Consider the following 50004-nt stretch of genomic DNA (forward strand, 5'->3'; position numbering starts at 1 on the left):
CGCGGCGTCCAGCGCTCTGGGCGTGAGCGTCATCGCGCACTGCAGCGCGCAGTACGGGCAATGCGTGTGCGTGTCGACGTTCATGCCGGTGCGGCCTGTGCGGATGACGCGTACCGTTCGATGAGCTCGGCGAGACGCGGCTTGCATCCGCCGCAACCGGTGCCTGCTCTGGTGTCCCGCCCCAGGCAGGCGACCGTGTCATTGCCCCTGACCACCGAATCCGCGATCGCCTGCACATCCACGCCGTTGCACACGCACACGGTGGTGCCCGGGGCGAAAGCGTCCGAACGCGCCAGCTCGCTGTCGTCCGCGCCGTCCATGCGCAGCAGCAGTGAACGATCTGCCGGCAGTTCGCCTCGTCGGTCGTACAGGAGCGTCAGCTCGGCCGCCGTGCGCGGCATCCCGACGCTGGCGAACGCCTCGAGAACGCCGCCCCTGCTGACCAGTTTGAGGTAGCGGCCGTGCTGAGGATCGGCCCACTGGGCGACGTGACGCAGCGGCGCGGAGTCGTCCGTCGGCGATGCATCCCAGATGTCGACGTCGACGTCACCCGCCGCCGCGACATCGACCCCGTCCGCCTTCAGCATGACGACGGAGCCCCTCTCCGCCGGTGGTGGGTCAGGAAGGGCGGCGCCGGCGGCTTCCGCCGTGAGCCGGCGGGCGAGCCAGGCCGCCTGTCTCCATCCAGGACCGATCAGTCCTGCGGGCGCCCCCGGCAGGCGCGTCAGCGCCTCCGTCTCGACCGTGCGCTCCACGATGTGCGCGCAGTCGCCGATCGCGAAGACATCGTCATCGCTCCAGGAACGCAGCCGTTCGTCGACCACGATCCCGGCCGCCGTGCGCATGCCCGACGTGGTCGCGAGCTCAGCTCGCGCGCCGACTCCGCACGAGAGCACCAACAGGTCGCCGCGAACGTAGTTGCCGTCTGCAGTGATCAGCGCGTCGAACGCCGGCGCACCGTCGGCGCCTGTGCGGAAGCCGACGGATTCGGCGCGGCTGTGCGCGTATACCTCGACGCCGCCCGCCCGCAGCGCGCGGGAGAGCACGATGCCCGCGCCCCGGTCAAGGCTGCGGGGCATGGGCGTCGCTCCGTGGTGCACCACAGCGACCTCGGCGCCGGCGCCGGCTGCCAGCAGAGCGAACTCCAGACCGAGCACGCCGGCACCCAGCACGACCACTCTCGCGCGTTCACTCATCACCGCGCGAATGCGCTCGGCGTCGACGAGGTCGCGCAGCACCGTCACCCCGTTCGGCAGCTCAGGGTCCGCGCCGATGACGGCGGCGCCCGATCTGGCCAGCGACGCCATGTCGAAGGCGGGTCGGTCGATACCGGTCAGCGTGGGTACGTTGGCGCGTGCGCCGGTCGCGAGCACCAAGCGGTCGTAGGCCAGTTGCTCACCTGTCGCGAGCTCTACCCGCTTGGTCGCCCTGTCGACGCTGACGACCCTGGTCCCGAGACGCACATCCACTCCCGCTCGCACGCTCTCCTGCGGATCGTGCAGGGTGATGCCGGCGGCATCCGCTCTGCCGACCGCCATTTCGGCCACGAGAACACGGTTGTACGGCGCATCCGGCTCGGCGCCGATGACAGTGAGGGCGATCGAGCCCGCCTTGACCACCGGCAGCAGCTCCTCGCACAGCCGCGCACCGACCGGGCCGAATCCGACGACCACCACCCGAAGCGGTGCGCCGTGCGGCACCTCAGATCCGCCGTCCGTCGAGTGCGGCACGGGGCACGGCGTAGACGACGACCGTGATGACGAGGAGCACGAGGTACACGACACCGAATCCGACGAAGGCGGCGTCGTAGCCGCCCGATGCGAGCTGCGATGCGTTCAGCACCTGCGGCACGAGGAATCCGCCGTACGCTCCGAGCCCGGAGATGAGGCCGAGTGCCGCCGCAGCCCGACGCGCCACCATCGCGCCGTCGCCGTCCCGTCGCGCGACCGCCCTGGCGGAGAAGACGATCGGGATCATCCGGTACGTCGAGCCGTTGCCGACTCCGGTGGCGGCGAAGAGAACCAGGAAGCACACGAGGAACAGCCAGAACTCCCCGAGCGCGAGCACGCCGAGAATCCCGAACGCGCCGAGAGCCATGACCGCGAAAGCCACGATCGTCACGCGTGCGCCGCCGAAACGGTCTGCCAGTCGGCCTCCCAGCGGCCGGAACAACGATCCCACCAGAGCGCCGAGGAACGCGAGGGAGACCACTGCGGTGCCGATGTTCAGTCCGGCGAACTCGGGGAACACGTCCACGATGAGTTTCGGGAACACGCTGGAGAACCCGATGAACGAGCCGAAGGTGCCGACGTACAGCAGCGCGAGCAGCCACAGGTGCGGCTCTCGAAGCGCGGAGGCCGAGCCTGCGAGGTCGGCCCTCGCCGACGAGAGATTGTCCATGTACCGCCACGCGCCCCATGCCGCGATGAGGATGAATGGCACCCACATCCAGCCGGCCACCGGTAAGCCGAAGCCGACGACGGCGGTGACCGACACCACGATCGGCACGAAGAACTGCGCCACCGACGTGCCGAGGTTGCCTCCGGCGGCGTTGAGGCCGAGCGCCCAGCCCTTCTCACGCTGGGGGAAGAAGTAGGTGATGTTCGCCATGGAGCTGGCGAAGTTCCCGCCACCGAACCCCGCGAGACCGGCGATCACCAGCATGAGCCAGAACGGCGTGTCAGGATCGCCGACGGCGACAGCGAGCAGGGAGGCGGGGATCAGCAGCAGCAGCGCCGAGACGATGGTCCAGTTGCGACCGCCGAAGCGGGGCACCATGAACGTGTACGGGAACCGCAGGGTCGCACCGACCAGGCTCGGCACGGACAGCAGCCAGAAGGTCTCCGCGCTCGAGAACGTGAAGCCGGCGGCCGGCAGCAGCACGACCACGACGCTCCACAGTTGCCAGACGATGAAGCCGAGGAATTCCGCATAGATCGACCAGCCGAGATTGCGCCGAGCGATCGTACGGCCGGTGGTGCGCCAGAACTCCGCGTTCTCGGGATCGAACCCATCCACCCATCGACCGGGTCGGCGTGTGAGCGCGACGGGGCGGGTGTGCTGTTCCTGTGATGCGGCGACCGGCGAGATGACCATGGCTGACTCCCTGAGACACGCGGGTCCGAGACTTCCGGACGGTACGTCGTCGACGATAGGAGCGCGCTGTTTCGGACGTTCGTTGGATACGTTTCCGTCGAGTCACTTCTGCGTCACCGGCGTGATCGGGCAGGGTGAGGGGCGCGTCACACGGCCGTAACACCTGACCCCGTGACACCTGCGCTGTGATGCGGGCCCTGCGTACGCTCAGCTCTCGAAAAGTCCGCGGATGTCGTCGGCGGTGAGCGACTGGGCGAACATCTCCTCATCGTCCATGACCGCCGTGAACAGGCGCGCCTTGCGCTCCTGAAGGGCGAGCACCTTCTCCTCGATGGTGCCGGAGGAGATCATCCGGTACACCATCACCGGATTCTGCTGTCCGATGCGGTGCGTGCGATCGACGGCCTGCGCCTCCGCGGCCGGATTCCACCACGGATCCAGCAGGAACACGTAGTCCGCTTCCGTGAGCGTGAGGCCGAATCCGCCGGCTTTGAGACTGATCAGGAAGACCGGCTGCTCGCCGGCGCGGAAGCCGTCGATGACCTGAGAGCGCTTCGTCGTGGACCCGTCCAGATATGCGTAGGCGATCCCGGCCTGGTCGAGCCGCGCTGCCGCCTCCTGCAGGTAGGAGGTGAACTGACTGAAGACGAGAGCGCGGTGCCCCTCGGCCTGCAGCTCCTGCACGTGCTCGAGCAGCGCATCAAGTTTGCGCGATCCGATCTTCGCGTCGGCGGGATCGACGAGACCCGGCGACAGGCTCAGCAGGCGCAGCATCGTGAGGGAGCGGAACACGATGAAGCGGTTGCGGTCGAGGTCCTGCAGCAGCCCGAGCACCTTCTGCCGCTCGCGCTGGAGCACCGTGTCGTACAGCACTCGGTGCGCGGGGCTGAGCTCGACGTGCAGATGCTGCTCCTGCTTCTCCGGCAGATCGGCGGCGACCAGCTGCTTGGTGCGGCGGAGCATGAGCGGACGGATGCGCCGGCGCAGCCGCTCGAGACGTCTCTGACGGTATGCGCCGCCCTCCTCGTTCTCGGGGACCTTGCCCTTCTCGATCGGCTGCACGTACTCCTCGCCGAACTTCCTCGCGGACGGGAACAGCCCCGGGGCCGCGAGCTTCAGCAGCGCCCAGAGGTCTGTGAGGCTGTTCTCCATCGGCGTGCCGCTGACGGCGTAGACGACGTCGGCGTTCAGCGCCGCGACCGCTCTGTGCTGCTTCGTCCGGGGATTCTTGACGAACTGCGCCTCATCGAGGATGACACCGGCCCACGCCGCCTCGGCGAACTCCTTCTCATCGAGACGCACCAGCGTGTACGAGGTGATGACGAGGTCGGCGTCGCTGGCGGCATCCGCCATCGCGTCCCGCTTGACGCTGCTGCTGTCCACCACTCGCACGCGCAGGCCGGGGGCGAAGCGCTCCGCCTCGCTGCGCCACGACCCGAGCACGGAGGTCGGCGCGACGACCAGGAACGGGCGCTCCTCCCCCGCCTGCTTGGCGTGCAGGACGAGCGAGAGCAGCTGGATCGTCTTGCCGAGGCCCATGTCATCGGCGAGGATGCCGCCCAGCCGATGCGCCCACAGGAACGCCAGCCAGTCGAACCCGGCCTTCTGGTACGGCCGCAGTTCGGCACGGAGCCCCTCCGGCACCGGAGTCTGCGGCACCTCGGTCGCCTGCCGAAGCCCCTCGGCCGTCGCGCGCCAGCTCACCGCGGGAACCGCCTCATCGGCGAGGTCTTCGAACTCCTCCCACAGATCCGTCTGGTAACGACTGATGCGCGGTGCGGTCTCCCATTCCTGCAACTCGGACGCCTCGTCGATGAGCTCGCGCAGCCGGTCGAGCGCCGGATGGTTCAGAGACAGATAGCTTCCGTCGACCAAAAGCAGCTTGCGTCGTCCTTTCGTCATCGCGGTGAACAGCGGCGTGAACGGGATCGTCCTCCCGTCGATCTTCACGAGGACGCCGAGATCGAACCAGTCCGCGTCCGCGCTCTCGACCGTCGTCACCGTGATCTCCGGGATGCCGGTGAGCTCGTGATACTGCTTGCGCGTGCCCCGCTCCACGACGCTGACGCCGTGCTCCTGGAACACGGGCATGACGTGCGCGACGAACTCCGCGGCGTCGACGTCGTGCAGGGTGCCGGTGGCCGCGAACACCGCGTCGGAGAGCATTCCCCATAGCTGCTCCAACTCCCGCTGACGCTCCTGCTCCGCATCGTCGTCGCGTACGGCATCTGCGGTCGAGGAGAAAGGGAAGCGCCCGAACCCCTTGTAGGTCCATTCGAACGCGTAATCGACCGTGTCCGACGGGCGGAATGCGACAACGAGGGTCGGCTGCGGCAGCGGAACGGTCGGCAGTTTCACGGTGCCGACGGTGCGGATAGGTGCGCGACGCGCCAGCGCCGGATACGCCTCACGGAGGAACGCCGCTTCGTCGGCCTGCGAGACGGTGATCTCCCCCGGCGTCTTCAGCAGCGCGTGCACAGGCTCGCCGAGTTCGACCTCGGCCAGTGTGAGGGCGATGCGACTGCCGATGGATTCTGCCGTGTACACACCGGAGTGCCCGATCGTGCGAACGGATGCCGTCGGGACGTGCCGGTCGTCGACGATGACCTCGGCGCCGATGCGCAGCGAACCGTCATCCGCTCTGCGGAGCTGCGCCGACACCACGGCCGATTCTCCGAGAGCGACCGTGGTGCTCTTCTGGGTCGGGATCAGCGCGATGCCGAGATCGCGCCCCTGACGGAGATGGCCCCACAGCAGTGACGACTCGATCAGATCCATGGCGAGCCAGTCACCCGCCGTGCCCGAGAGCAGCGAGTCGCGCGAGAGGCTGAGCAGGTCGGCGAACCACCGCACGCGCTCACGTCCGAACACGCCGGCCGACCGGCGCACGGAGTCCCACGACACGTCGCCCTGGATCCACGCACCGGTCGCAGCGCTGCGCATGAGCGGACGGATGCCGAGCAGCAGTTCGCCCGTTGCCTTGGCCAGATCGCGCGGGGTCACGGCGCGCACCGGGCGCGGTGCCCAGTGCCGCCCGTCGCTGTGCGCGCGCTGACGCAGTTCGACACCGAGCGCTATCGGGGTGACGGCATCGGCCGCCGCAGAGGGGACCAGCGTCCGCCACGCCGCCGGCGCGTGTCGCTCAGGCGTGTCCGATTCCGACAGCACGGCATCGTCGTTGCTGACCAGGAGCGTGGCGATGACGTGCTTGCACGCCTGCGGTACAGGACAGCTGCACGACGTGGACGCGACGTCGGCGGAGATACCTGTCGTGGCGAACCGTATGGCGCAGCGATAACTGTGCTCGCCGGAGCCGCTGACGACCGACGTCAGCACTCGTTCCGCGTCGTCCCAGGACGTCCGGCTGACCATGCCGGAGCGCTGGTACGACACGCCCCGCTGATAGCCGCCCTCGTCGGTCAGCCGACGGATGACAGCGGGATCGAGGTACGGCGCTGGCATATCGGTATCCTCTCAGCGAGCACCGACATGGCCGATGTGGCGCACGCCCCGTGCGCCCATCGGCTGTTCAGCTGGCGCGCGCCACCCTGGCGAGCACGCCGTGGACGAACGCGCCGGAGTCGTCCGTCGAGAACTCCTTGGCCAGTTCGACGGCCTCGTCGATCGCGACAGCGGTCGGGACCTCGTCGTTGTGCAGGATCTCCCACACGCCGATGCGCAGCAGCGCACGATCGACGGCGGGCATCCGCTCGATCTTCCAATCGCGACTGTGCGTCACGATGTGCTCGTCGATCTCGTCGCGGTGATCGACGATGCCGTCGACGATCTCGCGTGCGTAGAGCCAGGACGCCTCGCGAGCGGGCTCGCTCGCGGCTCGCGTGGCCTCTGCGGCGAGAGCGACCGGGAGGTCGTCACCGCGGACGTCGGCGGAGAAGAGGATGTCGAGTGCGCGCTTGCGCGCCTTCGTACGAGCGCCCACGCCTTACTTCTCGCGACCGAGGTAGTCACCCGTGCGGGTGTCGACCTTGATCTTCGTTCCGGCCTCGATGAACAGCGGCACCTGCATCTCGTAACCGGTCTCGACCGTCGCGGGCTTGGTTCCTGCCGAGGAGCGATCCCCCTGCAGACCCGGTTCGGTGTAGGTCACCTCGAGGGTGACGGACGCGGGGAGATCGATGTAGAGCGGGTTGCCGTTGTTGAGGGCGATCGTGACCTGCTGGTTCTCCAGGAGGAAGTTCTTCGCGTCGCCGACCGTCGCGGCTCCGACGGTGATCTGGTCGTAGTCGGTCGTGTCCATGAACACGAATCCGTCGCCGTCTGCGTACAGGTAGGTGAAGTCACGGCGATCGACGTTCTCGATCTCGATCTTGGCGCCGGCGTTGTACGTGCGGTCCACGGTCTTGCCCGAGACGACGTTCTTCAGCTTGGTGCGCACGAACGCGCCGCCCTTGCCGGGCTTGACGTGCTGGAACTCGATGACGTTCCAGAGCTGTCCGTCGATGCTGAGGACGACGCCGTTCTTGATGTCTGCGGTGGATGCCATGCGCTGAAAGTTCCGTTTCCGTTGATGAATGACCGATCACTGAGCGTGTCGAAGTGTCGGCCGACAGTCGATTCTACGGGATGAGCGCCGTGAGCTGACGAACGGCGTTCGCGTAGCCGTCCACGCCCTCACCGATGACCCGCACCGCAGCCACGTCCTCGAGGTAGGAGAAGTGGCGGAACTGCTCTCTGGCGTGCACGTCGGAGACATGCACTTCGGCGAACGGCAGTGACACACCGGTGAGGGCGTCTCTCAGCGCGATGGACGTGTGCGTGAGCCCGCCCGGGTTGATCACGATGCCAGCGCAGTCCTCACGGGCGGCATGGATCGCGTCGATGAGCACGCCCTCGTGGTTGCTCTGGAGGCTGCGCACCTCGAAGCCTGCCGCTGTCGCGGCGTCCTCGGTGATCCGCACGGCATCCGCCAGCGTGGCAGTGCCGTAGACGCTGGGTTCCCGGGTGCCGAGCAGATTGAGGTTCGGCCCGTTGACGAGCAGGATGCGGCGCTTCTCGGTCACGACTGCACCCTATCGCCGTCGGTGATCTCACGCGCCATCTCGATCTCATCGCCGATGGATGCGGTGAACTGCACGCCCGTGTCGGCGAATCCGGCGCGACGATACGCAGCCTGGGCGCGTGCGTTGTCGACGTGGACGTCGAGGGTCAGCGCGGAGTCGCCCAAAGAGGCAGCCCACCTCGCTGCGGCGTCGAAGAGCGCCTCGACGATCCTGCGGCCGCGGTGCTCCTGCCGGATGAAGACGCCCACGACATCTCCGCGTGCGGCCGTGACGGGCCGGCCGTGGTGGTCGACCGATCCGGCAGGACGCCGCAGCACAGTGGCGGTGCCGACCCACTCTCCGTCCGACTCGGCCACGAACTGCGCGACCGCCTCGCCCGACGCCGCGCCCGTCGTTCGTTCCTGCCAGAAGGCGTCATCGTGCGCCGATTCCTCCTCGAAGGAGTGCAGGAAGGCGATCGCCGCTGCGGGGTCGCGCACGGCGTCGAGTCGCAGATCCCGCACGCGTTCCCATTCGTCCGCCCGCACGCGGCGGACGTCGACGCTCATGCGCCCACCTCCTGGTACGCGGCGAACAGGAGGGACTCGTCCGGTGCCTGCAGCACGGTGGGCTTGGCGATGTCGTCGAGCACGATGAAGCGCAGCATCCCGCCGCGGCTCTTCTTGTCGCGCTGCATCGTCGCCAGCAACGTGTTCCAGGCACCGGCCCGGTAGCTGGTGGGCAGACCGAGCGATTCGAGGATCGTGCGGTGCCGGTCGGCGGCGTCATCGGAGAGGCGTCCTGCGAGCCGGGAGATCTCCGCGGCGAACAGCATGCCGACCGAGATCGCGGCGCCGTGACGCCAGCGGTAGCGCTCGGCATGCTCGATCGCGTGGCCGAGGGTGTGACCGTAGTTGAGGATCTCGCGCTGACCGGCCTCGCGGAAATCGTCCGACACGATGCGCGCCTTCATGTCGATCGAGAGTTCGATGGCGCGCCGGAACTCCTCGGTCGTCGCATCGACGGCACGGGCGGGGTCCGCCTCGATGATGTCGAGGATCTCCGGTGACCAGATGAATCCGGCCTTTACGACCTCCGCGAACCCGGCCGTGGCCTCATGCGCGGTGAGGCTGCTCAGTTCGTCGAGGTCGCCGATCACGGCGCGCGGCGCCCAGAACGCACCGACGAGGTTCTTGCCCTCCGCAGTGTTGACGCCGGTCTTGCCTCCGACCGAGGCATCGACGAGTCCGAGCACGGTGGTCGGTACCTGCACGACCTGCACGCCGCGCAGCCAGGTGGCGGCGACGAAGCCGGCGAGATCGGTGACCGACCCGCCGCCGTAGCCGATGACGGCATCGGTGCGGGTGAAGTCCGCCTGTCCCATGATCTGCCAGCAGAACGCGGCGACCTCGATGCGCTTGCTCTGCTCGGCGTCCGGCACCTCGGCCAGCAGCACTTCGCGCTGGCCCTCGGAAGTGTCGGCGAGGAGACGGTCGCGCAGCTCCGCTGCCCGCGCGGCGAGAGTGGGCGGATGCACCACCAGGACCTTCCGCACAGCGGGATCGAGGGCCGCAGAGACTCGATCGAGGATCCCCCTGCCCACCGTGATGTCGTAGGACGCCTGTCCTGTCACGCTGATCGTGGTGGTGCTCATGCCTGTTCTCTCCTCCATGCTGCGATCTCGTCCGCGATGCGATGCATCGGCCGCCGCGACGTGTCGAACGTCACGTCGGCGATCTCCTCGTACCAGCCTCGACGCTGCGCGTATATCTGATTCCAACGTTCCAGCGGGTCGTCGTCGCCTGCAAGGAGTGGGCGCCCGCCGCTGCGGATGCGCTCGGCCACCGCATCCGACGACACCGCGAGGAAGACGACGCGATGACGCCGCAGAAGCTCACGGGTCGCCGCGGAGGTCACGGCACCCCCGCCCACGGAGATCACGCCCCCGTCGCCGAGCGCCTTCGCCACGGCCTCCTTCTCGAGTTCGCGGAAGTGCGCTTCCCCTCGGGATTCGAAGAGTTCGGGGATCGGGCCGTGCTCGGCGGCGATCTGCTTGTCGGTGTCGATGAATCCGACACCCAGTCGCTTGGCGACCTGCCGGCCGACGCTGGTCTTACCCGCGCCCATCGGACCGACGAGCACGAGTGTCAGCGGCTCAGGCGCGCTCATCGTTGGCGATCAGCGCCGCCTCCGAGGCGGGCGCGGTGCGCAGCTCGGCCGGGATCGCGTCGAGGTAGCTCGCGAGATTGCGCGCCGTCTCGCGGATGCTGTCCCCGCCGAACTTCTCGAGCACGGCGTTCGCGAGCTCGACGGCGACCATCGCCTCGGCGACCACACCCGCCGCCGGGACGGCGCACACATCGGAGCGCTGGTGGTGGGCGGTGGCCGTGTCGCCCGTGGCGACGTCGATCGTGCGCAGCGAGTGCGGAACGGTCGCGATCGGCTTCATGCCGGCGCGCACGCGCAGCACCGTGCCGGTGGACATCCCGCCCTCCGTGCCGCCTGCGCGGTCGGATCCGCGGGTGATCCCGGCCTCGGCGGCGAAGAGCTCGTCGTGCGCGGCGGAACCGCGACGACGCGTCGTCTCGAATCCGTCGCCCACCTCCACGCCCTTGATGGCTTGGATGCTCATGAGCGCCTGAGCGAGTCGCGCATCGAGACGGCGATCCCAGTGCACGTGCGAGCCGAGTCCTGGCGGGAGGCCGTACGCGAGCACCTCGACGATGCCGCCGAGAGTGTCGCCGTCCTTGCGCGCGTCGTCGACCTCCGCGACCATCGCGGCGGAGGTGGCGGCGTCGAAGCACCGCAGCGGGTCGGCGTCGAGCGCCTCGACGTCGTCGGGTGCGGGCAGCGGACTGCCGTCCGGCACGCGCACCGGGCCGATCGAGAGCGTGTGGCTGACGAGACGGATGCCGAGCTCGCCGAGGAAGGATCGGGCGACGGCGCCGAGCGCCACACGCGCCGCCGTCTCACGCGCGCTCGCCCGTTCGAGGATCGGACGCGCCTCGTCGAAGTCGTACTTCTGCATGCCGACGAGGTCGGCGTGCCCCGGCCTGGGGCGGGTCAGCGGCGCGGAACGGCCGCGCGACTTGTCGGTGATCTCGACGGGCTCGGGGTTCATGACCTCGATCCACTTGGGCCATTCGGTGTTGCCGATGCGGAGTGCGACCGGACTGCCGAGGGACTTGCCGTGGCGGACCCCGCCCGAGATGGTGAGTTCGTCCTGCTCGAACTTCATGCGGGACCCGCGTCCATAGCCGAGCTTGCGGCGGGCGAGATCCTGCTGGATCGCCTCGGACGAGATCGGGACGCCGGACGGCAGCCCTTCCATGACGGCAATGAGTTCGGGGCCGTGCGATTCGCCGGCCGTGAGCACGCGGAGCATTGCTCCAGTCTCCCATGAGCGAGGACCCTGTTCTCCCCGCATGTCACGGAGGTCGGGTCAGGAGGGCGTCGGATCCGTCAGAGCCGTGCGCATCGCGGCCAGAACGGCCGCCTCATCGTCGAGAGTGTCGACCGGATGACCGTGGACGAACACTCGCACCTGTCGCAGCGCCTGGTGCAGCAGCATCGAGACTCCGGAGATGACCTGCTCACCGGGCCATGCGCCGGCCAGGGCCGATGGCCACGGGGAATATGCGACATCGAGCAGTGTGCCTCCGTCTGCGGCGAACGCGGACGCGTCCACGAGCACCGCGCCACCGGGAAGCGTGGCGACCGTGACGTCCACCGCGGCGACCTGATCGTCGAATGCGTTCACCTCGACCTCCACGCCGAGCCTCTCCCCCATCGCGCGCAACATCGCCGCCCGCTCGGGGCGGCGCGCGCGGATGTCGACGCGTTGCGCCCCCATCTCCGCGACCGCGACCAGGGCGGACGCCGCCGTCGCCCCTGCACCGAGTATGCGCGCACGCGCCACGTCACTGACCTGATGCTCGGCGAACGCGTCGATGATGCCGCCGACGTCCGTGTTGAATCCCGCAGGCGCGGCGCCGAGCAGGAGCGTGTTCACCGCCCCTGTGAGCTCGGCGTGACGGTCGTGCGTCTCGGCCGCGCGGAATGCCTGCTCCTTGAGCGGCATCGTCAGGGAGAGCCCGCGCCACGAATCATCCAGTCCGCGAAGCGCAGCGGAGAAGCCATCGGCGTCGACCTGCCTGCGGCCGTACTCCCAGTCCAGACCGAGAACGCCGATCGCGGCGCCGTGCAGCGCAGGCGACTTGCTGTGAGAGATCGGATCGCCCCACACCGCCAGGCGACGGGTGGTCACGGTGTCAGCATCCCTGGTCGGGGTTCGCGCGGCACCATTCCTGCCACGTCTCGATCGCGGCCTGATGCTCTTCGTACGTCGTCGAGAACACGGTCTCACCCGTCTGCAGGTTGATCGTCACGAAGTAGAACCACGGCCCGTCAGCCGGATGCATGGCCGCCTCGATCGCCGCATCGTTCGGGTTCGCGATCGGACCGACGGGCAGCCCGGTGTGAACATAGGTGTTCCACGGGTTGTCGTCGTTCTGCGCTTCTGTCGACGTGCTCACCACGCCCGCGTGGAGCTCGCCGTAGCCGTACTGCGCCGTGGAATCCATCTGCAGCATCATGCCGTCGTCGAGACGGTTCTGGATGACGCGGGAGACCTTGGCGAAATCGTCGGTGCGGCCCTCGCGCTGGATGATCGACGCGGTCGTGAGGATTCGCTGCTCGTCGCCGGCCGGCACGCCGGCTGCCGCGAGGGATTCACGGGTGCGATCGACCATGCGCTGGATGATCTGAGTGGCTGTCGCCTCGGGATCGAACGTGTACACCGCGGGGAACAGCCATCCCTCGAGGCTCTGAGCTGCGACGCCGTAGGCAGCGGGATCGGCGACGGCCGCCTGAAGATCCTCCAGCGGAATGCCGAGGCTCTCCGTGATGAGCGGCAAGGACGATTCGAGGGTGCCCCCCTCGGGGATGCCGACGGAGTTCTCCATCTTGTTCGCATCATCCTGCAGAGCAGCGAGGGCGTCAGCTGCGGTCATCTTCTGCTGCAGCTTGTAGACACCCGGATAGAAGGTCACGGCGATGTTCTCATCGACCAGGTAGTTGTAGAAGACGTCTTCCGTCTTCGTGACGCCCGCCTCGTACAGCGCCGTGGAGACCGGGGAACCCGTGTCCCCCTCGCGGATGGTGACGAGCGCCTCGCCGGAGGCGATACCGGGCTCGTAGTCGTCGGGTTCTCCCCAGCCCATGACCTCGTTGATCTTGTCGCCATAGGTGTTCATGACCCAGAAGCCGCCGGCGACGATGCCGCCGATCAGTGCGAGGACGATGATGAGCGCGACGAGACAGCCCGTGCGGCGCTTCTTCCTGCGCGGGGCGTGGCCGTCGGAGTCGTCGTGCTCGGTCGCGAAGAGGTCGTCGAGCGACGCGGGCGACGACGTGGGCACAGGGCGTGTCGCGGAGTCCGGGACCTCCCCAGGAGTCGAGGCTCCATCAGCAGGCGACTGCTCTGACTCTGGCCGAGCGGCATCCTCCTTCTCCACGCCTTCCGGCCGGGCTGCCGCGGGCGGAGCATTCTCGGGCGGCGTCGTCTCGGAGCGTGCGGCTTCGCGCAGGGCACGGCGTGAACCCGGTGCCGGCGGCGTCGAATCGACCGTCGGAACCTGGTGCTCGGGAGCAGGCAGCTTCGAGAACAGGTCGTCGGAGAGCGAGTTCGAGCCGCGCTCGGGACTCTCGCGTTCGGGCATGCTCAAGTGGGCTCCTCGTCGGTCGGCACCACGGAACCGGCCGGGTTGCCGGTGCTCTTCTCCGTGTCGATCGCGTGCTGCAGCAGCACCACAGCCGCGACCTGATCGACAATGCTACGAGAGTTTCGCTGAGTTCTGCCAGATGAGCGCAGCGCGGCATGCGCCGTGACGGTGCTGAGCCGCTCGTCCATCAGGCGCACGGGTACGGCCGTGAGCCGCTGCAGAGCGGCCGCGAACTCACGCGCATCCGCGGTGGACGGCGTGTCGGCCCCCTGCATGTTCACCGGCAGACCGACGATGAACTCCATCGGCTCGTACTCCGCGGCGATCTCGGCGATGCGCGCAAGAGAGTGCTCCGAGCGCGGCACGGTCTCGACGGGAACGGCGAGCATGCCGTCAGGGTCGCAGCGGGATACGCCCACACGCGCCTTGCCGACATCGATGCCGAGCCGCACTCCGCGGCGGAATCCGCTCACGCGCCGCGCAGCTCCTGCGTCACGGCCTCGAGAGCCGCATCCAACGCCGAGGCGTCAGTGCCGCCGCCCTGTGCGACGTCATCACGTCCTCCGCCGCCACCGCCGAGCACGCCGGCGGCCCGCTTCGCGAGCGCACCGGCCTTGGCGCCTGCCGAGCGTGCGGCATCGTTGGTGGCCACGACGACGATCGGACGACCGGCGGCGATGCCGCCGAGTGCCACGACCGCGGCATCCGAGCCGAGCCGCTCACGCACGCTCAGTGCCAGAGTCCGGATGTCATCCGCCGAGGCGACATCTCCGAGAGAGACCGACGCGACACGGTATGCGCCGACACGTGCGGCCGCCTCTGCGATTGCGGGCACCTGCCCCTCGCGCTGCTTGGCCTCGAACTGCGCGATGCGCTTCTCGGCGGTCTTGAGGTTCGCGGCGATCTCGGCGATCCGCTCCGGAAGCTGCTCGCGCGGTGTCTTGAGCGCGCTCGTGAGCTGCGACACGATCGCGCGCTCCGCGGCGAGCTCACGGAAGGCATCCTGGCCGACCAGCGCCTCGATACGGCGGTTGGAGGCGCCGACGGACGACTCGCCCACGACGCTGACGAGACCGATCTCGGCACTGGTGCCGACGTGCGTGCCCGCGCACAGCTCACGCGACCACGGGCCGCCGATGTCGACCATCCGCACGACATCGCCGTACTTCTCACCGAACAGCGCCATGGCGCCGGCTTCCTTCGCCTCGTCGAGCGACACGATGCGCGTCGTCACCTCGAGCGCGTCCTGCACGGCGCGGTTCGTGATCTCCTCGATCTCGGTACGCGCATCGGCGGACAGCGCCTGCGACCACGAGAAGTCGAAACGCATGTAGCCCGCGCGGTTGAGCGATCCCGCCTGGGTGGCGGTCGGGCCGAGCGTGTCGCGCAATGCCGCATGCACCAGGTGCGTGGCGGAGTGCGCCTGACGCGCCGCGCGACGGTTGGCCGCGTCGACGACCGTCGTCGCGCGATCGTCGAGCGCGACGCTGCCGCTGACGACCTGCACGGTGTGGCTGATGAGGCCGGCGACCGGCTTCTGCACGTCGAGCACGTCCAGCTCGAACCCGGCGCCCACGATCGTGCCCTTGTCGGCGACCTGTCCGCCGGATTCGGCGTACAGGGTCGTCTCGGCGAGGATGACCTCGGCGACCTGACCCTCCCCGGCGGATGTGACCGGCTGGCCGTCGACGAGGATGCCGAGAACACGGGACTCGATGTCGAGTTCGGTGTATCCGGCGAACCCGGTCTCACCGAGGGCTCGGAAGTCGCGGTACACCGAGACGTCGGCGAGCTGTCGTTTGCGACTCTTCGCATCGGCCTTCGCGCGTGCGCGCTGCTCCTGCATCAGGGTGTCGAACGCGCTGCGATCGACGTCGAGTCCGGCTTCCTCGGCGATCTCCAAGGTGAGGTCGATCGGGAACCCGTAGGTGTCGTGCAGCAGGAACGCCTCAGGACCCGCGAGGGTCTGCTTGCCGGACTTCTTGGTGTCGGCGAGTGCGAGGTCGAGGATCGTCGAGCCCTGCGCGAGCGTGCGCAGGAACGTCTCCTCCTCGGCGACGGCCAGACCGGAAAGACGGGTCCACTCGGTCTCGAGCACCGGGTACGCCGTCTTCATGGCGTCACGGGAGGCGGCGAACAGATCGGGGAACACCGGCGCGTCCACGCCCAGCAGTCGCATCGCGCGCACGGTGCGGCGCATGAGCCGACGAAGCACGTACCCGCGTCCCTCGTTCGACGGCTTCACGCCGTCCGAGAGCAGCATCAGCGAGGAGCGCACGTGATCCGCGATGACGCGGAAGCGGACGTCGTCCTCGTGGACGGCTCCATAGCGCTTGCCTGACAGTTCGACAGCGCGGTCGAGAACCGGACGGACCTGATCGGTCTCGTACATGTTCGCCACGCCCTGCTTGAGGAAGGCCACCCGCTCCAGGCCCATGCCCGTGTCGATGTTCTTCTTGGGCAGCGGCCCAGCGATGTCGAAGTCCTCCTGCGACCGCACGTCGCTGAGCAGCTCCTGCATGAAGACGAGGTTCCACAGCTCCATGTAGCGGTTGTCATCCGCCGCAGGGCCGCCATCGCGGCCGAACTGCGGACCACGGTCGAAGAAGATCTCCGAGTCGGGGCCGCCGGGGCCCGGCTGGCCGGTGTGCCAGTAGTTGTCGGCACGGCCCAGCCGCTGGATCCGCTCTTCCGGAAGCCCGATCACACGCCGCCAGATGTCTGCGGCCTCGTCGTCGGTCTCGTAGACCGTGACCCAGAAGTCCTTCTCCGCGAAGCCGAGTCCGCCGTCCGCCTCGCTGGTGGTCAGGAGCTCCCACGCGTAGGTGATCGCCCCCTCCTTGAAGTAGTCGCCGAACGACCAGTTGCCGAGCATCTGGAAGAACGTTCCGTGGCGGACCGTCTTGCCGACCTCTTCGATGTCGTTGGTGCGGATGCACTTCTGCACATCGGCCGCACGGGAGTACGGCGCGGGAACCACCCCGGTGAGATACGGGATGAACGGCACCATTCCGGCGATCGTGAACATCACGGTCGGATCGTCGCTCACGAGCGACGCCGACGGCACGATCGTGTGGTCGTTCTTCTCGAAGTAGCTGAGGTAGCGCTGCGCGATGTCCGCAGTTTTCATAGGGGTACGGCTGTCCTTGAGTGAGGAGGAGGAGCATCGCGACGACCGCGACGCAGAACGCGGGTGATCAGCGGTCAGTGGTCATCCGGAGACGGCTCGACGAGGCGAGCCTCCTGCGCCCGGTAGGCGTCGCTGAGAACGGTGGTGAACCCGTTGATGCGGGCGTCCACCTCGGCGAGGATGTCGTGACCGCGAGGATCCTTGTTCATGAAGTGGGCGGCGACGAATCCACCGATCACACCGATCAGGAACCACAGGAACGTCTTCATGTCGTCATCCTTGCCTTGGGCCGCGAGGCGCGGTCTCTCCATCGTATGCGGAAACGACAGAAGGCGTCGGGATGAACCCGACGCCTTCTGCAGAAATGGTTCGCTGGATCAGCGAGCCGCGTAGTACTCGACGACGAGCTGCACTTCACAGGTCACGGGGACCTCGGCGCGCTTCGGACGACGAAGCAGACGCGCGTGGAGCTTGTCGAGCTCGACCTCGAGGTAGCCGGGAACGGGGGGAAGCACCTCGGCGTGACCGCCGGCTGCTGCCACCTGGAAGGGCTCGGTGCCCTCGCTCTTGGCCTTGACGTGGATGAGCTGACCCGGCTTCACGCGGAACGACGGGCGGTCGACGAGCTGGCCGTCGACGAGGATGTGACGGTGCACGACGAGCTGACGAGCCTGCGCGGTGGTGCGGGCGAAGCCGGCACGCAGCACGAGGGCGTCGAGGCGCATCTCGAGCAGCTCGACCAGGTTCTCACCGGTCAGGCCGTCGTGACGACGTGCCTCGTTGAACGTGTTGCGCATCTGCTTCTCGCGGATGCCGTACTGCTCGCGCAGACGCTGCTTCTCACGCAGACGGACGGCGTAGTCGCTGTCGGTCTTGCGCTTGGTGCGGCCGTGCTCGCCCGGAGCGTAGGGACGCTTCTCGAGGTAGCGGGCGGCCTTCGGGGTGAGTGCCACGCCGAGGGCGCGGGACAGACGGACCTTGCGGCGGTCCTGGGACTTCGTGACCACGAAGTTTTCCTTCCGATGACGTGGACGTGTCTTTCACGCCTCACGGACGTATCTCCGCTGTTCTGCCTTCGGGCGCACGCCGGGGCGCCGTGAAGGTGGGGTGTGAACGAGGGGATGCCCGAAAACTGTGTTTCGAGCCGCTCAAGTCTAACAGATCGCGATCCGCGCCCTCGGCGAAGCCGGTACCGGGGTTCAGCGATCGTCGAGGATGCGCCGGATCCGCTCGAGCCTGGCCGAGACGTCGCGCTCGGCTCCGAGCTGCTTGGGCGCGTAATAGCGACGGCCGACGAGCTCATCGGGAAGATACTGCTGCGGCACGATGCCGTACTCGTTGTCGTGCGGGAAGACATAGCCCTTGCCGTGGCCGAGCCGCTTGGCGCCCGCGTAGTGCGCGTCGCGAAGGTGCACGGGTACGCGTCCGAAGTTGCCGGCACGGACGTCGGCGATCGCCGCGTTGATGGCATCGTACGATGCGTTCGACTTCGCGGTGGTGGCGAGGTAGACGGTCGCCTCCGCAAGGGGGATGCGCCCCTCCGGCATACCGATGAACGCCACCGCATCGGCGGCTGCCGTGGCGATGACCAGTCCTTGCGGGTCGGCCAACCCGATGTCCTCGGATGCCGAGATCACGAGGCGACGCGCGATGAAGCGCGGGTCCTCCCCCGCCTCGATCATGCGGGCGAGATAGTGCAGGGCCGCATCGACGTCGGAGCCGCGGATCGACTTGATGAACGCGCTGATCACGTCGTAGTGCTCGTCGCCCTGGCGGTCGTACCGCAGCAGGGCACGGTCGACCGCCTGAGCCACATCGTCCGCCGTGATCGATGCGACCTCCGACTCCTCGTCCGAGGCACCGGACATCGCGACCGCGGCCGCGGCTTCGAGACCCGTCAACGCCCGGCGTGCGTCGCCCGAGGCCAGCCGCACCAACGCCGACCGGGCAGCCTCGTCGATCGCGACGGTGCCGTTCAGCCCGCGGGCGTCGGTGAGAGCGCGATCGATCAGCAGCGCGATGTCGTCGTCGGTGAGCGGTTGCAGAGTGAGCAGGAGCGACCGCGACAGCAACGGGGAGATCACGGAGAAGGACGGATTCTCCGTCGTCGCGGCGATCAGGATGACCCATCCGTTCTCGACGCCGGGCAGCAGTGCGTCCTGCTGCGCCTTCGTGAAGCGGTGGATCTCGTCCAGGAAGAGGATCGTCGTCTGCCCGTACAGGTCGCGCTGGGTTATCGCCTCCTGCATCACCTCGCGCACGTCCTTCACTCCGGCGGTGATGGCCGAGAGCTCGACGAAGCGACGGCCGGATGAGCGCGCAATGGCCTGCGCGAGCGTGGTCTTCCCTGTGCCGGGCGGGCCCCAGAGGATGATCGACACGGCACCGGGTGACGTCGCCGCCGGATCCGCCAGTGCGACGATCGGCGATCCTGCACGGAGCAGATGCTGTTGTCCCGCGACCTCATCCAGCGACACGGGACGCATGCGCACGGCGAGCGGCGTCTGTCCCGAGAGCAGAGGTGCGGAGGTCATCCGTCCAGGCTAATGCGACGCACCGACAAAGCCCGCCACGATAAGCTCGCAGACGGCGCCGGGCGAGGCGTCGAAGGAGGAGTCAATGGCCGCTCGCGGACCGAAGAACGCACAGCGCTCACGCGCCGAGGTCGAGCGCGCACGTGTGTACGCGGCGCGTACGGCGTGGCACGACGGCCAGATCCGACGGCGCACGCGTGACAACCTGATCGCCGGCATCGTCGGCGGGCTTCTCGTCGTCGGCGCCATCGCCAGTCAATCCGTGCACGCCGCCGTCACCGCGCCGGCGCCGGAGCCGACCGAGTCGGGGGCTCCCACCGGGCCGCTCGAGAATCCTTTCGCCGACCTGTTCTCCGACCAGGCGCCCGCCGAGTAGACGGCACCTCACGCGGCCGCGATCCCGATGTGAGGGATTCGCTTCAGAGTCGTAACGATCGCGGCCTCTCCCGGAAACGACGGTGAGCCACGCTGGGTCCAAGCCCAGCATCTGTGCTCATCCGATACGTCCGTGGAGGTTGCCAGTGTCCTACGTCAAACCCGCCGAGCTCGTGACCAGAATGGTCGATGCCGGCGCATACAAGATGCAGCTGTCCGCTCGCGACACGCTCATCCGTGCCTTCATGGGCGCTGCGCTGCTCACGATGGCTGCCGCGTTCGCCGTGACGGTCTCGACCAACACGGGCCAGCCGTTGCTCGGCGCCGTGCTGTTCCCGGTGGGTTTCGTGATCCTCTACCTCTTCGGTTTCGATCTGCTCACAGGCGTGTTCACGCTGACTCCGCTCGCCGTGCTCGACAAGCGACCAGGGGCGACAGTGGGTGCGATGTTCCGCAACTGGGGCCTGGTGTTCCTCGGCAACTTCGGTGGCGCGTTCATGGTCGCGATCCTGATGGCGATCTACTTCACCTACGGCTTCTCCACCGAGCCCAGCGCGGTGGGACAGGCGATCGGCGAGATCGGCCACGGGCGCACCGTCGGATACGCGGACCACGGAGCCGCCGGCATGCTGACCCTGTTCATCCGCGGCGTGCTGTGCAACTGGATGGTCTCCACCGGCGTCGTGCTCTCGATGGTGTCCGACAACGTCGTCGCGAAGATCCTCGCGATGTGGCTGCCGATCATGCTGTTCTTCTACATGGGCTTCGAGCACTCGATCGTGAACATGTTCCTGTTCCCCTCCGGGCTGCTGCTGGGCGCGGACTTCACGATCATGGACTACCTGATCTGGAACGAGATCCCGACGGTGATCGGGAACCTCGTCGGAGGTCTGCTCTTCGTCGGCCTCCCCCTCTTCATCACGTACGGTCGCACATCCGCTCGCCGCAGCCGTGGCGTTCGGCCGCGCGCCACGCAGAGCGCGCCGGCGGTAGCGCCGTCCGCCGCCGGACAGTCCGCGTCCAGGCCGATCGTCCAGCCGGTGTTCGCCGCCGGAGACCCGACAGAGCGCGAACCCGTCGGCATCGGCTGATGACGGGCCCAGAACGCCCCGATGAGACCGAAGCTCATCGGGGCGTTCTGCTGTGCTCGTGCCGCCCGGCACCGCCGCGACGGTCAGCGGGCAGCGTGGAAGCGGTCGACGACGACCTGCGCGATACGCGGATCAGGCGCGAGCGGAACGCTGACGACGTCCGCACCGGACGCCGCGACCAGCCCGGCGAAGAATCCGGGAGCCAGCACGTGGCTGGCCGCGATCACGCGCGCGGCTCCCGCTCGACGCGCATCCACGACGGCGTCAGGGATGCGCGGAGCGGACGCGGAGGCGTATCCGACGGTGACGGGCGCGGGAAGCATCGGTCGCAGCCTGGCGGCCACGGCCTCCACATCCGTCATCGCTGCCGGATCGCTCGATCCCGCAGCGGCGAGGACGACGTGGTCACCCGGCAGCCATCCTCCGGGCAGCGCGGAGATGACCCGGTCGAAGAGGACGTCGGCGATGAGCGGATGCGTGCCCAGCGGCGCCGATTGGCGAGCGCCGTCGTGCGCGGCCACGGCCAGGGAGATGTCGACGGCGGTGTGGTAGCCGACCGACAGCAGCAGCGGCACGACGACCACGTCATCACGCGGCGATTCCCGCGCGATGACCTCATCGATCTGAGGCTGCTCCACATCCACCACGGCCGCCACGACCCTCACCGCCGGCAGCAACGACCTGACATCGTCGATCAGCCGGCGAACGGCATCCTGGCCTGCACGATCATTCGTGCCGTGCGAGCAGGCGATGAGCGTTGTCACGCGGGATCCTCCACAGCGAGGCGGTAGCCCCTCTTCACGACGGTTCTGATGACGTCCACGCCTCCGAGAGCCTCCCGCACGCGGGCGACGGCCATCTCGACGGCATGCGCGTTGCGTCCGGTGCGCGGCAGCGCCGTGGCGATCTCGTCCCTTGACAGCACGCGTCCGCCGGCGTCGAAGAGCGCGCCGAGCAGGCCTGCCCCTGCGCGGGAGAGCGCGATGAAGTCACCGTCGATCACGACGCCGCCGCTGCGCATCGACATGACCCCGGCCGACGTCGTCAGCGCCGGCGCTGCTCCCCCACTGCCGTAATAGCCGATCACGCACCTCGCGAGAGAGCCGAGCCGTCCGCGGTCGGCGATCGTCTGCGCGAGTCCGTGCTCGCGAAGGGGTGCAGCGGTGATCGGGCCGACCGTCGCGAGCAGAAGCCTTCCGGTGGCCGCACGTCGGCGGATGCCGTCCAGCGCATTCAGCCGCTCTGCCGCCCGTAACCACTCGGCAGCGCCGGGCGCCGAGGTGAAGAGCACGGCGTCCGCCTCACCAGCGGCGGCGTACCCGACCGAACGCTCCACGAGCTGCGGATCGGCGGGAGGCCCCCAGCGGTAGACCGTGAGGCTCACCACCTCAGCGCCGGCCCCGGTGAGCAGTTCGTCCAGCCCGTCAGCGCCCGCACCGTGATGCTGCACCGCGATGCGCTTGCCCGCGAGTGACGATGAGAGCAGATACTCCCCCACCTCGCGCGCCGTCTCCGATTCGGCGACCCAGTCCGCGACGAACCCGGCCTGCTGGATCGCGCCGTGCGCTTTGGGGCCTCTCGCGATGAACTGCGCCGTGCGCAACGCGTCGGCGAGCTCTTGCGCGAGGTCGTGCTCGTGCGCGGCGTCCATCCAGCCGCGCAGCCCCACGCCGGTCGTGACGACCACGATGTCTGGCGGCCGCTTCACCAGTTCACGCGTGCGACGGATGAGCTCCTCGTCATCGGCGTTGGGCACGATGCTCAATGCCGGCGCGCGGCAGATCTGCGCGCCCCGGCGTTCCAGAGCGCTCGCCAGATCACCCGCCCGGCGATCGGCGGCGATGACGATCATGCAGCCGGCGAGTGCGGCATCCAGAATGCTCCGCGAACCCACCTATCGCACTCTCCCCGCCTGGTGATCGCCGCGCCGGGCCGTCTCCGGCATGAGCAGACCCGCCCTGGCCACATCACCGAACACGATGACGGCCGGGTTCTGCACACCGATGTCAGCGGCATGGGCCACCACATCGACCAGGGTGCTGCGCGTCGTGCGCTGCCGCGTGGTGTGGCCGTTCTCGATGATCGCGACCGGCAGATCGCTGCTGATCCCGTGCGAGAGTGCCGACCCCACCACCTCGGGCAGTGCCGCGACCCCCATGAGCATCGCCGTCGTCACCTCGGGGTCGGCGAGGGCTCGCAGCGTTGTAGCCGAGACCTCGCCCTGCCCGTTCACGATGTGCAGGGCGGATGCCGTGCCCCGGTGCGTCACCGGGATGCCGGCGGCCTGGGGCACCGACAGCGCGCTGGAGACGCCCGGTGTGACCTCAACGGGAACGCCTGCCCGCTGACAGGCGATCACCTCTTCGCCGCCGCGGCCGTACAGGAAGGGATCACCGCCCTTCAGACGGACGACGCGCTTTCCCGCTTTCGCGTGCGCGACGAGCAGGTCGTTGATCTCCGCCTGCGGCACGGGGTGGTGATGAGGGCGCTTGCCCACGTCGATCACGAGCACATCCGGATCGAGCTCCGCGATCACGGCATCCGACGGACCGAGACGGTCGGCGATCACGACGTCGGCTTCGGCGAGCAGCCGCCGCGCCCGCACCGTCATGAGGTCGACGGGTCCAGGGCCCCCTCCGATGAGATCGACGCGCCCTGTGCCGCCCGTGCGGCGTCTGCGCAACGGGAAAAGGCCGGAGGCCAGCATCCCCTCGATCGCCGTGCGCACGCCCGCGGCTCGACGAGGATCGACGCCCACTTCGCTCGACACGCCGACGACCACGTCGCCGGAGGTCGTCTGCGCGGTCATGCGTGCACTGCCGTGCGCGCCGTCCGAGGCGTTGACGCAGAAGATGCGGCGCTGATCGCACAGCGCGACGACCTCTCGATCGACTGCGGCATCGCCGGTCGCGCAGTGCACGAGCCATGCGCCGTCCAGGTCGTCCGCGATGAAGCGGCGCGGAACCCACTCGACCGCACCCTCCGCGTCCGATCCTGCCCTGTGCGAGTCGATCAGCGCTCGCATGGGAGACGCGAGCTCCGGGGCCACGACGGCGACGAGCGCACCGTCAGCGAGGAAGCGTGCGAGACGCCGGGCGGCCACCGCCCCGCCGCCGACGACCACCACGCGGCGTCCGGTCAGCGATAATCCGAGCATCGTGGTCATGTCAGCCCGCTTCCTGCAGCGCGCCCTCGGACGATCGCGCCGCGGTGGGAAGCAGATGGATGTCGCCGCCGTCGATGCGCACCGCCCATACGTCGAGGCTGTGCGCCGGCTTGCCCTGCGTCTCCACGCATTCTCCTGTTCTCAGATCGAAGACCTGCTTGTGCATCGGCGAGGCGATCGTCGGCGCATCGCCCCTCGTGCCCACGATGCCGCGCGATATCACGTTGGCGCCGCTGTAGGGATCGAGGTTCGACACGGCGTGCACGCTGCCGTCGCCGAGCAGGAACAGCGCGACCTGCTCCGTGCCCAGCAGGGCGGCGCGGCCCCGCTCCACCTCGAGGTCGTGGATGCTGCACACGCGCACGGCGCTGCGCAGATCGGGGATCAGCGTCATCGACGCACCTCCAGAGTGGTTCCGGCGATCATCACGCCGCCCGACTGCCGCTCCTGCGTCGTGGCCGGACGCAGCTGGCCGCGGGTGGCGACGTAGGCGAGCGAGGGATCGGGGGTGTCGGTCGCGTTCACGAACGATTCGAACCGCCTCAGCTTCTGCGGGTCGCGCAGCGTCGCCGCCCACTCGTCCTCGTAGTTGTCGACATGCGTGGCCATCGCCGCGTCGAGGTCGGCGCAGATGCCCAGGGAGTCGTCGAAGATGACATCCTTGAGGCCGGCGAGCCCGCCGTCGAGCTCCTCGCACCACGGGGCCGTGCGCTGCAGACGGTCGGCGGTGCGGATGTAGTACATGAAGAACCGGTCGATGGCCTGGATGAGTTCATCATCCGAGAGGTCTGAGGCGAGGAGCTCGGCATGCCGAGGAGTGAATCCGCCGTTCCCTCCCACGTACATGTTCCAGCCGGTCTCGGTGGCGATGACGCCGACGTCCTTGCCCCGTGCCTCTGCGCACTCTCGCGCGCACCCCGATACGCCGATCTTGAGTTTGTGCGGAGCCCTGAGCCCGCGGTAGCGCAGCTCCAGCCGTACCGCCATGCCCACCGAGTCGAGCACACCGTAGCGGCACCAGGTCGAGCCCACGCACGACTTCACCGTGCGCAGCGACTTCCCGTAGGCCTGCCCTGATTCGAACCCGGCATCCACCAGTCGCTGCCAGATCAGCGGAAGCTGCTCCAGCCGGGCACCGAACATGTCGATGCGCTGTCCGCCGGTGAGCTTCGTGTAGAGCCCGAAGTCCTCGGCCACCTGCCCGATCACCACCAGACCGGCTGGCGTGACCTCGCCACCGGGCATCCGCGGCACGACCGAGTAGGTGCCGTCCTTCTGCATGTTGGCCATGACGTGGTCGTTGGTGTCCTGCAGCGTCGCGTTCTCACCCTCGAGCACATGCGCGCCGACGAGGACGGAGAGGATGCTCGCGAGAGCAGGCTTGCAGATGTCGCAGCCGCGACCCCGCCCGAACCGCTCGATCACCGCGCTGAAGGTCGTGAGCTCCGACACGCGCACGGCGTCGAAGAGCTGTCGTCGTGACATGTCGAAGTGCTCGCACAGCGCGTTCGACACCGTCTGACCGAGCTTCGTGAGCTCCTGCCCGACGACCTTCTTCACCATCAGGACGCACGAGCCGCACGTGGCGCCGGCCTTGGTGCAGGCCTTGACGGCACCCGCATCCATGCAGCCCTCTTCGTGCACTGCCTGCCGGATACGACCGGCAGTGACGTTGGAGCAGGAGCAGACGACCGCCTCGTCGGGCAGTTCACCTCCCGGCGCCTGGACGCCGCCCTCCGGCATCAGATACGCGACGGGGTCGGCTCCGAGCGCGGCACCCACCAGCGGGCGCAGGGAGCCGTATGCTGCCGCGTCGCCGACGAGGATGCCGCCGAGGAGGGTCTGCGCATCGTCGGAGAGCACGAGCTTCTTGTACACGCCGCTCACCGGATCGGAGTATACGACGTCGAGCGCGTTCGGCGTCTGAGCGAACGCGTCGCCGAAACTCGCGACGTCGACGCCGGACAGCTTGAGCTTGGCCGACTCGTCGTAGCCGGGGAAGGTCGCGTCGCCGCCGAGAAGACGGGTGGCGGCGACCTCCGCCATCGCGTAGCCGGGCGCCACGAGACCGACGCTGCGTCCATCGAAGTTCGCGACCTCGCCGATCGCGAGGATCGCCGGATCGCTCGTGCGGCAGCGATCGTCGATCAGCACGCCGCCGCGAGGGTGCACGTCGAGCATCGCGTTGCGGGCGAGCTCGTCACGGGGCCGGACGCCGACGGTGAAGATCACGACGTCCGCCCGCTGGAAACTGCCGTCCTGGAACTCCAGCGCGGTGACGGCGCCGGATTCATCCGGATCGAGCCTGGTCGTGCGCGAATCTGTGCGCACGGCGATGCCCCGAGCTTCGATCAGACGGCGCAGCATGCCGCCGCCCGCGAGATCGAGCTGGGCGGACATCAGCCGATCCGAGGACTGCACCACGGTGCACTCGACGTCGAGTCCCTGCAGAGCGCCCGCCGCCTCGAGTCCGAGCAGACCGCCGCCGATCACCGCACCCCGCAGCGCTCGCCCGAGCTCGGCGCTGCGACGCTGCACGAACCTGCGCAGCTCCTGCACGTCGTCGAGAGTGCGGTACACGAAGCATCCGGGCAGATCCGCTCCGTCCACGGCCACGCGGGCGGCGTACGAACCTGTGGCGAGCACGAGCGTGTCGTAGTCGATGACCCTGCGCGAGCGCGTCGTGACCGTCTGAGCGCGACGATCGATGCGGACGACCCTGTCATCGGCGATCAGGGCGACGCGCTCGTCTTCCAGCACCGTGCGATCGAGCGTCAGTTCGTTCGGTGACGCACCGGAGAAGTATCCGGTGAGCCCGACCCGGTCGTACGGATGGCGCCCCTCGTCACCGATCACAGTGATCAGCACCGGGCGCTCAGCCCGGCTCATCATGCTCTCGACGAACCTGTGCGCCACCATTCCGGCACCGACCACGACGACCCGTGTCACGGCTTCGCTGTTCTCGTTCACTGCGCCTCCAGCACCTCGGGGATGACCAGACACTATGAGCGCGGTGTTTCACGGACCCGGCGCCTCCCGTTACGCGCGTCGAACGTTCTTCTCACAAAACGGTAACGACACTGTGAGATCCCGGCCCCCTCGCGCAGTGCCCGGCTCGTACTAGGCTGATCATCGTCCTTTCCCCCTCCCGCGGGCTGACCGCGCAAGGAGCACATCGTGTCTGCCACCGAGCCTTCGAAGCCGACTCCCCCCGTCCCCGGCCCCCCGCGCATCCCGATGCCCCCGCGCACTCCCGCACCCGCTGCGGCAGCCGCACCGGCATCCCCGGTGTCGCCGGTCGCGGCAGCCGACTCCGCCGATTGGGGCCGCGTCACGGAAGACGGCACGGTCGAGGTGCGCGAGGGCGACGAATGGCGCGTGGTCGGCCAGTACCCCGACGGCACATCGGAAGAGGCTCTCGCCTACTACGTGCGCAAGTTCGACGATCTCGCCTTCAAGGTGCACACGCTCGAGCAGCGTCATCAGTCCGGCGGTGCTTCGGCCAGTGATCTGACGACGCAGGCACGTCACCTCGTCGACGAGGTCACCGGCGCCGCAGCCGTCGGCGACCTCGCATCCCTGCGTTCCCGCCTCGACGCGCTCACGGCGACCCTGGCCGAGGCGAGTGCCGCCGAGGCTCAGCAGGCCAAGGAGCTCGTGGACGCGGCGATCGCCGAACGCACGGTGCTCGTGGAGAGCATCGAGCAGATCGCCGCCCGCGATCTCTCGAAGGTGCAGTGGAAGCAGGTGACCGAAGAGGTCACCGCGCTCTTCGACGCGTGGCAGACTCAGCAGCAGAGCGGTCCCCGCCTGCCGAAGGGCATCTCCCAGCAACTGTGGAAGCGGTTCCGTGATGCCCGCTCCGTGGTCGACAAGAGCCGCCGTGCGTTCTACTCCGAACTCGACGAGACGCACAAGGCCGCCCGTGACCGCAAGGCGCAGCTGATCGAACGCGCCGAGGCCCTCGCGCCCAAGGGCGTCGACGGGATTCCCGCCTATCGTGCACTCCTGGACGAGTGGAAGGCCTCTGGCCGAGCGGGTCGTAAGGCCGACGACGCCCTTTGGGCGCGGTTCAAGGCCGCCGGCGACGCGCTGTACGCGGCGCGCGCGGAGCAGTCCGCTGCGGAGGAGGCGGAATCCGCCCCGAAGATCGAGGCGCGCGAGGCTCTTCTCGAAGAGGCCAAGGCCGTCGCCGACGAGCCCAACATCAAACAGGCCCGCGCTCTTCTCACCCGCATCCAGCGCCAGTGGGACGACGTGGGACGCATCTTCCCGCGCGATCGCGAACGCGCGCTGGACGACAAGCTGCGCACGATCGAACAGGCGCTCAAGTCGCGCGAAGAGGTCGACTGGAAGCGCAACAACCCCGAGACCAAGGCGCGTGCGAACGACATGAGCCAGCAGCTGCTCGATGCGATCGAGAAGCTCGAGGGCGAGAAGGCCGCCGCCGAGAAGGCCGGCGACAAGAAGGCCGCCAAGGAAGCGGCTGATGCTCTCGAGGCACGCCGCGCCTGGCTCAACGCGCTCGACGGCTGACCTTATCCACAGCCCGCCCCGGCGAGGTGAGCAGCGGGACACACTGAAGGTGTGCATCCCTCACTGTTCTACCGACCCGGGGCGCTGCTGTCTCCGCAGGAGCTGAACGCCGCGCGACTGGACGGACTGCTCGTCGAGATCGGCGAGGGCTACATGCCTGCAGACCTGCCGGAGGATGCGGGTGCCAGAGCGGTGGCTCTCGCGCCGATACTCCCCCTGGGCTACGCCGCAGGCGGCCCGACGGCCGCGTGGGTGCACGGCGTCGGACAGGCGCCGCCCGCACGTCACCACATCCAGCGCGCCGTGGATCGACGTCCGCGCATCGAGCAGCGCATGGATGTGATCGCGCATGAAGGCCGAGCCCCGTCCGCTGACCTGATGCTCGTCGACGCCGTCCCAGTGACGACGCCGATGCGCACGCTCACCGATCTGGTCCTCATGTCGGTGCGGTATCCCGAGTGCGATGCGTGGATGCACGAGATGGCAGGGACACTCCCCGCACTGCTGCCCGAGGCGCACGCGCTGCTCACCGCGCGCCCGCGGATGCCGGGCAAGCTCGCCGCGCTGGCGACTGTCGAAGAACTGCTGGAGGGACGCGCTCGGCGCGCTCAGGACGAGGTGACGCGGTACACGTCGTAGACCGCGTCGATGCGGCGCACGGCATTGAGCACGCGGTCCAGGTGCACCGAGTCGCCCATCTCGAAGACGAACCGGCTGATCGCCAGGCGCTCGTCGTTCGTGTTGACCGTGGCCGAGAGGATGTTCACGTGATGCTCGCTGAGAACGCGTGTCACATCGGAGAGCAGGCCGGCGCGATCGAGTGCCTCGACCTGGATCTGCACTCTGAACACGCTCTTCGTCGTCGGCGCCCACTCGACCTCGATCAGGCGCTGCTCCTCGACGCTGAGCGCTTTGACGTTCACGCAGTCGGAGCGGTGCACCGACACGCCGCTGCCGCGCGTGACGAAGCCGACGATCGGGTCACCGGGGACAGGTGTGCAGCATTTGGCGAGTTTGACGAGGATGTCGTCCGCGCCGCGCACGAGGATGCCGGAGTCACCGGTGCGCGGCTCCCTGGAGCGCGGACGCCCCGGGATCTCGATCGCCCCGGTCGTGGTGTCGTTCGCGGCGATGAGGGCGGTCACCTTCTCCAGCACCGACTGCGTGGAGACATGTCCCTCGCCGACGGCGGCATAGAGTGCGGACACGTCCTCGTAGTGCAGCTGGTGCGCCACCTCCGAGAAGGAATCCTGACTCATCAGGCGCTGGAGCGGCAGGTTCTGTCGACGCATGGCCCGGGCGATGGATTCCTTGCCCTGCTCGATCGCCTCCTCGCGGCGCTCCTTCGTGAACCAGCCGCGGATCTTGTTGCGGGCTCGAGTGCTCTTGACGAAGCTGAGCCAGTCCTGGCTGGGGCCGGCATCCGGGTTCTTGGAGGTGAAGACCTCGACCACATCGCCGCTCTTGACCGCTGTCTCGAGCGGCACCAGGCGGCCGTTGACCTTCGCCCCCATGGTGCGGTGACCGATCTCGGTGTGCACGGCGTACGCGAAGTCCACAGGCGTCGCCCCGGCGGGAAGGCCGATGACCCTGCCCTTCGGGGTGAAGACGTAGACCTCCTTCGCACCGATCTCGAAGCGGAGCGAGTCGAGGAACTCGCTGGGGTCCGCCGTCTCGGCCTGCCAGTCCGAGATATGGGCCAGCCAGGTCATGTCGGTGTCCGAAGGTCCGGCGACCGGCCGGCCGCCGTTCATGCGCTCCTTGTACATCCAGTGCGCGGCGACGCCGAACTCCGCCTGCTGGTGCATCTCGTGCGTGCGGATCTGGATCTCGACCGTGCGGCCGCTGGGTCCGATGACCGTGGTGTGCAGGGACTGGTACAGGTTGAACTTCGGGGTGGCGATGTAGTCCTTGAACCGTCCGGGCAGGGGCGTCCACCGCGCGTGGATGGCGCCCAGCACGGCATAGCAGTCGCGCACGGAGTTCACGAGCACGCGGATGCCGATGAGGTCGTAGATGTCGTCGAACTCGCGTCCGCGGATCACCATCTTCTGGTACACCGAGTACAGCTGCTTCGGGCGCCCGCCCACCTTGCCGCGGATCCTCAGATCATGGAGGTCCTCGTTGATGGACTCGATGACCTGCGCCAGGTACTTCTCGCGCTGCGGGGTGCGCTGCGCGATGAGGCTGTTGATCTCGGCGTAGATCTTGGGGTGCAGCACCGCGAACGAGAGGTCCTCGAGCTCGGACTTGATCGCCTGGATGCCGAGCCGATTGGCCAGCGGCGCGTAGATCTCCAGCGTCTCCCTGGCCTTGCGCTCCGCCTTCTCGGGCGGGACGAATCCCCAGGTGCGCGCGTTGTGAAGGCGATCGGCGAGCTTGATCAGGAGCACGCGGATGTCCTTCGACATCGCGACGATCATCTTGCGGACCGTCTCGGCCTGGGCGCTCTCGCCGTACTTGACCTTGTCGAGCTTGGTCACGCCGTCGACGAGCATGGCGACCTCATCGCCGAACGCCTCGGTCAGCTCGGACAGGGCGTAGCCGGTGTCCTCGACGGTGTCGTGCAGCAGAGCCGCGGCGATGGCCCGAGGACCGAGCCCCATCTCGGCGAGGATCTGCGCCACCGCGAGCGGATGCGTGATGTACGGCTCGCCGCTCTGACGCTTCTGGCCCTCGTGCTTCTCATGCGCGACGCGGTATGCGCGTTCGATGATCGCGAGATCGCCCTTGGGATGGTTGACCCGCACAGTGCGGACGAGGTTGTCGAGATCGTTGATGCGGGGCGCGCGAGAGAAGATGCGGGGCACCAGTCGCCTCAGACTGGATCCCTGCGTCGACGTGCTCGCCTCCGCCATCACTACACCTCCGGGTCAGATCATCCTACGCGCGCAGAACGGGCACGGCTGCGCGCCCGCTGGAGTCACGCGTCCGCGCGGGCGCGCTCACGCAGTTCGAGCACGCGTGCGTCCCGAGCGATGATCTGCGGCTCCTTCTCGCGGAAGAGCGAGTACAGCGGTGCGGCCACGAACAGCGTCGAGTAGGTCGCGACGAGGATGCCGACGAAGATCGACAGCGAGATGTCGGTGAGCGTCTCCGCGCCGAGCCAGAACGACCCGATGAACAGGATCGCGCCGACCGGGAGGGCCGCGACGACTGACGTGTTGATCGAGCGGATCAGCGTCTGGTTGACGGCGAGGTTGACCGATTCGCCGAACGTGCGCGACGAGTTCTCACCGTCCTCGGTCGTGTTCTCCCTGATCTTGTCGAACACCACTGTCGTGTCGTACAGCGAATACGCGAGGATCGTGAGGAATCCGATCACCGCCGCCGGCGAGATCTCGAAGCCGGCGAGGGCGTACACGCCGACGGTGATGACGAGAACATCGAGAAGACCGATGATCGCCGCCGCCGACATCTTCCACGTTCGGAAGTAGATCGCGAGGATCAGGAAGGTCAGCGCGAGGAAGATCGCCAGACCCCATAGGGACTGCCGGGTGACGCTCTCGCCCCACACCGGGCCGATGAACGACGATGTGACCTCTTCGGCGGGGACCTCGTACGCGTCGGCGAGTGCCCCCGCGACGCTCTGCGTCTCCTCCGGGGTCATCTGCGAGGTCTGCACGCGCACGTCGGTGCCGTTCACGATGGCGACCTTGGCGGCGGCCTCAGGGACGACCGACTGCACGGCGCGGGTCGCGGTCGACTGGTCGGTGCTGTCCGGCGCGAGCACCGTGAACTGCGAACCACCCGTGAACTCGATCGAGAACTGCACGGGACGCAGCAGCGGTACGAGCGCGGATGCGACGACGAGAGCGATCGCGATGATGAACCAGAGGCGTCGCCTGCCGACGAACGGGAACGAGGTCTTCCCGCTGTAGAGGTTGTTGCCGAACTCATTCATGGAGGCCATCAGCGCTCTCCCTCGCTTCCGGCATCGGTGGATCTGTCGCCGGCCAGCGCCTCGGCGCGTTTGCGTTCGGCGATGGTCTGTCGTCTTTCGGCTTCTGCGCGGGAGCGGCTGTTCTTGGCCGCTCGTCCCACGGTCGCCGGTGCCACCTGGCGGTACTGCGTGCGAGTGCGGTAGACCGCTCCGAGCGCTTCAGGGTCGAGACCCGAGAGCTTGTGCCCGCCTCCGAAGAACCGGGTTCTCGCCAGCAGCTGCATCACCGGATGGGTGAAGATCACGAAGATGAACACGTCGATCAGCGTCGTGAGTCCGAGGGTGAAGGCGAAGCCCTTCACGGTGGAGTCGGCGAGGATGTACAGCACGACGGCGGCGAGGATGTTGATCGACTTCGAGATGTAGATCGTGCGCTTCGCCCGACCCCAGCCGTCCTCCACCGCGCCCGTGATCGACTTCCCGTCGCGCAGTTCGTCTCGGATGCGCTCGAAGTAGACGATGAACGAGTCTGCCGTGAAGCCGATCGACACGATCAGACCCGCGACACCGGCGAGCGACAGACGGAAGCCGAGTCGCCAGGCCAGGATGCAGACGATGATGTAGGTCAGAACGCCCATCACCGCGATCGACGCGATGATCACCGAGCCGAGTGCGCGATAACTCAGCAGCGAGTACACCGCGACGAGCGCGAGGCCGATGAGCCCGGCGATCAGACCGATCTGCAGCTGCTGCGTGCCGAGGGTCGCCGACACGGTGTCGGAGCTCTCGGTCGTGAAGCTCAGCGGGAGCGCACCGTACTTGAGCTGATCGGCGAGCGTCTCCGCCGTCTCCTGGGTGAAGGAGCCGGAGATGCTGGGCTTGCCGTTGAGGATCACGCCGTTCATCTGCGGAGCGGAGATCACCTTCCCGTCGAGCACGAAGGCGAACTGGTCGCGCGGGCTGAGACCGTCGATCTTGTTCTGGTACAGACGCTGGCTGATGTTGCCGAAGACCTCGGTGCCGTTGCCGTCGAGCGTGAGCTGCACGGTCCACGCACCGGAGTCGGGAGCGCGGCCGCTGGTCGCGTCATCGATGGCGTCTCCGGAGAGCTCCATCGGTCCGAGGATGTACTTGGCGGTACCGGTGTCATCGCAGGTGATGAGCGGCTGGTCCTCCGGAGCATCCGCAGCGGTGTTCTCCGGGTCGGCGCAGTCGAAGGCGAGGAACTCGGCCTGCAGCTTCTCCGTGACCCACGACATGTCGCTGCCGTCGGTCGGCTCAGCCGTCGGGGTCGCGTTGGCGTTCGGATCCGGTGTCGGGTACGGCGTGGCGTTGCCGTCTTCGCCGACGAACTCCGTCGCCGGGTCTCCCGCGAAGATCACGGCGCGGAACTCGAGCTGCGCGCTCGCCTGGATGCGTGCGCGGGTCTCCTCGTCAGCTGTTCCGGGGATCTGGACGACGATGTTGCGTCCGCCCTCGGTCGTGATGTCCGCCTCGGCGACGCCCGCGGCGTCGACGCGCTGGCGGATGATCGCCGCCGCCTGGTCGAGCTGCTCCTGAGTCGGGTCGGCCCCGTCCTCGGTGACGGCGCCGAGGACGATCTGCGTGCCGCCCTGGAGGTCGAGGGCGAGTTCAGGAGCCCAGGAGCTCTGCCCGAGTGCCACGCCCGCAGCGTTGATGCCGAACAATGCGGCCGTCACGATGAGAAGGCTGAGAAGGACCTTCCAGGCGTGACGGACTGGAGAAGAAGATGCCACGTACGTTCAGCTTTCTACGATGCCGGGCGGCGGGGCTGAGGACTACTTGTCGTCGGAGTCGCGGTCCAGACGAGCGCGGGTCTCCTCCGGGGTCTCGAGCGACGGAGCGGCAGGCGACTCGAGCGGGGCCTGCGGCTCTTCGACGATCTCGTCGGCGTCGGCGTCGGCGTCGGCGTCCTCGGTGTCCGTGACGGCATCCTTCGGCTCGACGATGCGCAGGATCGCCTGGCTGTGCACCTCGATGATGGTGCCGGGAGCGATCTCCACGAGTGCGGGCGAGTCGAGGTCATCGGCGTCGTACGCGACGATGGTGCCGTAGAGGCCGCCCTGCATCAGCACCTTGACACCGGGAACTGTCTTGGTGGCCTTCTCCTCCTGCTCGGCCTTCATCTGCTTCTGACGCTTGCGAGTGTTGATGAACATGAAGACGAGGAGAACTGCGAGGAGTCCGAAGAGGACGATTTCCATCAGGCGAAGCCTTTCAAAGTGCGCGCGCCATCGATGGACGCGCAGAGGGGGTCGGGGGAAGCCTTCAGCGATTATAGGTCATCGAACAATGCGGCGGTCTCCGGATGCTGGAGGCCGAGGTGCTCGTATGCCTCGGGCATCGCCACACGTCCCCTCGGCGTGCGTCCGAGGAAACCGATCCGCACGAGGAAGGGCTCGACGACGCTCTCGACCGTCTCGGCCTCCTCGCCCACTGCGACCGCCAGAGTGCTGAGCCCGACCGGGCCGCCGCGGAATCGGCGCACGAGGGTGTCGAGCACTGCGCGATCCAGGCGATCGAGCCCGATCGGGTCGACGTCGTAGAGTTCGAGCGCTGCACGCACCTCGCCGATCGATGCCGATCCGTGCTCGCCGTGCACCAGCGCGTAGTCGCGCACCCTCCGCAGCAGCCGGTTGGCGATGCGCGGTGTGCCGCGAGAGCGCCGTGCGATCTCCGCACGTGCATCGCCTGGCATCGACACGCCCAGCACGCTCGACGATCGGTCGATGACCTTCTCGAGGTCGCTGTCGTCGTAGAACTCGAGGTGACCGGTGAAGCCGAACCGGTCGCGCAGCGGGTTCGGGAGGAGGCCGGAGCGCGTCGTCGCGCCCACGAGCGTGAACGGCGCGAGATCCAGCGGGATGCTGGTCGCACCGGCGCCCTTGCCGACCATGATGTCGATGCGGAAGTCCTCCATCGCGAGATAGAGCATCTCTTCCGCGGAGCGCGCCATGCGGTGGATCTCGTCGATGAACAGCACTTCGCCGGGCACCAGGCTCGACAGCAGCGCGGCGAGATCGCCGGCGTGCTGGATCGCAGGACCGCTGGAGAGGCGAAGCGGGCGCTCGCTCTCATGCGCGACGATCATCGCGAGGGTGGTCTTGCCGAGGCCCGGAGGGCCCGCGAGGAGAATGTGATCGGGTGAGCGGTTCTGGATGCGCGCGGCGTCGAGCAGCAGTTGCAGCTGGCCGCGCACCTTCGGCTGTCCGACGAACTCGCCGAGGCTGCCGGGTCGCAGCGCCCCTTCGATCGCGAGCTCCGCCTCATCGATGGGCTCGGAGCTCCTGCCCTCGAACGTGCTCTCCTCAGCCACGGGCTGCTCCCGACTTGGCCGGGCCGAGCGCGGCGAGGGCTTGACGCAGCAGGGCAGACACGGACTGACGATCCGCGTCGCTGGCCGCCTCGGCGGTCTCCGTCGCGGCTTCGCCGGCGACCTTCTCGGACCACCCGAGACCCACCAGGGCGGCGGTCAGCTGGGCGACGACATCCGTCCCGGTCCCCGAGCGTGCTTCCGCAGCCCGTGCCGCCGGCGCCTTGAGTTTGCCTGCGAGCTGCACGACGATGAGCTTCGCCGTCTTCGGACCGATCCCCGACACGCGCCGGAACGGCGCATCGTCGTCGTCGGCGACCGCGGCCGCGATCTGGTCGACGGTGAGGTGGCCGAGCACCCCGAGCGCCGATTTCGGGCCGACGCCGGTGACGCTCAGCAGGTGTCCGAACACCTCCAGTTCGAGAGGCTCCGCGAAGCCGAAGAGAGTCAGGGCGTCCTCGCGCACGATCAGGCTCGTGTGCAGGCGCAACTGCTCGCCGACGCGGCTGGTGTGCGCCACGTCACCGGGGACGAAGACGAAGAACCCCACGCCGCCGACCTCGATCACGACATGGTCTGCACCTGTGGAGAGCACGGTCCCGTGCAGCGAGGAGATCATCTTCCCAGCCTACGAGCCCGATCGTATGTATGTTCGAGCGACACGCTCGGCATCCGCCCACGCGCGCTGCGCCGGGGTCAGCGTCTCTGAGACGCCGGGCGCGGCACCGCCTCTGCGCCAGGCATGGCAGAGCGCGATCGCCAGAGCGTCGGCCGCATCGGCGGGCTGCGGCGGCGCATCGAGACGCAGGATGCGGGCGATCATCGCCTGCACCTGCTTCTTGTCAGCCGAGCCGTAGCCGGTCACTGCGGCCTTCACCTCGCTCGGCGTGTGCGTCGCAGCGGGCAGGCCCGCTTCTGCTGCGAGCAGGAGCGCGACGCCGCTCGCCTGCGCCGTGGCCATCACTGTATGACTGTTGTGCTGCGCGAAGACGCGCTCCACGGCGACGGCATCCGGTCGATGCTGCTCGAGGACCGCCCTGATCCCGGTGGCTACGGCGGCGAGACGATCGCCGATCGGCATGTCGGGCGGGGTGCGGATGACACCGACGTGCACCAGGCTGCCGCGGCGCGAGCGGTCGACGTCGACGACGCCGACACCGCATCGGGTGAGACCGGGGTCGATGCCCAGAACCCGCAGAGAAGAAGCCGCCACTCCCCCAGCGTACGCGCCGGGAGAGCGACGGCTCCGACGGCGCGCCTCAGTCTTCGCTGTTCTCGAGTTCGGCCTGCACCTCTGCGCTCAGGTCGAAGTTGCTGTAGACGTTCTGCACGTCCTCGCTGTCTTCGAGGGCGTCGATCAGGCGGAAGATCTTGCGTGCGGTGTCTGCGTCGATCTCGACCTTGAGGTTCGGCACGAACTCGACGTCGGCGGACTCGTAGTCGATGCCCGCGTCCTGCAGCGCCGTGCGCACGGCGACGAGGTCGGATGCCTCGGTGATGACCTCGAAGCCCTCGGCGTGCGGCTCGATCTCCTCGGCGCCGGCCTCGAGTGCCGCCATCATGACGTCATCCTCTGTCGTGCCCTCTGATCCGACGACGATGACGCCCTTGCGCGTGAAGTTGTAGGCGACGCTGCCCGGGTCCGCGAGGGTGCCGCCGTTGCGGCTGAGGGTGGTGCGCACCTCGGCTGCCGCACGGTTCTTGTTGTCGGTGAGGCACTCGATCATGAGGGCGACGCCGTTCGCGCCGTAGCCCTCGTACATGATCGAGGTGTACTCGACGCTCTCGCCGCCGATGCCCGCACCGCGCTTGACCGCACGGTCGATGTTGTCCTTCGGCACCGACATCTTCTTCGCCTTGAACACGGCGTCGAACAGCGTCGGGTTGCCGGCCATGTCGGCGCCGCCGAGCTTCGCCGCGACCTCGATGTTCTTGATGAGCTTGGCCCACGACTTCGCGCGCCTGGAGTCGATGACCGCCTTCTTGTGCTTGGTCGTCGCCCACTTGGAATGCCCGGACATATGTCTCCGCTCGTCGTATCCGCCCTGCTGACATCGCAGCGCGTCGTCCATTCTAACGAATCCCGTCCGGCGCACCGGATGCGCCGGACACACATGTCAGTAGGAATCACACCTGTCAGCCGATAATGCGGTGTTTCTGCCGACATCCGTGATCTGAGCCGACAGGTGTACGGGTCAACGAGAATGCACGGCCGACAGGAACCGTTCGTGGAAGCGGGTCTCCCCGGTGATCTCGGGGTGGAAGCTGATGCCGATCAGCGCGCCCTGCTCGACCGCCACGACTCGGCCGTCCTCCAAGCTGGCCAGCGCGGTCGCCTTCGGCCCTACCCGCTCGATGACGGGCCCGCGGATGAACGCCGCACGCACCTGTTCGAGCCCGAGCGCCGGCACATCGAGGACAGCTTCGAACGACTCGACCTGACGCCCGAACGCGTTCCGGCGCACCACGACGTCGAGTCCGCCGAACGACTCCTGCCCCTCGATGGCGTCCACGAGGCTGTCGGCGAGCATGATGAGACCGGCGCACGTGCCGAGCACCGGCATCCCGTCGCGGATCGCTTCGCGGATCGGATGCTGCAGACCGAACATCCGCGAAAGCTTGTCGATCACGCTCGATTCCCCGCCGGGGATCACGAGGCCATCGATCTGCGCAAGCTCCTCCGGACGGCGCACCATCAGGACTGCGGCGCCCAGCCCCTCGAGGACTGCGACGTGTTCGCGCACGTCTCCCTGAAGTGCCAGGACTCCGACGCGTCGCCCTGCTCCCGCGATCGCCGTCATCCTCGAGGATCCTGCCCCGCGAGCATAACCGGGATCGCGCCGACTTGGAGTCTCATCCGTCCCTCATCACGCTCGGCGACGGCGACGTGATCTCGGATGTACCCCCTGGCCTCCTCGGTGGGCTCGCCTTCGGCCGCCGTGCCGACAGCGATCTTGGCCTGGTTGATCAACGAGATCATCAGCGGCCTGTGCTGGAGGAGCCCGTCTGCCTGCTCGGCGTGACCGCACGCCTTCGCGATGGCCAGTTCCCCCTTGTCCTGATAGTCGCTGGCGTAGACGTGCGCAGCGCCGAACGCGGCCTGCTCCCGCAATGGCGCATCACTCACATGCTGCGCGTAATAGCGCTCCACCTCGCCCTCCAACCAGGGCGCCAGTGGGAGAAGCGCCTGCTGAGTCTGCGTGTTCACCTCTTCCGCGACCAGCGCTGCCTGGAACGCGTTCGCCACGGCATCCATCCACCCGCGCAGCACGGCGGAGCGCGCCTCGTCCTCCGCAGTTCCGATGATGAGGTGCGTCGACCGATCGAACACATGGGCTCGTTGAAGATTCGCGTACATCGTGTTCAGCGCGATCAGCTGCCACTCACGGGACGTCGTCATGCCGAGAAATCTACTCGTCGAGGTGGGGTCACCAGCCACGCTCGGCGAGGCGGTGAGGTGCGGGCAGATCGGACACGTTGATGCCGACCATGGCCTCGCCAAGCCCGCGCGAGACCTCGGCGACCACCTTGGGGTCGTCGTAGAACGTCGTGGCCTTGACGATCGCGGCGGCCCGCTCTGCGGGGTTGCCCGACTTGAAGATGCCCGAACCGACGAACACGCCGTCCGCGCCGAGCTGCATCATCATCGCGGCATCCGCCGGTGTGGCCACGCCGCCCGCGACGAAGAGCACGACGGGGAGCTTTCCCGTCTCGGCGATCTCGGCGACCAGCTCGTAGGGCGCCTGGAGCTCCTTGGCGGCGACGAACAGCTCGTCCTTGGGCAGAGCGGTGAGAGCGGCGATCTCACCGCGGATCTTGCGGATGTGCTTCATGGCCTCCGAGATGTCGCCGGTGCCCGCCTCTCCCTTGGAGCGGATCATCGCCGCGCCCTCGTTGATGCGCCGCAGCGCCTCGCCCAGGTTGGTCGCACCGCACACGAACGGGACTTTGAAGCCGAACTTGTCGATGTGGTTCACGTAGTCGGCGGGCGAGAGCACCTCCGACTCATCGATGTAGTCGACGCCGAGCTCCTGCAGCACCTGGGCCTCGACGAAGTGGCCGATGCGCGCCTTCGCCATGACCGGGATGGACACGGTGTCGATGATGCTGTCGATCATGTCCGGGTCGCTCATGCGCGACACACCGCCCTGTGCGCGGATGTCGGCGGGCACGCGCTCCAGCGCCATCACGGCGACGGCGCCGGCGTCTTCGGCGATCTTCGCCTGCTCTGCGGTGACGACGTCCATGATGACGCCGCCCTTGAGCATCTCGGCGAGACCGCGTTTGACGCGGGACGACCCCGTCGTGGGGTTCTGGCCGACGGCGGGGTTCTGGTCTGCAGCCATGAGCTGTTCCTTCCGGGTATCCAAACCTGCACTTTGATCTATGCCAAAAGATACCACTGTCGCCGTGCCGCGTAGACTCGCATGTCGAGGGGTGACATGAACGACCAGATCACGGGGACCACGGCGTCCGACATCGCGACGAGCGTGCGCGAACTCCGCGATCGAGGACTGCTGCGTCCCGGCGCGATGCTGCCCCCTGTGCGCGAACTCGCCGCACGTCTCGGGGTGAACCGCAACACCACCGTCGCTGCGTACCGACAGCTGGCGCAGGCGGGGCTCGTGGTCAGCCGCGGACGCGCGGGCACCATGCTCGTCGCGCACGATGCGGTCGCCCAGGAGGGCTACGCCGCAGACACCGTGCTGCGCGACGTCGGCACCGGCAATCCAGACCCGAGGCTCATCCCCGACCCGACTCCGGTGCTGGCCACGGTCGCCGGGCGTCCGGTGCTCTACGGCGAGCCCGTGATCGACACGGGCCTTGAAGCGTGGGCCCGCGAGTGGATCGACCCCGATCTCCCCTCGGACGAGTTCCGCATCACCGTCACCAGTGGAGCAGTCGATGCCGTCGAGCGCCTGCTCGCTCAGGCGTTGATGCGCGATGACGCCGTGGCGCTGGAGGATCCGTGCTTCCTTGCCAGCATCCACACTGTCCGCCTCGGCGGCTATCGAGCGGTGCCTGTGCCGGTGGACGACGAGGGGATGACGGTCGAAGGCCTGCGCGCGGCACTGGATGCCGGCGTCAGGGCGATCATCTGCACGCCCCGCGCGCAGAATCCGACCGGAGCGAGTCTGTCCCCGGCGCGGGCCGCCGCGTTGCGGGAACTGCTCGCGGAGCATCCTTACGTCCTGATCATCGAGGACGATCATTTCTCCATGCTGTCGTCGCGCGGATACGAGAGCCTGATCGGTCCGGATCACAAGCGCTTCGCGCTGCTCCGCTCGGTGTCGAAATTCCTGGGCCCCGACATGTGTCTCGCCGTCGCTGCCACCGACCCCGAGACCGCCGAGCGACTCGCCATGCGCCTGAGTCCCGGCACCACCTGGGTGAGCCACCTGCTGCAGCGTCTGACGCGGGGACTGCTCGCCGACGACGATGTGCGCGCAGCGATACGTGCAGCCGGTGCGCACTATGCCGAGCGCAATGCGGCGTTCGCTCAGCAGCTGTGCGACCACGGGATCGAGACCCGTCATGTGGACGGGATGAACCTCTGGGTCGAGCTCCCGATCCCTGCGCAGGCGGTGTCGGAACGACTCATGCGTCGCGGATGGCTGGTGCGCACCGGGGACGGGTTCTCGCTCACCGACGCGGAGACGCCCTCGCGTCATCTGCGGCTCACCGTGCACGATCTGACGGATGAAGAGGCCGAACAGCTGGTGCTCGACATCGCCGGTGCGGTGCGCTGACGTGCGCGACACGCGGCTCGGCAGTGAGAAGATCGAAGGATGAAGGTCCTCTCGATCCAGTCAGCTGTCGCCTACGGTCACGTCGGCAATTCCGCCGCGGTGTTCCCACTGCAGCGCATCGGCGTCGACGTGCTTCCCGTCTACACGGTGAACTTCTCCAACCACACCGGTTATGGCGCGTGGCGCGGACCGCTGATCGATCCGAGCGACGTGGCCGACGTCATCACCGGAATCGAGGAGCGTGGCGCATTCGCACAGGTCGATGCGATCCTCTCTGGCTATCAGGGCGGCGAGGGCATCGGCGATGTCATCATCGACGCCGTCGCGCGCGTCAAGGCCGCCAACCCGAAGGCCCTGTACGCCTGCGATCCGGTCATGGGCAATGCGAAGTCCGGATGCTTCGTCGCGCCGGCGATCCCTGAGCTTCTGCGCGAGCGCGTCGTGCCCGTCGCCGACATCATCACCCCCAACCAGTTCGAGCTGGGTTTCCTGACCGGCACCGAACCGGACACGCTGGAATCGACGCTCGCGTCGGTCGACGCCGCCCGTGCGATGGGGCCGTCGACCGTGCTCGTCACGAGCGTCGAGCGTCCCGATCGCGAAGAGGGCACCATCGAGATGCTCGCGGCGGACGACGCCGGAGCGTGGATCGTGCAGACGCCGTTCCTGCCGATGAAGGCCAACGGCTCGGGTGACGTGACGGCGGCGCTGTTCACGGCCCACTACGTCTCCACGGGAAGCGCGAAGACCGCCCTCGAGCGCACCGCGTCGAGCGTGTTCGACCTGCTGCAGATGACGCTGGACTCCGGTGATCGCGAACTGCAGCTCATCGAGGCCCAGGAGTCGTACGCGCACCCGAAGATGCAGTTCACCGCACGTCAGGTGCGCTGACCCGGTCGCCGGTCGGCCCTGCTGCCGGTCAGGTCTGCGGCCAGGCGTGCGCGACCGCCTCGCGCACCTGCCCGAGCAGCTGCGGCAGCGCCTTGGTCTTGGCGATGATCGGGAAGAAGTTCGCGTCCGACTCCCAGCGCGGCACGATGTGCTGGTGCAGGTGTCCGTCGACGCCCGCACCGGCGACCGCGCCCTGGTTCATGCCCAGGTTGAAGCCGTCGCAGTTCGACACCTCGCGCAGCACCCGCATGCCGGTCTGCGTGAGGGCACCGATCTCGGCGACCTCCTCAGTCGTGGCCTGGTCGTACGTCGCGATGTGGCGGTACGGGCACACGAGCAGATGTCCGGAGTTGTACGGGAACAGGTTCAGCAGCACGTAGGCCGTCTCACCGCGGGCGACGATGAGCCGCTCGGTGTCCGGGTGCTTCGGCGCCTCGCAGAACGGGCACTCGTCGCGCATGGGCTGCGGGCCCGCCTGGATGTACGCCATGCGGTGCGGCGTCCACAGTCGCTGGAACTGGTCGGGGATACCGGCGAGGTGCGCGCCATCCTCCGCGGCGATGCCGGACGCATCGATCCCCGACGCGGCCTCGGAGTTCGACGGGTCCGGCATCGAGGTCACGCCAGGTCCTCCACGGTGTGCACGAGTGCGTGGGTGTCGATCGCCGTGCGGATGCGGGACACGGCATCCGCGATCGGCACGCCGTTCTCCTGCGTACCGTCACGGAAACGGAACGAGACGGTACCGGCATCCCGGTCCTTCTCCCCCGCGATGAGGATCAGCGGCACCTTGCCCGTGGTGTGGGTGCGGATCTTCTTCTGCATCCGGTCATCCGACACGTCGAGCTCGGCGCGCACGCCGCCGTCGCGCAGAGTCGTGATCACGTCGCCGAGGTAGTCGGCGAAATCGTCCGCGACGGGGATGCCGACGACCTGCACCGGGGATAGCCACACCGGGAAATCACCGGCGTAGTGCTCGAGCAGGATCGCGAAGAAACGCTCGATCGAACCGAACAGCGCGCGGTGGATCATGATCGGGCGCTTCTTCTGCCCGTCCTTGTCCATGAACTCGAGGTCGAAGCGCTCTGGCAGGTTCGGGTCGACCTGCACGGTGGACAGCTGCCACGTGCGGCCGATCGCATCGCGCGTCTTCAGGTCGATCTTGGGGCCGTAGAAGGCCGCTTCGCCGGGTACCTCGGTGAGCTTGAGCCCGGATGCCACGGCGACCCGCCGCAGCGCGTCGGTCGACGATTCCCAAAACTCGTCAGAGCCGATCCACTTGGACTTCTCGTCGTCCTTCATCGACAGCTCGAGTTCGAAGTCGGTGAGTCCGAAGTCGCGGAGCATCGACAGGATGAATTCGAGGACCTTCGCGACCTCGTCCTCAAGCTGATCCGGGGTGACGAAGAGGTGCGAGTCGTCCTGCGTGAAGCCGCGCACACGGGTGAGCCCGTGCAGGGCGCCGGAGAGCTCGTTGCGGTACACGGTGCCGTTCTCCGCGAAGCGCAGCGGGAGGTCACGGTAACTGCGGGCGCGCTCCTTGTAGATCAGGATGTGCATCGGGCAGTTCATGGGCTTCAGGTAGTAGTCCTGGCCCTGCTTCGTGATCTCACCGTCCTCGTCGCGCTCCTCGTCCATCACGATCGGCGGGAACATTCCGTCCTTGTACGTGACGAGGTGGTTCGACGTGAGGAACAGGTCTTCCTTCGAGATGTGCGGGGTGTACACGTAGGTGTATCCGCCCTCGATGTGGCGCTTGCGCGCGTGCTGCTCCATCTCGCCGCGGATCATGCCGCCGCGCGGGTGCCAGACCGACAGGCCGGAGCCGATCTCCTCGGGGAAGGAGAAGAGGTCGAGCTCCTTGCCGAGGCGTCGGTGGTCGCGCTTGGCAGCCTCTTCCAGACGGTGCTGATAGGCCCGGAGCTCGTCCTTGGTCGGCCACGCGGTGCCGTAGATGCGCTGCAGCTGCGGGTTCTTCTCGCTGCCGCGCCAGTAGGCCGCGGCGATGCGGGTGAGATCCCAGCCGTTGCCGATCATGCGGGTGCTGGGCAGGTGCGGTCCGCGGCACAGGTCCTTCCAGACGACCTCGCCGTCCTTCGTCGTGTTGTCGTAGATCGTCAACTCGCCGGCACCGACCTCGACGGATGCGCCTTCGGCGGCCTCCTTGTTGCCGCCCTTGAGTCCGATGAGCTCGAGCTTGAACGGCTCGTTCACGAGTTCGGCGCGCGCCTCATCGTCGGTGACGACGCGGCGCACGAAGCGCTGGCCCTCGCGCACGATGCGCTGCATCTCCTTCGAGATCGCCTTGATGTCCTCGGGAGTGAACGGCGTCTCGACCCCGAAGTCGTAGTAGAACCCGTCGGTGATCGGCGGGCCGATGCCGAGGTTCGCCTGAGGGTTGATGCGCTGCACCGCCTGAGCGAGCACGTGCGCCGTCGAGTGCCGCAGGATCGCGAGGCCGTCTTCGCTGTCGATCGTGACCGGCTCGACCTCGTCGGTCGTCGTCACGGTGGTCGCAAGGTCCTTCAGTTCGCCGTTGACGCGCATCGCGACGACGGATCGGTCGAAGAACAAGGCGAAGCCGTCTGTCGGCTGGGCGTTTTCAGGCACTGATCACTCCATTTCGGGGTCCTCACCAGGTTACTCGCCTCGAGAGCACCGGCTTCACGCCCGCGCGCAGCGGCGCACCGCGTCTCGGGCACGTCTCGGGCGCGCACGACGGGGTGATCGTTCGCGCCTTGAGCGCAGTCCGCGTTAACGAAAAGTGCTCCCGTGGAGTGGAAGTCCACGGGAGCGGCGATCACGTTCGTCTAGAAGGGACGACGCGTGAACATCTCAATTCTCTCACACACCGCGCGGTGCGACCGCCGCTGCGAGGAGGCGGAGGGTTCAACGCACCGGTTCCTCGGAGTAGGGTCGCTGGCATGAGCGGCCGATTCACTACGGATGCCGATGGGTGACGCGATGGCGGACGATGCGAACATGTCGCTGGAGAAGATCGCCGGCGAGCTCTACGTCGGGCCGCTGGATGAATTCGTGTCGGCCAGGGATGCACGCGCGAAGGCCACGCCGGATCGCGACCTGGCGGCCGGGATCGGCTCACTCCGGAAGCCCTCCGTCGCCGCCTGGGTCGTGAACGTCTTCGCGCGAGAGCGATCCGCGCAGCTCGGCGAAGCCCTCCAGCTGGCCGAAGAGCTCCGCGAGGCGCAGGCGGACCTCGATGCCCAGGCACTGGCGACGCTCGGGCGGCAACGCCGCGCATTGACCTCGCGGCTGGCTCAGAGCGCGGTCGAGCTGGCGAAGGCACGCGGCGCTCGTGTGTCGGCGACCACGTCGGATGCTGTTCGGCAGACCATCAACGCCGCTTTCTTCGATCCGGATGCCGCTGCAGCTGTCGCCTCCGGTCGACTGATCCGCGAACTCGAGCCATCGGGATCGGGCTCTTTCGAGCCTGCAGAGCTGACAGGGGGCGGCGCGGCTCCGTCGCCGCAGCCGGTGACGGCTCCAGTCGACGAGGTCAGCGCGCGTCGCGAACGGCGTCACGCAGAGCAGGCCGTGCACGACGCGGAGCGCGCACTGGCCGCGGCCGAGCGACGTCAGGCAGAAGCGGAGCGCGCACTCGACGAGGCCGGCACGCGGGTCGAGAGGCTGACGGCTCAGATCGACGAGCTCGAGACGGAACTCGCGCTGCGGCGCGAGCAGGCCGACGAAGCACGCGCAGACATCGCCGAGGCCGAGAAAGCCCGATCAGCTGCCGATGAGCCCGTGACGGCCGCGCAGCGAGGGCTCGACGACGCTCGGGGCGCGCTGGATCGCTTGTGATCAGCCGCAGGACCCAACGACAAAACCCCCGGCGAGCCGGGGGTTTCAGTGTGCGCGATACTGGGATCGAACCAGTGACCTCTTCCGTGTCAGGGAAGCGCGCTACCGCTGCGCCAATCGCGCCTGTTCAGGCTATTAAGTTGAAGCGACGAGGTGGCGACGGGATTCGAACCCGTGTAAACGGCTTTGCAGGCCGGTGCCTAGCCGCTCGGCCACGCCACCGTGTGGATTGACCCCACGTGCCGTGAGCCCCTCAGAAAGAGACTCCTGCACTCGAGCGGATGACGAGATTCGAACTCGCGACCCTCACCTTGGCAAGGTGATGCGCTACCACTGCGCTACATCCGCGTTGTGTTCCGGCTGCACCGGGCACTTGTAAAACATTAGCCGATCATCTCGATCCCGCAAAACCGAAACCCGATCTCGCGCGTGTCATGCGGTTTGGTCATGAGCGCGTGCGACGTTCAGGTAATATCGTTTCTCGACCCCCTGGGTCATGGGCGATTGGCGCAGTTGGTAGCGCGCTTCCTTCACACGGAAGAGGTCATCGGTTCGAGTCCGGTATCGCCCACCGTATGGAGAGGCCTACTGTCGCTTGGCAGCAGGCCTTTTCGCTGCCCTCATAGCCCCGCCTCGCTCTCATCGACGCGCACCCCCGGCGCACCCCCGCCGCCGTTCAGCAGCGCCAGGCCAGCCACATCGGCTTGGGTGCCGAGGTAGTGCATGTATCGATCTGTGATCGACACCAACCCGTGTCCGAGCCACTTCGAGACGGTCGCAAGATCGACGCCACGAGCGAGGGCCAACGTCGCGAACGTGTGCCGCAAATCGTGTATGCGGCGTCCGTCCGAGGCCTCTGCGTAGCCTGACGAGCGGAGGAACTGGGAGCGCCAAAGTTGCCCTCCGTGCTCACCCGTCAGCAACAGGTCATCCGGACGCTTCAAGCGCATGAGTTCGCGAACGATCGCCCAGGCTGGTTCAGCCAGGGGCACACGTCGGGCGCGACGGCCCTTCGTACTTTTCACCGGCTCGCCCTCTGACCGACTCCGCGACACCCGCAGCGAAGGCGTTGGCTTTTCGGACACGTCTTTCAGGCGCAGGTCGCGGACTTCGCCCCACCGAACCCCTGACCAGGCCAGAACGGTGACCAGATCGGCGCAATGTGCGCAGCGTGCGCGCACCTTCTCCACCACATCGGATAGATCCGCCTCAGAGAGCGGACGCATCTCGGAGGGCGGGCCGACTGGCGCGGGCAGCCGTGATGCCGTCACCGGATTCTGTGCCGCGCGACCCTCAGCGACGCACCACGCGAAGAACGCCGACAGTGACCCGCGATAGCGCTTCATCGAGCCGTCTGATTGCCCTTGCTGTCGCAGGTAGATGTACCACCGTTCGACGTCAACCGGCAGCACCGAGGCCACAGCACGCGCACCCAGCGACGGCGACATAAGCCGGACCAACTGACCGTCCGTCGCCGCGGCCTGAGGCGTCACCGTCGCCCGACGATGCTCCAACCATTGCGGCAGCAAATCGCGCACCAGTGCCTTACCTGCCCGAAGATCAACACCGCCGACCGCTTGCGCCTCCGTACGTTCGGCCCAAGCCAGGGCATCGCGCCGCAGATCGAAAGTACGCGAACCCAGCGTCACCCTCCCCCGCTTCGCGATACCCCGCCAACGACCAGCGTCCGTCTTTCGCACGAACGGCATCAGGCCACCCCCGCCAGCTTTTCGACCGCCGCGCGCGGGTACACACGCCGATGCCCAACGTAGACCGGCTGGACCGGAAGCTTGCCTTGCTGAGCAAGCCGCGTGAGCGTCGAGGGATGAACCCCGAGTTCACGTGCCAGCTCACGTTCACTGATGAACAGGCGATCATCCGCGCGCTCGTCGTTGTCACTCATTGTCTGCTCCCGGCCAATTGAGCCAGTGCCGAGTACCGCCATCGAGCCATTGCCGCTCCGTCACTAACACGTCGATCCACGCATCGTGCTCGACCCGAGCGCGACCAATCGCGAATCCCCTGGGCGGTTCACACGACCTGGTTAAATCGCAGACCGCAAACTTGCAGATGCTCGCATGCGCGCCGTACAGATATGACAGAGCCAAATCTTCATCGACAGTCCACATTCCGAGAGGCGCGAGCACCATCGCGCGTTTGTGCGCCCCGGAGATCGCCGCGTGGACCCGATCACCCTCGTTCCAAGCGTCAACCTGCCGATCAGTCATCATCGCGCCCTTCTGCGAACTCGCGGTCAGCAGCAGCCTCGATCTCTGCGCGCCAGTCGCGTTCTCTCTCCCGCTCCCACTCCTGCGCGCGATGCCGCTCCCAGACACGGTCCCGAAGCTCGTAGAGCTCGCCCAGCGTGTCCGCAGCCTCCGGCCCCTGGCCCCGCATCGCAGCAGCTATCGCACCGAGTTCCATGCGCCGGATGAGGGCGTTCAGGTCCTCTAGCGAGTAATTTGTCAGATCGTCAGAGGCGTTGCTCATGATGCCGCCCCTTCCCGAAGCGCCAAGAACCGCCCCATGTCTGCCGAGGCCTCAGCAAGCACGTCATCACCGACCCAGAAGGCCCGCACCCGCTGCACCGTGCCGGATTCCTCATCCATCGCGTACCCGACGCCAGGCGTGGACTGAGGTATCAACTCGCACTTGGCCCCCGCGTCATACGCAGCCGGACCAATCGCCAACTTCGTATCATCAGCAGTCCGGAACCGAAGGCCTACGACGTTCGTGAACAACGGACGCGCCAACAGCGAATCGGCTCTCGGGTCTTGGGCAAACGCCTGGATGACGATCCGTGCGGCTCGACCACGAGACAGGATCGACTTCAGATCGGCCTCAACAGCGAGAATTCGTCGAAGATCATGCAACGAGCGGGTTGCTCCGGCGTTGGAACGTGCTTACGCGAACCGACCGAAACCATGTGCTCAAGACGGCGATCCACCTCGACACGCAGCTCGGCGACCATCTCCGCCGCCTGTTCGAACGTGCTTGCCGTGCGCGCGAACATCGGCAACGCGGCTGACAGCTCCACGCCGCCCTTAAGATCGGCTCCCCAGACTTCGACCGTCCCAACCTTGATATGCGGCGTCAGCGCAAGGACTGTAGACCAAAGCCACGATCCCTTTCCGGCACCTGACGCCCCAAGAACCAAGGTCATCCGGTCGAACACGTTGAGCCGGTACTCAGCGCCAGCATCCGTGCGACCAACCAGCACCGGCGCAATCGGATCAACCGACGCCGGCCCTGCCTGGAACGGGATACTCTCCGAAAGCTGATCGACCGGCGCAGAGCGGCGCCACACGATCCGCACAACCGAATCTGTCTGTCGCTGCACAGTGACCCAATCGGCGGGAGCAGCAACGACAGGGGCATACGCCTCAGCCCTCGCGATCAGGTCGTCCGTCGTCGCTGCCTGAGTCTGCGCCACCGTGAGCACGACCCATTCCGGCATAACCCGAAAACGCGCCGAAGGCAGCCGCTTCACCGGCCTCCGCATCGCCCATTCGTAATCGTCATCGGAGAGCGCCGGGATCAGTCGCATCCCAACTGCATGCCGGTAGCCCTGCACCGCCGCGCGTCGAGTAGCGCGAGCCCTACGCCAGCGCCGCCAATCTGAACCGCCCTGGGTTTCGTTCCGTTCCTTTATCGAGAGGATGGGAACATGCCC

At 67.7% G+C, this 50004-nt stretch carries 47 protein-coding genes and 4 tRNA genes (1 of these 51 cut by a window edge); 8 read left to right on the forward strand and 43 right to left on the reverse strand.

Annotated elements, in window-relative coordinates; genetic code table 11:
- From ACYVG2_RS04550 to ACYVG2_RS04635, 18 genes are all read right to left on the reverse strand, one after another.
- Positions 1-84, reverse strand: the beginning of a protein-coding gene (locus ACYVG2_RS04550; protein ID WP_460779871.1) for a molybdopterin oxidoreductase family protein. 2019 nt of this gene lie to the left of the window's left edge; 84 of the gene's 2103 nt are visible here — the first part of the coding sequence; its start codon is at positions 82-84; its stop codon lies beyond the left edge, outside the window.
- Positions 81-1730, reverse strand: coding sequence for an FAD-dependent oxidoreductase (locus ACYVG2_RS04555; RefSeq protein ID WP_460779872.1), 1650 nt, complete (start codon positions 1728-1730; stop codon positions 81-83). Before ACYVG2_RS04555 ends, ACYVG2_RS04550 begins: the two co-directional genes overlap by 4 nt.
- The gene (locus ACYVG2_RS04560; protein ID WP_460779873.1) at positions 1702-3096 is read right to left on the reverse strand and encodes an MFS transporter; all 1395 of its coding nucleotides are present in this window, start codon (positions 3094-3096) and stop codon (positions 1702-1704) included. The genes ACYVG2_RS04555 and ACYVG2_RS04560 overlap by 29 nt, the downstream gene beginning before the upstream one ends.
- A 207-nt stretch (positions 3097-3303) precedes the next feature.
- On the reverse strand, positions 3304-6558 hold the full coding sequence (locus tag ACYVG2_RS04565) for a DEAD/DEAH box helicase (protein WP_460779874.1): 3255 nt from the start codon (positions 6556-6558) through the stop codon (positions 3304-3306).
- 67 nt (positions 6559-6625) lie between these two features.
- On the reverse strand, positions 6626-7036 hold the full coding sequence (gene nusB / locus ACYVG2_RS04570) for a transcription antitermination factor NusB (RefSeq protein ID WP_460779875.1): 411 nt from the start codon (positions 7034-7036) through the stop codon (positions 6626-6628).
- A 3-nt stretch (positions 7037-7039) separates the two neighbouring features.
- Positions 7040-7600 carry an elongation factor P gene (efp, locus tag ACYVG2_RS04575; RefSeq protein WP_259061871.1) on the reverse strand — a complete coding sequence of 187 codons (561 nt, stop codon included), beginning with the start codon at positions 7598-7600 and terminating at the stop codon, positions 7040-7042.
- A gap of 73 nt (positions 7601-7673) precedes the next feature.
- Positions 7674-8117 carry a type II 3-dehydroquinate dehydratase gene (locus ACYVG2_RS04580; RefSeq protein WP_460779876.1) on the reverse strand — a complete coding sequence of 148 codons (444 nt, stop codon included), beginning with the start codon at positions 8115-8117 and terminating at the stop codon, positions 7674-7676.
- Positions 8114-8665 (reverse strand): GNAT family N-acetyltransferase, encoded by a 552-nt coding sequence (locus ACYVG2_RS04585; protein WP_460779877.1) that lies wholly within the window; start codon positions 8663-8665, stop codon positions 8114-8116. Before ACYVG2_RS04585 ends, ACYVG2_RS04580 begins: the two co-directional genes overlap by 4 nt.
- Positions 8662-9750: a 3-dehydroquinate synthase gene (gene aroB, locus ACYVG2_RS04590; RefSeq protein ID WP_460779878.1), complete on the reverse strand. Its 1089-nt coding sequence runs from the start codon at positions 9748-9750 to the stop codon at positions 8662-8664. The genes ACYVG2_RS04585 and aroB overlap by 4 nt, the downstream gene beginning before the upstream one ends.
- Positions 9747-10265 carry a shikimate kinase gene (locus ACYVG2_RS04595; protein ID WP_460779879.1) on the reverse strand — a complete coding sequence of 173 codons (519 nt, stop codon included), beginning with the start codon at positions 10263-10265 and terminating at the stop codon, positions 9747-9749. Before ACYVG2_RS04595 ends, aroB begins: the two co-directional genes overlap by 4 nt.
- Positions 10252-11481 carry a chorismate synthase gene (aroC, locus tag ACYVG2_RS04600; protein WP_460779881.1) on the reverse strand — a complete coding sequence of 410 codons (1230 nt, stop codon included), beginning with the start codon at positions 11479-11481 and terminating at the stop codon, positions 10252-10254. Before aroC ends, ACYVG2_RS04595 begins: the two co-directional genes overlap by 14 nt.
- Before the next feature lie 57 nt (positions 11482-11538).
- Positions 11539-12363, reverse strand: a complete 825-nt coding sequence (locus tag ACYVG2_RS04605; protein WP_460779882.1) for a shikimate dehydrogenase family protein — start codon at positions 12361-12363, stop codon at positions 11539-11541.
- Between the two features lie 4 nt (positions 12364-12367).
- The gene (gene mltG / locus ACYVG2_RS04610) at positions 12368-13816 is read right to left on the reverse strand and encodes an endolytic transglycosylase MltG (protein WP_460779935.1); all 1449 of its coding nucleotides are present in this window, start codon (positions 13814-13816) and stop codon (positions 12368-12370) included.
- Positions 13817-13818: 2 nt separating this feature from the next.
- The gene (ruvX, locus tag ACYVG2_RS04615) at positions 13819-14292 is read right to left on the reverse strand and encodes a Holliday junction resolvase RuvX (RefSeq protein WP_448965578.1); all 474 of its coding nucleotides are present in this window, start codon (positions 14290-14292) and stop codon (positions 13819-13821) included.
- Positions 14289-16949, reverse strand: a complete 2661-nt coding sequence (gene alaS / locus ACYVG2_RS04620; RefSeq protein ID WP_460779883.1) for an alanine--tRNA ligase — start codon at positions 16947-16949, stop codon at positions 14289-14291. The genes ruvX and alaS overlap by 4 nt, the downstream gene beginning before the upstream one ends.
- Before the next feature lie 74 nt (positions 16950-17023).
- Entirely contained in the window at positions 17024-17218 is a 195-nt protein-coding gene (locus ACYVG2_RS04625; protein WP_460779885.1) for a hypothetical protein, read from the reverse strand.
- A gap of 108 nt (positions 17219-17326) precedes the next feature.
- Complete coding sequence (gene rpsD, locus ACYVG2_RS04630; protein WP_033107089.1) at positions 17327-17956, reverse strand: 30S ribosomal protein S4; 630 nt, start codon at positions 17954-17956, stop codon at positions 17327-17329.
- A gap of 192 nt (positions 17957-18148) precedes the next feature.
- Positions 18149-19483, reverse strand: a complete 1335-nt coding sequence (locus ACYVG2_RS04635) for a replication-associated recombination protein A (RefSeq protein WP_448965581.1) — start codon at positions 19481-19483, stop codon at positions 18149-18151.
- Between the two features lie 85 nt (positions 19484-19568).
- Here ACYVG2_RS04635 and ACYVG2_RS04640 point away from each other — a divergent pair, with 85 nt between their 5' ends.
- On the forward strand, positions 19569-19859 hold the full coding sequence (locus ACYVG2_RS04640) for a hypothetical protein (protein WP_460779886.1): 291 nt from the start codon (positions 19569-19571) through the stop codon (positions 19857-19859).
- Positions 19860-20004: 145 nt separating this feature from the next.
- Entirely contained in the window at positions 20005-20949 is a 945-nt protein-coding gene (locus tag ACYVG2_RS04645; RefSeq protein WP_460779887.1) for a formate/nitrite transporter family protein, read from the forward strand.
- A gap of 83 nt (positions 20950-21032) precedes the next feature.
- Here the strand turns inward: ACYVG2_RS04645 and ACYVG2_RS04650 are convergent, their stop codons facing one another.
- Genes ACYVG2_RS04650 through nirB form a run of 5 tightly spaced genes read right to left on the reverse strand, consistent with a single transcriptional unit; the run spans position 21033 to position 27085 of the window.
- Positions 21033-21713, reverse strand: coding sequence for a sirohydrochlorin chelatase (locus ACYVG2_RS04650; RefSeq protein ID WP_460779888.1), 681 nt, complete (start codon positions 21711-21713; stop codon positions 21033-21035).
- On the reverse strand, positions 21710-22801 hold the full coding sequence (locus ACYVG2_RS04655) for a uroporphyrinogen-III synthase (RefSeq protein ID WP_460779936.1): 1092 nt from the start codon (positions 22799-22801) through the stop codon (positions 21710-21712). The genes ACYVG2_RS04650 and ACYVG2_RS04655 overlap by 4 nt, the downstream gene beginning before the upstream one ends.
- A 42-nt stretch (positions 22802-22843) precedes the next feature.
- Entirely contained in the window at positions 22844-24115 is a 1272-nt protein-coding gene (cobA, locus tag ACYVG2_RS04660; protein WP_460779889.1) for a uroporphyrinogen-III C-methyltransferase, read from the reverse strand.
- A 1-nt stretch (position 24116) separates the two neighbouring features.
- Positions 24117-24509, reverse strand: a complete 393-nt coding sequence (gene nirD, locus ACYVG2_RS04665) for a nitrite reductase small subunit NirD (RefSeq protein WP_460779890.1) — start codon at positions 24507-24509, stop codon at positions 24117-24119.
- Entirely contained in the window at positions 24506-27085 is a 2580-nt protein-coding gene (gene nirB / locus ACYVG2_RS04670; RefSeq protein WP_460779891.1) for a nitrite reductase large subunit NirB, read from the reverse strand. Before nirB ends, nirD begins: the two co-directional genes overlap by 4 nt.
- Before the next feature lie 207 nt (positions 27086-27292).
- On the opposite strand from nirB, the gene ACYVG2_RS04675 reads away from it, so the two are divergent.
- Positions 27293-28651 carry a DUF349 domain-containing protein gene (locus ACYVG2_RS04675; protein ID WP_460779892.1) on the forward strand — a complete coding sequence of 453 codons (1359 nt, stop codon included), beginning with the start codon at positions 27293-27295 and terminating at the stop codon, positions 28649-28651.
- 51 nt (positions 28652-28702) lie between these two features.
- Complete coding sequence (locus ACYVG2_RS04680; protein WP_460779893.1) at positions 28703-29290, forward strand: hypothetical protein; 588 nt, start codon at positions 28703-28705, stop codon at positions 29288-29290.
- On the opposite strand, the gene ACYVG2_RS04685 is transcribed toward ACYVG2_RS04680, so the two are convergent.
- The 11 genes from ACYVG2_RS04685 to pdxS form a co-directional block, all read right to left on the reverse strand.
- A complete protein-coding gene (locus tag ACYVG2_RS04685) occupies positions 29260-31509 on the reverse strand; it encodes a RelA/SpoT family protein (protein WP_460779894.1) in 2250 nt (749 codons plus the stop codon). The genes ACYVG2_RS04680 and ACYVG2_RS04685 overlap by 31 nt on opposite strands.
- 65 nt (positions 31510-31574) lie before the next feature.
- Entirely contained in the window at positions 31575-32564 is a 990-nt protein-coding gene (secF, locus tag ACYVG2_RS04690; RefSeq protein ID WP_460779895.1) for a protein translocase subunit SecF, read from the reverse strand.
- Complete coding sequence (gene secD / locus ACYVG2_RS04695) at positions 32564-34291, reverse strand: protein translocase subunit SecD (protein WP_460779896.1); 1728 nt, start codon at positions 34289-34291, stop codon at positions 32564-32566. The genes secF and secD overlap by 1 nt, the downstream gene beginning before the upstream one ends.
- A gap of 42 nt (positions 34292-34333) precedes the next feature.
- Positions 34334-34759 carry a preprotein translocase subunit YajC gene (locus tag ACYVG2_RS04700; protein ID WP_460779897.1) on the reverse strand — a complete coding sequence of 142 codons (426 nt, stop codon included), beginning with the start codon at positions 34757-34759 and terminating at the stop codon, positions 34334-34336.
- A 71-nt stretch (positions 34760-34830) separates the two neighbouring features.
- The gene (ruvB, locus tag ACYVG2_RS04705) at positions 34831-35871 is read right to left on the reverse strand and encodes a Holliday junction branch migration DNA helicase RuvB (RefSeq protein WP_460779898.1); all 1041 of its coding nucleotides are present in this window, start codon (positions 35869-35871) and stop codon (positions 34831-34833) included.
- Positions 35864-36487 (reverse strand): Holliday junction branch migration protein RuvA, encoded by a 624-nt coding sequence (gene ruvA / locus ACYVG2_RS04710; RefSeq protein WP_460779899.1) that lies wholly within the window; start codon positions 36485-36487, stop codon positions 35864-35866. The genes ruvB and ruvA overlap by 8 nt, the downstream gene beginning before the upstream one ends.
- A gap of 9 nt (positions 36488-36496) precedes the next feature.
- Complete coding sequence (gene ruvC, locus ACYVG2_RS04715; protein ID WP_448965596.1) at positions 36497-37081, reverse strand: crossover junction endodeoxyribonuclease RuvC; 585 nt, start codon at positions 37079-37081, stop codon at positions 36497-36499.
- 46 nt (positions 37082-37127) lie between these two features.
- Positions 37128-37889: a YebC/PmpR family DNA-binding transcriptional regulator gene (locus tag ACYVG2_RS04720; protein WP_448966150.1), complete on the reverse strand. Its 762-nt coding sequence runs from the start codon at positions 37887-37889 to the stop codon at positions 37128-37130.
- Between the two features lie 174 nt (positions 37890-38063).
- Positions 38064-38669: a pyridoxal 5'-phosphate synthase glutaminase subunit PdxT gene (pdxT, locus tag ACYVG2_RS04725; protein ID WP_460779900.1), complete on the reverse strand. Its 606-nt coding sequence runs from the start codon at positions 38667-38669 to the stop codon at positions 38064-38066.
- Positions 38666-39268, reverse strand: coding sequence for a hypothetical protein (locus ACYVG2_RS04730; RefSeq protein WP_460779901.1), 603 nt, complete (start codon positions 39266-39268; stop codon positions 38666-38668). The genes pdxT and ACYVG2_RS04730 overlap by 4 nt, the downstream gene beginning before the upstream one ends.
- A 28-nt stretch (positions 39269-39296) precedes the next feature.
- Entirely contained in the window at positions 39297-40214 is a 918-nt protein-coding gene (gene pdxS / locus ACYVG2_RS04735) for a pyridoxal 5'-phosphate synthase lyase subunit PdxS (protein ID WP_460779902.1), read from the reverse strand.
- 96 nt (positions 40215-40310) lie between these two features.
- On the opposite strand from pdxS, the gene ACYVG2_RS04740 reads away from it, so the two are divergent.
- Both ACYVG2_RS04740 and pdxY read left to right on the forward strand, forming a co-directional pair.
- Positions 40311-41618, forward strand: coding sequence for an aminotransferase class I/II-fold pyridoxal phosphate-dependent enzyme (locus ACYVG2_RS04740; protein WP_460779903.1), 1308 nt, complete (start codon positions 40311-40313; stop codon positions 41616-41618).
- 39 nt (positions 41619-41657) lie between these two features.
- On the forward strand, positions 41658-42509 hold the full coding sequence (gene pdxY, locus ACYVG2_RS04745; RefSeq protein ID WP_460779904.1) for a pyridoxal kinase PdxY: 852 nt from the start codon (positions 41658-41660) through the stop codon (positions 42507-42509).
- A 28-nt stretch (positions 42510-42537) separates the two neighbouring features.
- Here pdxY and ACYVG2_RS04750 read toward each other — a convergent pair whose 3' ends face one another.
- Both ACYVG2_RS04750 and thrS read right to left on the reverse strand, forming a co-directional pair.
- Complete coding sequence (locus ACYVG2_RS04750) at positions 42538-43122, reverse strand: HIT family protein (RefSeq protein ID WP_448966151.1); 585 nt, start codon at positions 43120-43122, stop codon at positions 42538-42540.
- Positions 43123-43127: 5 nt separating this feature from the next.
- Complete coding sequence (gene thrS / locus ACYVG2_RS04755; protein WP_448966152.1) at positions 43128-45056, reverse strand: threonine--tRNA ligase; 1929 nt, start codon at positions 45054-45056, stop codon at positions 43128-43130.
- Positions 45057-45461: 405 nt separating this feature from the next.
- On the opposite strand from thrS, the gene ACYVG2_RS04760 reads away from it, so the two are divergent.
- Complete coding sequence (locus ACYVG2_RS04760; protein WP_460779905.1) at positions 45462-46331, forward strand: transposase; 870 nt, start codon at positions 45462-45464, stop codon at positions 46329-46331.
- A 51-nt stretch (positions 46332-46382) separates the two neighbouring features.
- On the opposite strand, the gene ACYVG2_RS04765 is transcribed toward ACYVG2_RS04760, so the two are convergent.
- From ACYVG2_RS04765 to ACYVG2_RS04775, 3 genes are all read right to left on the reverse strand, one after another.
- Positions 46383-46454 (reverse strand) — tRNA-Val (locus ACYVG2_RS04765).
- Positions 46455-46482: 28 nt separating this feature from the next.
- Positions 46483-46553 (reverse strand) — tRNA-Cys (locus ACYVG2_RS04770).
- Between the two features lie 54 nt (positions 46554-46607).
- A tRNA-Gly gene (locus tag ACYVG2_RS04775) sits at positions 46608-46679 on the reverse strand.
- A gap of 150 nt (positions 46680-46829) precedes the next feature.
- On the opposite strand from ACYVG2_RS04775, the gene ACYVG2_RS04780 reads away from it, so the two are divergent.
- Positions 46830-46902: transfer RNA gene (locus ACYVG2_RS04780), tRNA-Val, on the forward strand.
- Positions 46903-46951: 49 nt separating this feature from the next.
- Here the strand turns inward: ACYVG2_RS04780 and ACYVG2_RS04785 are convergent.
- The 4 genes from ACYVG2_RS04785 to ACYVG2_RS04800 form a co-directional block, all read right to left on the reverse strand.
- On the reverse strand, positions 46952-47980 hold the full coding sequence (locus ACYVG2_RS04785; RefSeq protein WP_460779906.1) for a tyrosine-type recombinase/integrase: 1029 nt from the start codon (positions 47978-47980) through the stop codon (positions 46952-46954).
- Positions 47981-48039: 59 nt separating this feature from the next.
- On the reverse strand, positions 48040-48234 hold the full coding sequence (locus ACYVG2_RS04790) for a helix-turn-helix domain-containing protein (RefSeq protein WP_460779908.1): 195 nt from the start codon (positions 48232-48234) through the stop codon (positions 48040-48042).
- A 317-nt stretch (positions 48235-48551) separates the two neighbouring features.
- On the reverse strand, positions 48552-48821 hold the full coding sequence (locus ACYVG2_RS04795; RefSeq protein WP_460779909.1) for a hypothetical protein: 270 nt from the start codon (positions 48819-48821) through the stop codon (positions 48552-48554).
- A gap of 340 nt (positions 48822-49161) precedes the next feature.
- Positions 49162-50004: hypothetical protein (locus ACYVG2_RS04800; protein WP_460779910.1), on the reverse strand; the 843-nt coding region annotated here is incomplete at its 5' end.

The sequence above is a fragment of the Microbacterium shaanxiense genome (genome assembly GCF_054779995.1).

Bases quoted from the DNA above. Each gene is read 5' to 3' on its own strand.
- ACYVG2_RS04565 (WP_460779874.1), bottom strand. From the start codon at position 6,558: ATGCCAGCGCCGTACCTCGATCCCGCTGTCATCCGTCGGCTGACCGAC.
- alaS (WP_460779883.1), bottom strand. From the start codon at position 16,949: ATGAAAACTGCGGACATCGCGCAGCGCTACCTCAGCTACTTCGAGAAG.
- pdxS (WP_460779902.1), bottom strand. From the start codon at position 40,214: ATGGCTGCAGACCAGAACCCCGCCGTCGGCCAGAACCCCACGACGGGG.
- ACYVG2_RS04740 (WP_460779903.1), top strand. From the start codon at position 40,311: ATGAACGACCAGATCACGGGGACCACGGCGTCCGACATCGCGACGAGC.
- efp (WP_259061871.1), bottom strand. From the start codon at position 7,600: ATGGCATCCACCGCAGACATCAAGAACGGCGTCGTCCTCAGCATCGAC.
- pdxT (WP_460779900.1), bottom strand. From the start codon at position 38,669: ATGACGGCGATCGCGGGAGCAGGGCGACGCGTCGGAGTCCTGGCACTT.
- aroC (WP_460779881.1), bottom strand. From the start codon at position 11,481: ATGCTCCGCGTGCTCACGGCCGGCGAATCGCACGGCCCCGAACTCATT.
- ACYVG2_RS04640 (WP_460779886.1), top strand. From the start codon at position 19,569: ATGGCCGCTCGCGGACCGAAGAACGCACAGCGCTCACGCGCCGAGGTC.
- ACYVG2_RS04700 (WP_460779897.1), bottom strand. From the start codon at position 34,759: ATGGAAATCGTCCTCTTCGGACTCCTCGCAGTTCTCCTCGTCTTCATG.
- aroB (WP_460779878.1), bottom strand. From the start codon at position 9,750: ATGAGCACCACCACGATCAGCGTGACAGGACAGGCGTCCTACGACATC.
- ACYVG2_RS04625 (WP_460779885.1), bottom strand. From the start codon at position 17,218: ATGAAGACGTTCCTGTGGTTCCTGATCGGTGTGATCGGTGGATTCGTC.
- ACYVG2_RS04585 (WP_460779877.1), bottom strand. From the start codon at position 8,665: ATGAGCGTCGACGTCCGCCGCGTGCGGGCGGACGAATGGGAACGCGTG.
- ACYVG2_RS04685 (WP_460779894.1), bottom strand. From the start codon at position 31,509: ATGGCGGAGGCGAGCACGTCGACGCAGGGATCCAGTCTGAGGCGACTG.
- pdxY (WP_460779904.1), top strand. From the start codon at position 41,658: ATGAAGGTCCTCTCGATCCAGTCAGCTGTCGCCTACGGTCACGTCGGC.
- ACYVG2_RS04560 (WP_460779873.1), bottom strand. From the start codon at position 3,096: ATGGTCATCTCGCCGGTCGCCGCATCACAGGAACAGCACACCCGCCCC.
- nirD (WP_460779890.1), bottom strand. From the start codon at position 24,509: ATGACGCTGATCCCCGATCTGCGCAGCGCCGTGCGCGTGTGCAGCATC.
- ruvA (WP_460779899.1), bottom strand. From the start codon at position 36,487: ATGATCTCCTCGCTGCACGGGACCGTGCTCTCCACAGGTGCAGACCAT.
- ACYVG2_RS04595 (WP_460779879.1), bottom strand. From the start codon at position 10,265: ATGAGCGCGCCTGAGCCGCTGACACTCGTGCTCGTCGGTCCGATGGGC.
- ACYVG2_RS04655 (WP_460779936.1), bottom strand. From the start codon at position 22,801: ATGATCGTCATCGCCGCCGATCGCCGGGCGGGTGATCTGGCGAGCGCT.
- ACYVG2_RS04760 (WP_460779905.1), top strand. From the start codon at position 45,462: ATGGGTGACGCGATGGCGGACGATGCGAACATGTCGCTGGAGAAGATC.
- mltG (WP_460779935.1), bottom strand. From the start codon at position 13,816: ATGCCCGAACGCGAGAGTCCCGAGCGCGGCTCGAACTCGCTCTCCGAC.
- cobA (WP_460779889.1), bottom strand. From the start codon at position 24,115: ATGACCACGATGCTCGGATTATCGCTGACCGGACGCCGCGTGGTGGTC.
- ACYVG2_RS04720 (WP_448966150.1), bottom strand. From the start codon at position 37,889: ATGTCCGGGCATTCCAAGTGGGCGACGACCAAGCACAAGAAGGCGGTC.
- thrS (WP_448966152.1), bottom strand. From the start codon at position 45,056: ATGCGCGTCAACGGCGAACTGAAGGACCTTGCGACCACCGTGACGACG.
- ACYVG2_RS04635 (WP_448965581.1), bottom strand. From the start codon at position 19,483: ATGACCTCCGCACCTCTGCTCTCGGGACAGACGCCGCTCGCCGTGCGC.
- ACYVG2_RS04730 (WP_460779901.1), bottom strand. From the start codon at position 39,268: ATGACGACGTCCCGTGAGTGGCAGCTGATCGCGCTGAACACGATGTAC.
- ACYVG2_RS04750 (WP_448966151.1), bottom strand. From the start codon at position 43,122: ATGCCGGACCCGTCGAACTCCGAGGCCGCGTCGGGGATCGATGCGTCC.
- ACYVG2_RS04795 (WP_460779909.1), bottom strand. From the start codon at position 48,821: ATGAGCAACGCCTCTGACGATCTGACAAATTACTCGCTAGAGGACCTG.
- ACYVG2_RS04790 (WP_460779908.1), bottom strand. From the start codon at position 48,234: ATGAGTGACAACGACGAGCGCGCGGATGATCGCCTGTTCATCAGTGAA.
- secF (WP_460779895.1), bottom strand. From the start codon at position 32,564: ATGGCCTCCATGAATGAGTTCGGCAACAACCTCTACAGCGGGAAGACC.